At 66.3% G+C, this 57,671-nt stretch carries 38 protein-coding genes and 7 pseudogenes; 23 read left to right on the forward strand and 22 right to left on the reverse strand.

Annotation, left to right across the window (positions count from 1 at the left end; all coding sequences use genetic code 11):
* Nucleotides 1-11: 11 nt before the first annotated feature.
* Both M2351_RS21105 and M2351_RS21110 read right to left on the reverse strand, forming a co-directional pair.
* Complete coding sequence (locus tag M2351_RS21105) at nt 12-2,111, reverse strand: sensor histidine kinase (protein WP_264658019.1); 2,100 nt, start codon at nt 2,109-2,111, stop codon at nt 12-14.
* Nucleotides 2,112-2,318: 207 nt separating this feature from the next.
* Nucleotides 2,319-3,122: a DUF6675 family protein gene (locus M2351_RS21110; protein ID WP_264658020.1), complete on the reverse strand. Its 804-nt coding sequence runs from the start codon at nt 3,120-3,122 to the stop codon at nt 2,319-2,321.
* Between the two features lie 368 nt (nt 3,123-3,490).
* Here M2351_RS21110 and M2351_RS21115 point away from each other — a divergent pair, with 368 nt between their 5' ends.
* The 5 genes from M2351_RS21115 (at nt 3,491) to M2351_RS21135 (ending at nt 10,105) form a co-directional block, all read left to right on the forward strand.
* A complete protein-coding gene (locus tag M2351_RS21115; protein ID WP_264658021.1) occupies nt 3,491-6,391 on the forward strand; it encodes a PAS domain S-box protein in 2,901 nt (966 codons plus the stop codon).
* 126 nt (nt 6,392-6,517) lie between these two features.
* Nucleotides 6,518-7,717, forward strand: a complete 1,200-nt coding sequence (locus M2351_RS21120) for an IS256 family transposase (protein ID WP_264654291.1) — start codon at nt 6,518-6,520, stop codon at nt 7,715-7,717.
* Nucleotides 7,718-8,114: 397 nt separating this feature from the next.
* The gene (locus tag M2351_RS21125) at nt 8,115-9,083 is read left to right on the forward strand and encodes an IS5 family transposase (protein WP_264658022.1); all 969 of its coding nucleotides are present in this window, start codon (nt 8,115-8,117) and stop codon (nt 9,081-9,083) included.
* Between the two features lie 42 nt (nt 9,084-9,125).
* On the forward strand, nt 9,126-9,305 hold the full coding sequence (locus M2351_RS21130) for a hypothetical protein (protein WP_264658023.1): 180 nt from the start codon (nt 9,126-9,128) through the stop codon (nt 9,303-9,305).
* 245 nt (nt 9,306-9,550) lie between these two features.
* Nucleotides 9,551-10,105, forward strand: coding sequence for a hypothetical protein (locus M2351_RS21135; protein ID WP_264658024.1), 555 nt, complete (start codon nt 9,551-9,553; stop codon nt 10,103-10,105).
* Nucleotides 10,106-10,285: 180 nt separating this feature from the next.
* Here the strand turns inward: M2351_RS21135 and M2351_RS21140 are convergent, their stop codons facing one another.
* Nucleotides 10,286-11,002 carry a transposase gene (locus M2351_RS21140; RefSeq protein WP_264658025.1) on the reverse strand — a complete coding sequence of 239 codons (717 nt, stop codon included), beginning with the start codon at nt 11,000-11,002 and terminating at the stop codon, nt 10,286-10,288.
* A gap of 78 nt (nt 11,003-11,080) precedes the next feature.
* Between M2351_RS21140 and M2351_RS21145 the strand changes: the two are divergent.
* Nucleotides 11,081-11,520 (forward strand): annotated as a pseudogene (locus M2351_RS21145) (IS3 family transposase); the annotation flags it as partial.
* A 400-nt stretch (nt 11,521-11,920) separates the two neighbouring features.
* Here M2351_RS21145 and M2351_RS21150 read toward each other — a convergent pair.
* Nucleotides 11,921-12,949, reverse strand: a complete 1,029-nt coding sequence (locus tag M2351_RS21150) for an IS110 family RNA-guided transposase (protein ID WP_264657760.1) — start codon at nt 12,947-12,949, stop codon at nt 11,921-11,923.
* A 67-nt stretch (nt 12,950-13,016) separates the two neighbouring features.
* Here M2351_RS21150 and M2351_RS21155 point away from each other — a divergent pair.
* A pseudogene (locus tag M2351_RS21155) lies at nt 13,017-14,087 on the forward strand (IS3 family transposase); the annotation flags it as partial.
* Between the two features lie 40 nt (nt 14,088-14,127).
* Here M2351_RS21155 and M2351_RS21160 read toward each other — a convergent pair.
* From M2351_RS21160 to M2351_RS21175, 4 genes and pseudogenes are all read right to left on the reverse strand, one after another.
* Nucleotides 14,128-14,519: pseudogene (locus tag M2351_RS21160) on the reverse strand (transposase); the annotation flags it as partial.
* Nucleotides 14,520-14,533: 14 nt separating this feature from the next.
* Nucleotides 14,534-14,737 (reverse strand): hypothetical protein, encoded by a 204-nt coding sequence (locus tag M2351_RS21165; RefSeq protein WP_264658026.1) that lies wholly within the window; start codon nt 14,735-14,737, stop codon nt 14,534-14,536.
* A 271-nt stretch (nt 14,738-15,008) separates the two neighbouring features.
* Nucleotides 15,009-15,338, reverse strand: a complete 330-nt coding sequence (locus M2351_RS21170; RefSeq protein WP_319801907.1) for a plasmid pRiA4b ORF-3 family protein — start codon at nt 15,336-15,338, stop codon at nt 15,009-15,011.
* Between the two features lie 93 nt (nt 15,339-15,431).
* Nucleotides 15,432-15,725, reverse strand: a complete 294-nt coding sequence (locus M2351_RS21175; protein ID WP_406567420.1) for a transposase — start codon at nt 15,723-15,725, stop codon at nt 15,432-15,434.
* 338 nt (nt 15,726-16,063) lie between these two features.
* Between M2351_RS21175 and M2351_RS21180 the strand changes: the two genes are divergently transcribed.
* From M2351_RS21180 to M2351_RS21205, 6 genes are all read left to right on the forward strand, one after another.
* A complete protein-coding gene (locus M2351_RS21180; protein WP_264658028.1) occupies nt 16,064-17,860 on the forward strand; it encodes a calcium-binding protein in 1,797 nt (598 codons plus the stop codon).
* A 3-nt stretch (nt 17,861-17,863) separates the two neighbouring features.
* On the forward strand, nt 17,864-19,093 hold the full coding sequence (locus M2351_RS21185) for an ATP-grasp domain-containing protein (RefSeq protein WP_264658029.1): 1,230 nt from the start codon (nt 17,864-17,866) through the stop codon (nt 19,091-19,093).
* Nucleotides 19,086-19,799: a class II glutamine amidotransferase gene (locus M2351_RS21190; protein WP_264658030.1), complete on the forward strand. Its 714-nt coding sequence runs from the start codon at nt 19,086-19,088 to the stop codon at nt 19,797-19,799. Before M2351_RS21185 ends, M2351_RS21190 begins: the two co-directional genes overlap by 8 nt.
* A gap of 40 nt (nt 19,800-19,839) precedes the next feature.
* Entirely contained in the window at nt 19,840-20,613 is a 774-nt protein-coding gene (locus M2351_RS21195; RefSeq protein ID WP_264658031.1) for a 2OG-Fe(II)-dependent halogenase WelO5 family protein, read from the forward strand.
* Nucleotides 20,614-20,787: 174 nt separating this feature from the next.
* Nucleotides 20,788-22,032: an ATP-grasp domain-containing protein gene (locus M2351_RS21200; RefSeq protein ID WP_264658032.1), complete on the forward strand. Its 1,245-nt coding sequence runs from the start codon at nt 20,788-20,790 to the stop codon at nt 22,030-22,032.
* Between the two features lie 50 nt (nt 22,033-22,082).
* A complete protein-coding gene (locus M2351_RS21205; protein ID WP_264658033.1) occupies nt 22,083-23,096 on the forward strand; it encodes a DMT family transporter in 1,014 nt (337 codons plus the stop codon).
* A gap of 285 nt (nt 23,097-23,381) precedes the next feature.
* On the opposite strand, the gene M2351_RS21210 is transcribed toward M2351_RS21205, so the two are convergent.
* A complete protein-coding gene (locus tag M2351_RS21210; RefSeq protein WP_264654291.1) occupies nt 23,382-24,581 on the reverse strand; it encodes an IS256 family transposase in 1,200 nt (399 codons plus the stop codon).
* Between the two features lie 133 nt (nt 24,582-24,714).
* Nucleotides 24,715-25,688, reverse strand: a pseudogene (locus M2351_RS21215) (IS5 family transposase).
* 603 nt (nt 25,689-26,291) lie between these two features.
* Here M2351_RS21215 and M2351_RS21220 point away from each other — a divergent pair.
* Complete coding sequence (locus M2351_RS21220) at nt 26,292-26,984, forward strand: trypsin-like serine peptidase (RefSeq protein WP_264658035.1); 693 nt, start codon at nt 26,292-26,294, stop codon at nt 26,982-26,984.
* A 76-nt stretch (nt 26,985-27,060) separates the two neighbouring features.
* Here M2351_RS21220 and M2351_RS21225 read toward each other — a convergent pair whose 3' ends face one another.
* Nucleotides 27,061-31,686 (reverse strand): beta strand repeat-containing protein, encoded by a 4,626-nt coding sequence (locus tag M2351_RS21225; RefSeq protein ID WP_264658036.1) that lies wholly within the window; start codon nt 31,684-31,686, stop codon nt 27,061-27,063.
* 269 nt (nt 31,687-31,955) lie between these two features.
* Complete coding sequence (locus M2351_RS21230) at nt 31,956-32,255, reverse strand: hypothetical protein (RefSeq protein WP_264658037.1); 300 nt, start codon at nt 32,253-32,255, stop codon at nt 31,956-31,958.
* A 392-nt stretch (nt 32,256-32,647) separates the two neighbouring features.
* Between M2351_RS21230 and M2351_RS21235 the strand changes: the two genes are divergently transcribed.
* The 4 genes from M2351_RS21235 (at nt 32,648) to M2351_RS21250 (ending at nt 38,368) form a co-directional block, all read left to right on the forward strand.
* Nucleotides 32,648-34,318: a type I secretion system permease/ATPase gene (locus M2351_RS21235; protein ID WP_264658038.1), complete on the forward strand. Its 1,671-nt coding sequence runs from the start codon at nt 32,648-32,650 to the stop codon at nt 34,316-34,318.
* Nucleotides 34,319-34,362: 44 nt separating this feature from the next.
* Nucleotides 34,363-35,682: an HlyD family type I secretion periplasmic adaptor subunit gene (locus M2351_RS21240; RefSeq protein WP_264658039.1), complete on the forward strand. Its 1,320-nt coding sequence runs from the start codon at nt 34,363-34,365 to the stop codon at nt 35,680-35,682.
* 195 nt (nt 35,683-35,877) lie between these two features.
* On the forward strand, nt 35,878-36,585 hold the full coding sequence (locus M2351_RS21245; protein ID WP_264658040.1) for a Crp/Fnr family transcriptional regulator: 708 nt from the start codon (nt 35,878-35,880) through the stop codon (nt 36,583-36,585).
* The gene (locus M2351_RS21250; RefSeq protein ID WP_264658041.1) at nt 36,566-38,368 is read left to right on the forward strand and encodes a ShlB/FhaC/HecB family hemolysin secretion/activation protein; all 1,803 of its coding nucleotides are present in this window, start codon (nt 36,566-36,568) and stop codon (nt 38,366-38,368) included. Before M2351_RS21245 ends, M2351_RS21250 begins: the two co-directional genes overlap by 20 nt.
* Before the next feature lie 108 nt (nt 38,369-38,476).
* Here M2351_RS21250 and M2351_RS21255 read toward each other — a convergent pair whose 3' ends face one another.
* From M2351_RS21255 to M2351_RS44980, 5 genes and pseudogenes are all read right to left on the reverse strand, one after another.
* On the reverse strand, nt 38,477-39,214 hold the full coding sequence (locus M2351_RS21255) for a DUF928 domain-containing protein (RefSeq protein ID WP_264658042.1): 738 nt from the start codon (nt 39,212-39,214) through the stop codon (nt 38,477-38,479).
* Nucleotides 39,211-41,256: a CHASE2 domain-containing protein gene (locus M2351_RS21260; protein WP_264658043.1), complete on the reverse strand. Its 2,046-nt coding sequence runs from the start codon at nt 41,254-41,256 to the stop codon at nt 39,211-39,213. The genes M2351_RS21255 and M2351_RS21260 overlap by 4 nt, the downstream gene beginning before the upstream one ends.
* Nucleotides 41,253-43,430 (reverse strand): CHAT domain-containing protein, encoded by a 2,178-nt coding sequence (locus M2351_RS21265; RefSeq protein WP_264658044.1) that lies wholly within the window; start codon nt 43,428-43,430, stop codon nt 41,253-41,255. The genes M2351_RS21260 and M2351_RS21265 overlap by 4 nt, the downstream gene beginning before the upstream one ends.
* A 215-nt stretch (nt 43,431-43,645) precedes the next feature.
* A complete protein-coding gene (locus M2351_RS21270; RefSeq protein ID WP_264658045.1) occupies nt 43,646-43,912 on the reverse strand; it encodes a hypothetical protein in 267 nt (88 codons plus the stop codon).
* A gap of 18 nt (nt 43,913-43,930) precedes the next feature.
* A pseudogene (locus tag M2351_RS44980) lies at nt 43,931-44,062 on the reverse strand (hypothetical protein); the annotation flags it as partial.
* Between the two features lie 26 nt (nt 44,063-44,088).
* Between M2351_RS44980 and M2351_RS21280 the strand changes: the two are divergent.
* On the forward strand, nt 44,089-45,117 hold the full coding sequence (locus tag M2351_RS21280) for an IS110 family RNA-guided transposase (protein ID WP_264658046.1): 1,029 nt from the start codon (nt 44,089-44,091) through the stop codon (nt 45,115-45,117).
* Between the two features lie 555 nt (nt 45,118-45,672).
* On the opposite strand, the pseudogene M2351_RS21285 reads toward M2351_RS21280, so the two are convergent.
* Nucleotides 45,673-46,642 (reverse strand): annotated as a pseudogene (locus M2351_RS21285) (IS5 family transposase).
* A gap of 238 nt (nt 46,643-46,880) precedes the next feature.
* Nucleotides 46,881-48,032 (reverse strand): glycosyltransferase family 4 protein, encoded by a 1,152-nt coding sequence (locus M2351_RS21290; RefSeq protein WP_264658047.1) that lies wholly within the window; start codon nt 48,030-48,032, stop codon nt 46,881-46,883.
* Nucleotides 48,033-48,792: 760 nt separating this feature from the next.
* Between M2351_RS21290 and M2351_RS21295 the strand changes: the two genes are divergently transcribed.
* Nucleotides 48,793-49,848, forward strand: a complete 1,056-nt coding sequence (locus tag M2351_RS21295; RefSeq protein ID WP_264658048.1) for a polysaccharide deacetylase family protein — start codon at nt 48,793-48,795, stop codon at nt 49,846-49,848.
* A 483-nt stretch (nt 49,849-50,331) separates the two neighbouring features.
* Here M2351_RS21295 and M2351_RS21305 read toward each other — a convergent pair whose 3' ends face one another.
* A complete protein-coding gene (locus M2351_RS21305; protein ID WP_264654291.1) occupies nt 50,332-51,531 on the reverse strand; it encodes an IS256 family transposase in 1,200 nt (399 codons plus the stop codon).
* Between the two features lie 294 nt (nt 51,532-51,825).
* On the opposite strand from M2351_RS21305, the pseudogene M2351_RS21310 reads away from it, so the two are divergent.
* Nucleotides 51,826-52,302, forward strand: a pseudogene (locus M2351_RS21310) (IS6 family transposase).
* Nucleotides 52,303-52,441: 139 nt separating this feature from the next.
* The gene (locus M2351_RS21315; protein ID WP_264658049.1) at nt 52,442-53,470 is read left to right on the forward strand and encodes an IS110 family RNA-guided transposase; all 1,029 of its coding nucleotides are present in this window, start codon (nt 52,442-52,444) and stop codon (nt 53,468-53,470) included.
* 632 nt (nt 53,471-54,102) lie between these two features.
* On the opposite strand, the gene M2351_RS21320 is transcribed toward M2351_RS21315, so the two are convergent.
* Nucleotides 54,103-54,618, reverse strand: coding sequence for a hypothetical protein (locus M2351_RS21320; RefSeq protein WP_264658050.1), 516 nt, complete (start codon nt 54,616-54,618; stop codon nt 54,103-54,105).
* Nucleotides 54,619-55,104: 486 nt separating this feature from the next.
* A complete protein-coding gene (locus M2351_RS21325; protein WP_264656912.1) occupies nt 55,105-56,049 on the reverse strand; it encodes a transposase in 945 nt (314 codons plus the stop codon).
* A 225-nt stretch (nt 56,050-56,274) separates the two neighbouring features.
* Here M2351_RS21325 and M2351_RS21330 point away from each other — a divergent pair, with 225 nt between their 5' ends.
* On the forward strand, nt 56,275-57,648 hold the full coding sequence (locus M2351_RS21330; RefSeq protein WP_264658051.1) for an ISKra4 family transposase: 1,374 nt from the start codon (nt 56,275-56,277) through the stop codon (nt 57,646-57,648).
* The last annotated feature ends 23 nt before the right edge of the window (nt 57,649-57,671 follow it).

Below are 57,671 nucleotides of genomic sequence, written 5' to 3' on the forward strand. Positions count from 1 at the left end.
CTCAGCCCGCTTTACAACACCGTGTCTGCCGCTGCCTTCCAGGCCGGGCGGCTGTGAGGCTTTACGACTTCCGGATCGAACGCCAGGATCCAGCGCACACCATCCGGCTCGAAGAGAAGCTGGGAGCTGCCGTTGAGTTGGACCCCGATGAGCCGGTCGAGAAGGCGACAGCCAAAGCCTCGGTGCTGGGGCGGCACGACAGCAGGGCCGTCGGACTCCTTCCAACCGAGCTGATAGTCGTGGTCCAGTGCCATGACCCGGATGTCGACCCGGCCCTGTGGTCCGGCAAGGCTTCCATATTTCGCGGCGTTCGCTGCCAACTCGTGGATCACGATCGCCAAGGACAGTGCGGTTTCCGGCCCCACCACGAGATCATCGCCTCGCACATCGAAACGTTCCGGGTCCGACACGCCAAACGGTTTCAACATCCCGCGAATGAGATCGAGCAACCCCACACCGGACCATTGCGTCGCGTTGAGAAGATCATGCGCGCGGGACAGCGCCATGAGGCGGTCTTCAAACGCGCCGAGGTACTGGTTCATATCACTCTGGCCGACCGCTGCCTGACGAGCGAGGGATTGCACGTTCGCCAAATTGTTCCGAACGCGGTGGTTGAGTTCTTTGATCAGCAACCGCAGGCTTTCCATGGAGCGCTTTTGCTCCGACACATCACGGATGATGCGGATTGCGTACTTGGGGTGGCCAGCTGCATCGCGCACCATCGAGCAGGTCACTTCGATCCAGAACTCCTCTCCATTCTTCCGGATGTACCGTTTTTCCAGTCTGTAACTGGCGCGTTCCCCAGCCCAAAGCTGCTGGTACAACTCACGCTGCTGTTCACGGAACGCCGGGTGTGTGAGCCGGTACAGATCGAGCTGGAGCAGTTCATCGACGTTGTAGCCGGTCAGCGCCGCCATGCATGTGTTCACGCGCAGGAAGCGCCCCTGTTGATCCGTTTCGGCAATCCCGACCGGGGCGTGCTCATAGGTCGCTCGCAGGCGCTCCTCACTGTCACGAACACGCGCCAAGGCCTCGTCCCGCTCCCTCTCGCGGGTGGCCAAGAGCGATGCGACGCGGTCGAGTTCGATGATGCCCGAGACGAATTGAGCCGGATGCGGTCCTCGCCGCATCGGCAGTTCTGCGAGCCGATACAGTGGCCGGGTGATGCCGCGGGCGACCCGCGCCGCCAGCAGCAGGCCGACCAGAAGCACCCCCGCCGCCGCCGCGGCGACCAGCCCCGCCAGACTGCGGAACGGCGTTACCACCGTCTCGCGGGGAACCCCTACGACGACGCTCCAACCGGTCAAGGTGGAGCGGACAAAGTTGCCATAAACGGCCCGCCCTTCGAGATCGACCGCCTCATACCACGCCTCCTCGTCCGCTCTCGCCGACGGCTCGGTCATTCTCGGATTTCCGGGCTGGCCGATGAAGCGGGCGGCGTCGCGGGAACGCGCGGCAATGATGCCCTTGCGGTCGCGCACGGCCACCGTCCACTCCGGCGGAAAGTTTTGGCTCCGGATCACCTTCCCAAGCGCCTCGGGCGTGATGCCCATCGCGAGCACATAGGTCAAGCGCCCCACCACGAACACAGGCACCTCGACCGACAGAATCGGACGCTGTTGGACCGCGGCGATGGTCAGGTCAGAGATCTGCGGCCGGCCGGTCGCTACGACGCGGTTCAAGGTTTCCAGGTCGGTCCGCCGTGGCAGAGGCTCTCCAAAGGCGAGGTTGGTGGTGACGAGCTGCTGGCCGGTGGTGTCGAGCAGCACGATACCGACCCCGCGCTTTTTCACCGCTTCCATGATCTGCGCATGGAACGAGCGCAGGTCGCCCTGCTGCAACGCCGGCGAGGTCGCCAGCACCTCCAAGGAGACCTCGGTTTCGGAAATGTACCGATCCACCGCCTGCGACAGAGCGTCGACGCGTTCACGCACTTGGTCCTGGAGGATTCGGCTTTGGGCTTGCACAAACTGATAGCTCAGCACCCCCGCAAACGCTGCCAGCGGCAGCGCACAGGCCAGCACCAACAGCATGAGCCGCGTGCGCAGAGAGGTACCGGCCGTGACCTTACCAGACAACCCGAAGCCCTCGGTGGTTTCGACTCTCAACATACAGCAACCGCGCTTACTGGAGCCACCACGTCAGCCATGGGACAAATACAACCTGTAGTTCGAGTGCTTCAAGTTACTCCGCTCCCAAAGCGAGCGTTGCACGACAGCAACATTACTCAGCGGCCGCGGGCTTCAATCAACGACTTTGCGGCTAGTTCTTTCGGCTAAAGTTGCCGGGCCAAGCGTCTGCGTTTGGAAAGCTTCTGTTCAACGCGCTACGGGTGGGTCGCGGTCGGTCGGCACACCAGCCAGGAATCGATAGAAGGCGACGGCGCGATTCACATAGAATCGTTCATGCCCGCCAGCGAGGCGGCTTGCCCCAGCGCCGGCGCGGAGCAAGCCGTAATAGGCCCACGTGTCCGATGATCGACGTTCCAGGGAATGGAAGGATTGGAGATCGCCCGGCCCGAACAGGGTGATCACGAACAAGTCGATCGGGCTGACATTCTCGACGGTGAACCGGACCGCATTGGGCCCGGCCTCCAGCACACGGATGCGGAAGGTCACGGGGCCGGAGGAGCGGCTGTCCGTCTGAACAAAGAACAGGTCGCGGCCCGCGCTGATGTCGGCTGGCGTGAAGTCCCGTCGCGGGGCTCCCCCCGGCCCGCTCAGGGCGGTGGCCGAGGTCACCAGCGGCTGCCAGGCTTCGTCGCTGACGGACCAGTACCGCACGCCGGTCAACGTGGAGATCGCTCCGACACGCGCAATCAGCCCGTCCGGTCTGCCTCCCAGCCCCGGGACCGCGGTGCGGAAGGTCGCGGCAACGGTGACAAGCACTCGGTCGCGGTCAGCGCTCCCTCCCGTGCATGGTGGCGGCTCCCAGTTCCTTTGCGGTGCATTCTCACTCCAGACGCGCACCGATGGCGGCTGGCCGGGTGGCGCATAGGCTGGCACGGGCACCTCCTCGCAGGGAAGGACGGGCACGGTTTGCGCCTGAGCGGAAGGGAAAAGTGGCATGACCATGAGCATGAGGGGAAAAACAGCCATCAATGCTCGCCGCACATCGCGCATCGGAAGGCCTCGCCGGAGCTTATGGTGACACGCTGAAAGCGAAAATCGGCAATACAACGCGTGGCCAGCTCCGTTGGGCACATGGACCGTCATGGCTACCGCGGTGGCCGGTCAGATTGATCAGATGACTGGGTGGTCGTCCCCGTCCGCCGGACGATCCCAGCCGACCAGCGGGGTCCCGCGGCGAAACCCACCCGGGGGCCGGACCGCGGCGGTTGCGCCAAGCTCTGCACGGAGGGGCCCACCACTCCGTCGGTCGTGGTCGCTTCCCAACCCTGAGGCGGACGCGACCGTGACGAGATGTGCACCATTCGGTTGTTTGCACAGTGCCAAAACAATCGGCCCGCCGCCATCCATCCTGGGTGCCCATGAGCCTTCTTCACCGCCTGACGCTTTTGGTGCTGCTGGTTTTGCTGCCCACCGTGGGCATCGAGGTGTGGAACCAGGTCGAACTGCGCCACGCGCGGGAAGCCGACGTCCATCAGCAGGCCGCCCGCACGCTGGCGCTGGTCGAAGCCGAGCACGTCCGGCTCGTTGAAGGCATCCGCCAGATCATGCTGACGCTGAGGCAAACCCGGCCGGTGCGCGACCACGACTTTTCCACCTGTCAGAGCCTGCTGGACCGGCTGCGGTCCGATTACCCGGAGTATCTCGACGTCTACGTCATAGACCAGGCCGGGGTCGTCCGCTGCGCCACCGACACGCGCAGCCTCGGTATCTCCGGAGCCGATCGGCCTCACGTGCGGCGTGCCCTGGAGACACAAGACTTCGTCGTCGGCGAGTACGTGGTTCGGCGCTCGGATCAGAAGCCGGTCCTGCCCTTCGCGCTGCCCTACCACGGCGCCGACGACCGCCCCGCCGGAGTGTTGGTCGGCGCGCTCGACATCCGCTGGCTTGAGCAATACCTCGCCCACGCGCCTCTGCCGCCGAACACGTCCGTCACCATGATCGACCGGAGCGGCATCGTCGTAGCGCGTGCCCCGGAGCGTCCAGGCGTTGTCGGTCACGGGGCCCCGGAATCGTATCGGCCGCTTCTTGAGGCGCATGAGCCCGGCACGGCGGACATGCTCGGTCTCGACGGGGTGCCGCGCATCATGGCGTACTCGCCCTTCACGACCGGGCAGAAGGGGCTGCTGATCACCGTCGGGATCGACCGGGCGGTGGCGTTTCAGGGCATCGACGATGCCATGGTGCGCTCGCTGGCGCTCGCCGCGGTCGTGCTGGCGCTGAGCTTGCTGGCGGCCTGGTGGGGCGGTCGGCATTACCTGCACCGGCCGATCGCCGCGTTGATGGACGTGACGCGCCGGTGGCGGAACGGCGACCAAGGAGCCCGAGCGGGCCTGCGTGGCCGCTCGGAGATTGCAGGCCTTGGGCAAGCCTTCGACGCCATGGCCGATGATGTCGAGCGCCACGCCCGCGAGCGTGAGCACGCGCTGGCGGAGACCCGCCAGGCCGAGGCACGGCTGCGCGCCATCGTCGACACCGCGGTCGACGCGATGGTGGTCATCGACGAAGCGGGGATCATCCAGTCGTTCAACCCCGCGGCCCAGCACATCTTCGGCTATGCCCCCGAGGACGCCGTTGGGAACAACATGAAGATGCTGATGCCGGAGCCCGACCGCACCCGGCACGACGGCTACATCGGCAACTACCAACGCACCGGCGAGCGCAAGATCATCGGCATCGGCCGCCAGGTGGTGGGACGCCGCAAGGATGGCTCGACGTTCCCTCTCGAACTGGCCATCGCCGAGTGGCGCGTGGATGGGCAACGCTTCTTCACCGGCATCATGCGCGACGTCACCGAACGCCACGAGGCCGAACACCGCCTCCAACGCAGCAACACGCTGCTGGAGACGATCATCGAGGGCATTCCGGATCCCGTCTTCGTCAAGGACCGCGAGGGACGCTTTCTGGTCGTCAACGAGGGCACCTGCCGCCTGTTCGACAACGACCGGAGCCAACTTCTCGGCGCGCGCGACCGCGACTTCTCCCCGCTCGACGTCGCCGCGCGCATCGAGGCCATGGACCAGCACACCATGCAGACCGGCGAGGTCACGGTGCTCGAGGAGGAGGTCTTCGACTTGAAGCGCCAGGAACGGCGCTTCTACCTGAGCACCAAGGCGCCGCTGTGCGATGCCGCCGGGACCGTCATTGGTCTGGTCGGCATCGGCCGCGACATCACCGAGCGCAAGTTCGCGGAGGACGACCTGCGGGCGGCGAAGTCCGAGGCCGAACGGGCCAACGTGGCCAAATCCAAGTTCCTTGCCGCCGCCAGCCACGACCTGCGCCAGCCGGTGCAGTCGCTGGTGTTGTTCCTCGGTGTCTTGAAAGAGCGTTTGGCCGGAACGCCGTCGGCGGACATGCTCGTCGCCATGGAGCAGGCGCTGGACGGGCTGCGCATGTTGCTGAACGGGCTGCTCGACGTCTCGCGGCTCGACGCCGGGCTTGTCGTTGCCAATCCTCTGGCGATGCCGGTCAGCCCGCTCCTCTCCCGCCTGGCGGCGGAGTACGAGCCGCGGGCGAACGGCAAGGGGCTGAGCTTCCGCATCGTGGACAGCGACGCCGTGGTGCACAGCGACCCGATCCTGCTGGAGCGCATGCTGCGGAATCTGGTGGAGAACGCCGTGCGCTACACGGAGCGTGGCGGTGTGCTGGTGGGAGCGCGGCGCCGCGGTGACCGGCTGCGCATCGAGGTGGTCGACACCGGCATCGGCATCGCCCCGGAGCGACAGGACGAGGTCTTCGAGGAATTCTTCCAGGTCGGGAACCCGGAGCGCGACCGCGGCAAAGGGCTGGGGCTGGGGTTGGCGGTGGTGCGGCGCCTGGCCCGCCTGCTTGGGCATGACATCAAGGTGCACTCGATTCTCCGGAGCGGCTCGACCTTCACCATCGAGGTCCCGGTGGCCAGCCCGACGCCGCTCGCCGTCGCGACGGAGCCGTCCGCTTCCGCCGCCGCTGGCGGCTTGGTGCTGGTGGTGGATGACGAGGAACTCGTCCGCTTTGGGCTCCAGGCCATGGTTGAGGGCTGGGGCTACCGAGTGCTGGCTGCGGGCTCTCTGGCGGAGGCGCTTCAGGTCCTGGGCGGCGGGGAGCCGCCGGACGTCCTTCTGGCGGATTACCGGCTGCGCGCCGCAGAGACCGGACTCGACGTCATCCGGGCGGTGCATGGGCATCTGGGCGCCCGCATCCCGGCCGCCATCGTCACCGGCGACACCGCTCCCGAGCGCCTCGCCGAGATCGCGTCCCACCGCGTGGTGTCTGAGGCGTGAGGCTGGCCCGCCGGAGCGCTCCCCCATAGCTGGCGCAGGCGGGCCGGCCGTTCGGGAGCGGCGGTCACCGTGTTCTTCGGCTAAGTTGAGGTTGCTTAACGACCATCAACCAAGACGGAGACCACGATGACCGAGGACAGGATCGCTCTTCAGGAGCTGATTGGGAAGAGCGCCGATGCCGACTTTCTGCGCGAGATGGTCGGCTTCGCCGCCCAGCGCCTGATGGAGCTGGAGGTGGAGAGCCTGTGCGGCGCCGGGTATGGCGAACGCAGCGAGGACCGCCAGACCAAGCGCAACGGCTACCGGGAGCGGACCTGGGAGACGCGCGCCGGGGCCATCGACCTGCGCATCCCCAAGCTGCGGCGCGGCTCCTACTTCCCGGCCTTCCTGGAGCCGCGCCGCACCGCGGAGAAGGCGCTAATCGCGGTGATTCAGGAGGCCTACGTGCAGGGCATCTCGACGCGCAACGTCGATGATCTGGTCAAGGCGATGGGCATGACCGGCATCTCCAAGAGCCAGGTCAGCCGCCTGTGCCAGGACATCGACGAGCGCGTGCAGGCGTTCCTGAACCGGCCGCTGGAAGGCGACTGGCCCTTTGTGTGGCTGGATGCGACCTACGTGAAAGTGCGCCAGGACGGCCGCATCGTCTCGCTCGCCGCCATACTGGCCATCGGCGTCAACAGCGATGGCCGGCGCGAGGTGCTGGGGCTCGGCCTCGGGCTGTCGGAAGCCGAGACCTTCTGGACCGATTTCCTGCGCACCCTCACCCGCCGGGGCCTACGCGGCGTAAAGCTGGTGATCGCCGATGCGCATCTCGGGCTGAAGGCCGCCGCTTCCAAGGTGCTGGGCGCCACACTTCAACGCTGTCGTGTTCATTGCATGAGGAATCTCCTCGCCTGCGTCGGCAAGGCGCACCAGACGATGGTCGCGGCCACCATTCGCACCGCCTTTGCCCAGGAGACCGCTGAGGCGGCGCATGAGCAGTGGCGCCGGGTGGCCGACAGCCTGCGGCCGCGCTTTTCCAAGCTGGCGGCGCTGATGGACGAGGCGGAGTTCGACGTGCTGGCCTACATGAAGTACCCCAAGGACCTGCGCACCAAATTGCACAGCACGAATCCTCTGGAGCGGCTGAATGGCGAGATCAAGCGGCGCACCAACGTCGTCGGCATCTTCCCTGGCGAAGGGGCGGTTGTGCGCCTCGTCGGCGCCTTGCTGCTGGAGCAGCATGATGAATGGGCGGTGGCCCGGCGCTACATGACCATGGAAAGCCTGGCCGAGCTGTGCCACCCTCACACCCCTGATCCGCTGTCCATCGCAGCGGAGTAGACCGGCGGCCTCAACCCGCCGAAGAGCACAGAGGCCCCCTCAGACACCACGCCTCGGGGCACGATCCTCGCCGAGGCGCAGGCCGGTGGGTACCGCCTGCTGCACAAGCCCGTCGCCGCCGGGGAGCTTCGGCAGGCCGTAGCTGATTTGATGGCGCAGGCCCACAGCCGCTTCGCGGCGGTGGCCGGAGGAAACCCGCGCGCGCTGCACCCCGCGCCCCCATCAAACCAGGCCGACTGAAGGCGGCGTTTCGGCGGCGCCATTTGGCCGCGAGGGCGCTCACGTCCTGGTTCCGGACCACCGACGGCGGGAAGCGCTCTCGGGCCTTGGCCGGGCTGTTGCACGGATGGGGCTGATGCCGTAGGCCATGGCTCCGCCTCCGTTCAGGTTCCTGGCCGTGCCCTACAAAGCGAACGCTGCCCGCCGTCACCACATCACACGACCGAAGCGGCGCGTGACCAATTGGGCCGCTTATGATGCGGCCTTGCGTCAGCGCGGCAGCCTCACCGTCTGGGTGAGCGACGAGGCGGTCGCGCGGTGGAAGGCGGTGCCCCGTACCACACCGGGTGGTCAGCCCCACGACTCGGACTTGGCGATCACGACGGCCTTGATGCTGAGGGCGGTGTTCCGTCTGGCGCTGCGCCAGACCGAGGGGCTGATCGGTTCCGTCTTGCACCTGCTCGGGCTTGATCTGCCGGTGCCGGATCACTCCACCATCGCGCGCCGCGCCCGGACGGTGACGCTGCCCTCAGCACCGCGCTCGAGCGGCGCGCCCATCCACCTGCTGGTGGACAGCACCGGGCTGAAGCTGTGTGGGCCGGGCGAATGGCTGATCGAGAAGCATGGCACCAAGAAGCGGCGCTCCTGGCACGCCTTGCACATCGGCATGGACGCGGGCAGCGGCCGGATTGTCGCCGCCACGCTGACCGGGCGCGGCGTCGATGACGCCTCCCAGGTCGGCCCCTTGCTCGATCAGATCGCCGGACCGGTGGCCTCGCTGACCGGGGACGGCGCGTATGACCGGAGCGGCGTCTACGCGTCCGTGCACGAGCGCCATCCCGAGGTCGCGGTGGTGGCGCCACCGCGCAGCGATGCCGTGCTCAGCGACACCGCCGCGACCGTGCCCACCCAGCGTGACCGCCACATCCAGATGATCGCGCAGCAGGGCCGAATGGCGTGGCAGCGGGCCAGCGGCTACAACAAGCGGGCGGGCGTGGAAAGCCAAATGGCGCGCTGGAAGGGTCTCCTCGGCGAGGCGCTGCCCTTCCACTGTGACGCGGCGCAGGCCACCGAGGTCGCCATCGGCGTCGCGGTCCTCAACCGCATGATCGACCTTGGACGCCCGAACTCTGCCCGCGTCGCCTGATTACCAACGGGGCTGGGGCAATCTCTTGCTCAGTTCACCTCGATGCAACACGCCGACGCGCGGGCCAAAGCGGAGGCGGCGATCGCGCGCTACAAACAGGTCATTGGCGACCGCCTGCGCACCCACAGCGACGACGGGCGGCGTACCGAGCTCATGATTGCTGCCAACCTGCTCAACCGAATGTTCGGTTTGGCACGCTCGAGCTATGTCCGCGCTTCGTGAAAAGACGGGGGACATGGGCTCGGTCCGTCTCTGCTCGCCTTGATGCACCACGGTGCCGGATTGGGAAACAAAACTTCACGTAACTCGCGCCGTAGGTGAGGGGCATAACTGCAGAGGGTCCCCGTTCGCTTACGCTTAGAATTCGAGGTGCGGAAGCCCGTACTCAGAACGCGGATAACTTGAGGAGATACCCGATGCATGAAGCATTTGCGCCCAGTGGGCTCGTCTTGCCGGAGCAACCGGCCATGACCTCGCTCGGCTTCCAGATCTACCAAGCGAACGTAGAGCAATGGACCCAGCTTACGAACCCCGGCCCCCTGTCGTTCAGCGGCACGGCCGGCAACGATGCCATCCTGGGCTCCACCTCGTGGGACTGGCTCTCCGGCGAAGCTGGCAGTGACTATCTCGGCGGCGGGCTCGGGGGGGACATCCTCTACTCGTCCTTCTGGAGTGCGGACACGCCGGGCAGCTTCAACGTGCTTGAGGGCGGCGCCGACAACGACGCCGAGTACGGCGATAGGGGCATGGATCTCTTTGTCTTCGGCACCGCAAGCGGGCAGGACGTCATTCACTATTTCGATCCCACTCAGGACTACATCGTGATCGAAGCGGGTGCAAACGGCAGCAACCTCAACTCGGCTGCCGACCTTGCGGGCTGCATCTCCGACAGGCCCGAGGGCACCTTCATCGATTTCGGAGCCGGAAACAGTATCACGCTCGTAGATACTCCCTCGTCCGCCTTGCTCGATGCGAACTTCCTGTTCGTCGAGGTGACGGCGACCGGGCCCGCCTTTGTCTGAGCGCAACCCTGGCCAGCTGCGCCGCGCTGGAGCTTGTCGAATGGGATCCGGAAATTCCCGCGGTGGGAATCGGGAACCGTCACCTCGTTGAGGCTGGCGGCCCGGAAGTCTCGCGCGAAGCCGCCCGGCTTGGGAGGAGAGGCGTCGATCATCGCGGGGCGGTTGGAACTTCGCCAAGCGTCATGTCGGCTCCGCCTCTCGCACCAGCCCTTGTTCTTTGGCGCGGTCCAGCAGGTTCTTCACCGACGACCGGCTCCAGTGCAGACCACCGCGTGGCGTTGCTCTGGTGCACGGAGGCAGGAGGACGAAGTACTGCTCTGTTTGCTTGATCGTCAGGCGGCGCGGACGGATTCCGCGCCGTCCGAGGTCGAGCATGCGGTTAAGGACGTGGACGGCAATCTCGGTTTCGACCCGCTGTGCCGGTCGGGAATGGGCCTGCAAGGTGTCGCCGATGATCCGCCTGTAGCGACTGATCGCCCCTTCGACCCCGGCATTGGAGTTGTAGCCCGAGCATTTTTGCCAGCTCATGCGCCCCTGCTTGGCGATGGCCTGGAGATGCCGGTCCCGCTGGGTCGGAGCGGTGTCAGCCGACGGGCTGGAGACCGCCGTGGAGCGTGGCGGCACGACAACCGCAGCCTCCGGGGAGTGTTCGGCCACACCATCGTAAACTCGATCTTGGTTGTAGGTGCCGTCGGCGATGATGACGGCGAGCGGACCGTCGATCTGGTCGAGCAGGCGGCCGAGTTCAGCAGCATCGTTGACTTCCTTGCTGGTCAGGGTCGAGGCGACGATCGTGCCGGTGGCGGCATCGACACCCGGGTGCAACTTCTTCCAGGCCCGGCGGCGCTGAGTGCCATGCTTCTCGACCAGCCATTCACCCGGCCCGCTGAGCTTCACGCCGGTCCCTCTGTGCCAATAACCGTGAGACATCGGCTCCCCTGAAGTTTAAGCTCGAGGGCGTAGGAAATTCATTGCGTGACCATGCCCAACAAGACGCCCCTGCCAGCCACCGTATCGGACGGTCTTCTTGACGCCGGTGAGAAGCCGCGGGTTGTTGCCGCGCCTGCGGCAGTCCCCCAGAGATGTCGGCGCGTCCGAAGCGTCGAACCTTCACGGCGGCGGAGAAGCTGAGGATCCTCGCCGAGACGGATCGGGCGGCGGACACCGGCGGGATCGCCGCCATTCTGCGGCGGCAAGGCCTGTACTCGTCGGCCCTGACCGACTGGCGCCGACAGCGCGATGCCGGCGCCTTCGAGGCGCTGAAGCCGCTCAAGCGCGGGCCGACAGCGCCCCCCGCCACCCCGCTGGAGGCGGAGTTGGCCAAAGCTCGTCAGGACATCGCCCGGCTCCAGCGCCGCCTGGAACGGGCCGAGGCGGTCATCGAGCTTCAAAAACGTATGGCCCGCCCCGTCGGCAAGCGGTTTCTGATCCAGCGCTGAAAGTCTGCCCCAACGTATCCGGCCTCGGAGCACAGCTCCCGGCCCAGATGGAGATCCGCGCGGTCCGGTCCTCATAAAAGTCACGGCATCGACGCGCCGCATTTTGAACCAGGTTTCCGGGCCGCCGTTCGACTGTTCAGGCCATCTCGCTCAACCACCCGCAGACATCACCGTCCGGGACGATCGGCCCCGGACAATTCTATCCCTTCCGCCTGACCCCATCCGGCATCCGATGGTGGAACAGGGCGCCTGGAGGTCGTCCCTGGTCAAGCCCGCAGCCGCCGTAGGCGGTGGCCCGCTAGGGCCAGGCTTGAGGAGGGGCGGCCGAAGGCGGATCATCGCTTGCGGATGCCCGGTGGGCTGAAGGCGGCTCGGTTCATGCGTGTGCATGGTGCGCCTCATAGGTCGTCTGGCGCACCAGCACCGCCCAGGCGATCCGGGCCAGCTTGTTGGCGAGCGCCACGACCACCGTGTTGACGTGGGCGCGGGCGGACAGGGCGCGCAGCCAGGCACCAAGCGGTGTCGCCTTGCGACTGAGCGCCGGCAAGGCGGCCCGGGCGCCGTGGATCAGCAGGGTTCTGAGGTACACGTTGCCTCGCTTGCTGATGCCCAGCAGCTTCGCCTTGCCTCCGGTTGTCCTCTGCCGGGGCACCAAGCCAAGCCACGCGGCGAAGTCGCGGCCGCGGGCGAAGGCGCTCGCGTCGCCCACTGCCGCCGCCAGCGCCGTGGCGTTCAGCACGCCGATGCCGGGAATGGTGGCCAGGCGGCGCGCGCTGTCATCGCTGCGGGCGCGTTCCGCGAACTCGTCATCGAGCGCAGCGATGCGCTGGTCGAGATCCTGCCATTCGGTTTGCATATCCACCAGCAACTGACGGATTCGGGGGCTGAGATCAGCCGTCTCAGTTCCGGTTAACAGCTCGGCCAGAGCTTGTTCGAACTGTCGCCGTCCCTGTGGGAACACGAGGCCGCGTTCAAGCAGCACCGCACGCAGCTGGTTGATCAGCGCCGTTCGCTCCCCCACGAGCCGCGAGCGGACCCGATGCAGGATTTGCGCGTCGAGCTGCGCTTCGGTTTTCAGAGGAACGAAGCGCATGGTCGGCCGCGTCGCCGCCTCGGCGATCGCTTCGGCGTCGCGGTCGTCGTTCTTCTGCGCTTTGACGTAGGGGCGCACGTACTCCGGCGACATCAGCCGCACGGTGTGGCCCTGCGCGGCGATCTCGCGTCCAACGTGGTGGGCGCCGCAGCAGGCCTCCATGGCGACGACGCAGGTCGGCAGCCCAGCGGTGAACCCGATCACGTTCGTCCGCGCCATCCGGCGACGCAGGACGACGCGCCCCGCCGCGTCCAGTCCGACCACACTGCACGTCCGCTTGCCAAGGTCGATCCCCAGTACGGCAATCTGCATGTCGCCCTCCTTTCTCAGCTCAGTCCGCCGCTTTTAACGGCGGAGCGTGAGGGGCGGGCCATTCCATAAAATTCTCGGACCTTCTGGGGATTGCCCTGCCTCCCGCCGACAGCGACGAGACGCCGCGATGAGCGCGATCGCCACCTTGGCCCCCGGCCGTGGCCTTGTGAGCGCGGCCTGCGCCGCCGTGGGTGTCGCACGCGCCAGCGTCCATCGACACCGGGTTCGGCTGGCTGGCCGGGAACCGGCGCCTCGCCCCCGGCCACGACCACCGCGGGCGCTCGCGACCCAGGAGCGCCAGACGGTGCTCGCCCTTCTGCGCGCGCCGCGCTTCATCGATCTCGCCCCGGCGGAAGTCTACGCCACCCTGCTCGACGAAGGCGTTTATCATTGCTCCATCCGCACCATGTACCGCCTGCTGGCCGAGCATGACGCGGTCCGGGAGCGCCGCGACCAGTTCCGCCATCCGGCCTATCGAAAGCCCGAGTTGCTGGCCAAGGCCCCCAACGAGGTCTGGTCCTGGGACATCACAAAGCTGATGGGGCCGATGAAGTGGTCCTATTACTATCTCTACGTGATCCTCGACATCTTCAGCCGCCGTGTGGTCGGCTGGTGCGTCGCCGATGCCGAGAGCGCCGCCCTGTTCAAGGCGCTGTTCGAGGAGACGCTGGCCAAGAACGCCGTCCCGCCCGGCCAATTGACCCTGCACGCCGATCGCGGCGGCCCGATGAAGGCCAAGGCCACCGCCCTCCTGCTCGCCGATCTTGGCGTCACCAAATCGCACAGCCGGCCCCATACCTCCAACGACAACCCGTTTTCCGAGGCCCACTTCAAAACCCTGAAATATCAGCCGCAATTCCCCAAGCGCTTCGGTGGAATCGAAGATGCCAGGGCCTTCTGCCGCGACTTCTTCACCTGGTACAACCGGGATCACCATCATGCCGGGATCGGCCTGATGACCCCCGACCAGGTGCATTACGGGCAAACCGACGCCGTCCATGCCGCACGCCAGGAAACCCTCGATCGTGCCTATCACCGCAACCCGGAGCGCTTCGTTTGCAAAGCGCCCGAACCACCTGCCAAGCCCATCGAAGCCTGGATCAATCCGCCGCAAAAGCCGGAGAGTATCCAAGCCTAATCCATAACTCGGGCTGTCTCACAATCGTTGACACGTTCCGGGTACTGTCGACCAGCAGGGGCACCGGTCCGCTTGCCGCCTGAGGCGCCAGCGCCAGCGTCCTGGATCGTCGGCTCAAGGGAGAATGATCCGGCACCGGCAGCTCCAGCCCCATCAGCGCGAGCAAGGAGCCGACCAACCCCTCGGTCTGGCGCAGCGGCTGGTGAAATACTGTCCTCGTGATCAGCGCTGTCTCGCGAGATCCGAGGAGCGCGCCTGGCCGCCCGGCGTGGTCCGCGGCGGCGTCTGCCAAGCTGCGACCGCCTCATCACTGAACCAAATCGTCAACGAGCCCCGCTGGTGCAGGCCAGCCTCGTAGGCCGACCAGTTCGTCACCTTGGAGCGGGTCCTCGCAATCCGGTGGCGGCGGTCGGCATTGTGTTTGTGCGGCATGGTCAGACGGGCGATCAGAAAGGGGCAGGTTTCCTATCGAACCCCGTCCGCAGGGGCAACAACGGTATCCGTGCACCAATGCAGGAACCGGTGATCGCCTTGGCTTCGGCTAACGACAGCCCCAGCGTCTCCGGGGCAAGGTCGCCGCAGTCGAGCCGGGCCACCTCGTGAACCTCCCGCTCCCCATCCGCCGCGATCAACACCACCTGCACCGCCATCCGGATCATCCCGAGCCCCGCTCCGCCGTGAACGCTTGCCGCAGAGCGGCGCGTTGACCGCGGCGCGCGCGAAGGCGCCGGGCAGAAAGGGCCGGCGCGCCTCCAGGTGGGCCACCGCCCGCTCGAAGGCGTGGCGCTCTTCGGGATCGTCGAGGGTGGAGCGGTCCCCGTCCGCCACCCGCCGGAGGACGGCGGCGACGGTGTCCAGGTCCTCGGCCATCGCCCAGCCGGTCGCCGCGCGCCGTTGCTCGGCGAAGTCCCGGGGTCCGCCTCACGCGTCCGGCGGGCTGGTCTCGCGACCGGCCAGGCACACCGGATGAGCCTGCCGGGGCACGGTCGCCAGGATCGTCTCCACGCGGATGTCGATCTGCCAGCCGGCCCGGAAATCGTATTCGTAGAGGTAGCGCTCGGTGGGCCGGAACCGGAAACGCGCCAGCGGCACGGCCTCGGCGTCCTCGCCGAAGTTCAGCCCGCCGATGGCCGGGATGCCATAGCTCCGGCCATGGATGCGGAAGCGGTGCAGGTGTTCATCATTCCAACCCATCAGCACCTGGATGACCCGGTGCAGATCGGCGACCGACAGGCGATCCACCACCCGCACCCGGCGCTACACCGCCGGATGAACATCGCGCAGCTGCACCTTCAAATGCAGTGTCTGAGGCGGAAGCGAGTCGGACATCGCGCCAGCTATACCTCAGCCAAGTCGCGGTTGCCCCGTTTCGTGATGGGCTCCCTCGGTTTGCCGGAAGGCGAAGTGGAACGGCGCCCGCAGCGTCAGCGCCGTCTCGATCGCTGCGGCCGAGTAGCGGGGGTGTCCACCGCGCGTGGCGCGCGGGGCGGCGCGGCAAGCCTGGAGGGCGTCCTCGTTGAACCAGATGGTTAGGCTGCCCCGCTGGCGCAGGCTGGCCTCATAGGCCGCCCAATTCGTCATGCGGTACTTGGCGCGGGGGAGCTGGTGGCGGTGCGCAGCGTGGTGTTTGAACGGCATCGGGCGGTGGTGGCGACAAGCATCAACGGGGACATGGCTTCTACGCCGACCCGCAAGCCGTCGGAAACCCACCATCCGCGCACCACGCTGACAGCACCGACACGGTTGCACCATACACGCTGCCCGCCGGCCGAATGTCCCCGATAGATGGGTAACGGCGCCGGTGCTCCCGCCCGGACGAGTGACGCCCTTCACAAAAAAAGCCGCCAATTCGAATGATTATGGCGATGATGTTTCGCGTTATATGGCTGTAATCACAGACTCCAAGGCCAATAACGCGTGTAATAGTCTCATCTTATGACAACACCGCTGCTGAAATCACAGAGGGGTTCTTGCACATGATCAACGATGCACTTGGTTCTTCGGCTCCGCTTGTCGATCCGTCGCCGGTGACTCCAGCCACCTCGACTGACCCGGTCTCTCCATTCACTTCGGTCAGTCAGGAGCCGGTGGCGACGGACGGTCCGGACACCATCAACGGCACGGCCGGACCGGGCGAGATCGACGCGAAGGGCGGCAACGACTATGTCTCCGGCAGTGCGGGCGGCGACATCATCCACGGGGGTGCCGGTGACGACGTGATCTCCGCCGAGCGGCTCTCTATCGGCGAGAGAACGACCACGAGCCGAACCGGTGGCGACGCGCCGAATGATTGTGAGCACTCGGCGCTTCAGGCCCTACGGAGCTATCTCGGCCCCAAAGACATCGCCGGCGTGGAGGCCTGCCTGAACGCCATCCTCGCCCGGCTTCCATCCCCTGAGAATCTCTCCACGAACACGCTTCTCGTCGCATATGGCGGGGGCAAAGACAGCTCGTACATGTTGGCTTTCGTTCGCCTGGTCCAACTGCTTCTGCTGGAGCAGCGAGGCGACACGTTCAAACTGCGCATCTCGACCAATCGCCATGGCGGAATGCCTTCGGCTGTAATGAACAATATTCACACGGTCTACCTCCGCCTCGGGATCTATGGCGATCAGTATGTCGAACCCCTGCTCGTCGATGGCAATGAGGTTCATCCGTTCCAGGTAAACAGGAAGCTGCCGGCCGCGGTCGTCGAGCGCAACCGTCGTGACATACTTCTCAGCGGGCATCGTACCCAGGCGGACGCCCGCCCCACATTCTGCAATGCCTGCAACCTGAGCATGATGAATTCCTTCGGACTGGCTTCCTGGTACCAGGGCGGAGTGGATCTCATCATCACCGGGGATTCGATTTTCGAGCAGCGTTCGTACGCGCTCTGGGTCAACCGTCTGGCCCAGCGCCTTGGTGTCGATCACACCGGTCCCAAGAGCAAACGCACGCCGGGATTTGCCGGTTTTCTCAAGACCTTGGACGGGATCTCGGAGCACTATTTCTCCGAAATTCATGGCCGAGATTCCCCGCAATTGGCGGATCGCCGGATCTACTTCAACGACAGGGAACGTGGTCCCGAGTTCTTTTCCATTTATCGCTTCACCGGCTACAGCGCCCGCGACCACTGGCCGCTTTTGACCGAGTTCCTGGGATTTCAGTTCGATGAACTGGCATTCAGCTTTTCCGAGTCCGATTGTGCCAACCCCGCGCTGATGGCCCATCTTCGGGGCTTGAAGACTCAGTATCTGTACGCCCGCACCTATGAGGAAGGGGTGCGCGAATACGCTGAATTCGCCCTCGAGCTCATGCAGTCGAAGGACTTCCCGGAGATCCTGATTGACGAGATGAAACGGCGATACGCCTCGCCGCAAGCGATCCAATCGATGCGGCGGAAGATCTCCGAGTTCGCCTATGAATCATTCGGGCTCACCGAGAGCCAGATGATCGCCATGGTGTACTCTCCCTTCGTGTGCGCCGGAAAGAACCTGGAAAGATACATCTTCGAGCAGGCAGTGGTCCTGGTCCCATTCCTTGGCGAAGTCAGAGAGCTTTTGGCCGGGACCGCTCCGACGGCTGACACGACGGATTTGTGGATCGCGGATGTCCTCACCCGAAAAACGGGCTTGAGCCTGAAGGAGATGCGCGACTGCTACCGGTTCGACAGCCGGGATGGCTCTTCGCTGTTCAAGACGATCTTGGAGCGCGATCCCCACAAGAAGCTCGTCCGGACTGTGCAGTCCCCCGGCGGGGCGCCGGTCGCCGAGTGGATCTCGGGGAGATAAGCAATGCGAAGCTATTTCGTGCAAATCGGAGCCACGCGCGACGGCCTGGATCCCTACCTGCGGTCAGCGCGCAACCGCGGCCACACCACCGTACTGATCGAGATTTCGGAATATCTGGAACTCCGGTATGAGCTGAAGCGGGAAAATTTCGACCTCGAACTCGCCGTAGAGGAGCCTTCCGATCCGGCAGCCGTCTTCGGGGTGATCTCCCGGCTGCCCGGAAGAATAGCGGGAGTGGCAGCCGGTTTCGAAAGATATGTCGCTTCGGCGGCGGCTCTTCAGGCCCGGTACAGGCTGGGCCCCCCATTTACTCCTCCCGACAAGGCAGGCCAGAGATGGCTGCTGGAGCGGGCGGCTGTCCCCGTCCATCAGCCGAAGTTCCACTCGGCCGGGGACGGAACTGGGCTCGGCTTCCCGGTCGTGGTCAAACCGAGCAACGGCGGTGGCGGGCTGGGGGTATACTTGGCCAAGACGCCGGAGGCCTACGCGCAGGCCTTGGCGCTGATCCGGGCAGCCCGTAACTATGATGGAGCGGATTTCTCCGATGTGCTCGTCGAAGAATATTTGGAAGGAGACGAGTGTTCAGTTCAGGGGCTGGTCCGGGAAGACGGAAGCGTCAGTATCATTACCGTGTGCCGAAAACTGATCTCGACCGCTGCCGTCGGCGGATCGCCTGATCTTCTTGGATTCCGTGAGACCGCACACATCACCGCTCCGGAACTCGGCGTGCGCCCCGACGTGCGGACGTTCGTCGAGGATTGCGTGAGCGCCGTGGGCTATCCCCTGGGACCCTTCCACATTGATTTCAAGATTGCAGCGCATCGGATCTCGTTCATCGAGATGGGATTTCGCCTCTCAGGAGGAGGCATCGTCGAACTCGTCAGCATGGCTTCGGGGCGTGACTGGGCGGATGAGGCCTTCTGCCTCCTGACGAGACTCCCACAGCTCAAGCCGGAGAACCCAGCTTGTCCCGGCGTGCGGCACATCGGCCAGATCGGCCTAGTGAGCGAGGCGGAACTGGCGCGCGCGCGTCAGCTTCCCAACGATCCTTGGGTGCATATCCAGCAAGTCCCGTCGGCCGACCCGGGCATTCAGTGGTCCGAGCGCCTCAAATCCGACCTCCAGAGACATGCCGGGCTGATCGCAAGAGTGCGTGTTCCCGGCGCCTCGCACGCGGAAGTTCAGGCACGGCTCCTGAGCTGCGCGCGGGAAAGGCTCTCCTCCCATGTGTAGGCTGCTGCTGGCCCAGGGCGATTTCACGGCCTCCGCGGTGTTCCATGCCGCAGCCTTGATGGCCGGTGGAGGGGGTGCGAAGCATGACGGCCCGATTCGGGTCCACCCGGATGGCTGGGGCATGGCGGCGTATGATCGCGGACGCGCAGGCTGGTCCATCCACCGCAGCACGCACCCGATCTTCGACACGGACCTGTCGCGGATGCCGGCGGTCGGGAAACCCGAACTCCTGCTTGTACACAGCCGGCACGCAACCCGACTGGCCACAAAGGGCCTGGAGTTCACCCATCCCGTCGAGGAGGTTCACCAGGATCGGCACTGGCACCTGATGCACAACGGTTACCTGCCCACGACAGCGTTCGCCCTGGGCCGGGATCAATCCCGCTTCGATTCACGCGAGTACCTGGAGCTCCTGCTCCGCTGCACCGAGGGTTCCCGGCTCGATCCTGAAACCGTGCTGGCATCGCTCGGCTCGCTCGAGCCGCCGGGCAGCTCGGCCAATGCGTTCCTGTTCAATGACGAACATCTCTATGTGATCCACTGGAGCTTTCGTTCCCATCGGTATCCGCATTACGTAACGCTCTGGTCAGCCGGGCACAAGGGCGCAAGCTTCATCTCTTCCGAGATCCTGGAGACGCTCGCGCCGCGCGCAAGCTGGAAGCAGCTTGCCCAGAGCCTTCTGATCGAAATTCCCCTGAAAACGTGAGGAAAAATCCATGTTTAGCCCCGCTTGGAGCTGTCTGTCCTTGTCTGCCGAAAACCCGGAAGCAAACCGAAAGGCGCTGCAGGACCTCATCGAGTCCCGGACCGCCATCCTGAAGCTGGAGGGTTTCTTTTCGCCCAATCGGCTCAAGAGCCTTCACGAGCGCATCGGCGCAAAAAAGAGCCTGGCCCAGGTCACCGGCTATGTGAACGGAAGCCTGACGACTTTCGGCCCGTACTTGGCCAAGCATCTCGCCGACCTCTCCCGCTATTTCGAGCAGGCTGGCGAGATTTATCGGATCTTTGGCGAGGATTTCGAGCTGGACCGCGAGGTCCGCTCCAAGATCGGCCACCATTTCGGGCTTGAGAAGATCGAGCCCGCATTCGACATCCAGCACGGTCCCTACGCTCCCTGCACCATCCGGATCCACGGCAACCGGGTCGCCAATCCGCTTCACAACGACAACATCAAGCGGGATGGCGCGAACAGCGGGCTGACCGTGGCCGGCCTGACGCACCAGCTGAGCTGCGTGGTCTGCATCCAGGAATGCACTTCGGGAGGCGAGCTCAAGCACTACCAGAAGCAATGGGAGCCCGCCGACGAGCGCTACAAGATCCCGGCCGGGCTCGGCTACGAACCCCAGGTCGTCGACGGATACCCAAGCATCACCTTCCGCCCTCGCGAGGGTGATGTCTATCTCATCAACCCGATGAATTATCACGAAATCCTGCCGACCTACGGGAAGGATCGGATCACCATGGGATTCTTCTTCGGATTTACCGATCCCGAACTCAGGCAGGCCATTGCCTGGAGTTGACAGGCGAAACGCTCAGTTCCAAGCAAGCCATACGGCCGGCGGATGAACATTTCCAGTGCCCGCCGACCGTCGAACCCGACAGATCAATGCCTTCGGCGGTGATCGAAAGGGTGATACGGACGAAGCCTTCAGGCGCCGTTTGTATCAAGTTCTTCATACTGAAGGAGCCATAGCATGCGTCCACGTTGCGCTATTGTCGATGCCTACTCCGCCGCCCGGTTCTTGCCGCGGGAGTTCCAAGCGCTCGGCTATGACTGCATTCACGTCCAGAGCACTCCTGAAATTTTGCCGGTCTTCCGCACGAGCTTTCAGCCCGACGATTTCATGGCCAATGTGATCCATCGCGGGGACCTTGGCGCCACGATCCGGGAACTTGCCGCCCTCGCGCCGGAACTGGTCATTGCGGGGATCGAATGCGGGGTCGAACTCGCCGATCAGCTCAGCGTGCGGATCGGCAGGGTTACGAATGGTCTCGACCGTTCGGAGGCTCGAAGAAACAAATATCTCATGGCGGAAACACTTCGGGAAAAGGGGATCCGCGCGGTCAAGCAGGCCCGTGTCGGCGACTTGGCCTCGCTCGTCGGCTGGACCGAGGAGCATGGCGACTGGCCAGTCGTGGTGAAGCCGATCAACAGCGCCGGCTCCGACGGGGTATCGATCTGCCATTCCACGGCCGACGTGATACGCGCGTACCACGCCATCGCGGGAATGACCAATATCATGGGAAAACCTAACCATGATGTCCTAGTCCAGGAATTTCTGAAAGGCGACGAATACATCATCAATTCTGTCAGCTGCGCCGGCGAGGTGTACTTCACTGATCTTTGGAAAAGCTGGAAGATTGCGATCGACGGAGGCAGGAAAATGATTTACGACACGGAACAGCTTCTGCCCTTCGACGGTGTCGTACAGGAAAGCCTGCGGGGATACGTCGCCCAAGTCCTGCAGGCGCTCGAGATCTGGCACGGGCCGGCGCATACCGAAGTCATGCTGACCTCGCAAGGGCCGGTGCTGATCGAAGTGGGTGCGCGCGTTTCCGGAGGAATGCATCCCCAGGCGCACCTGCAAGCTGTGGGGCACACGCAGTTCCAGCTCACGGCCCTGGCCTATGCGAACCACGAAGCCTTCTTCAAAAAAGCCCGTGTGCCGTACCAGGTCCGCTGTCCTATTGTCTGCGTCGCCCTGATCTCCAGCCAGGAGGGCGTTGTGGCGGAGATCCCGATTGCCGAGGAACTCAAGAGACTTCCCTCCTACATCGCCGCGCAGTTGCGCGTGAAACCGAATGGCCCCATCCGGAAGACGGGGGATCTCAACTCCTCTCCTGGTGATGTGTTCCTGGGGCATCCGGATCCCGAAATTCTCCGCGCGGACTATTTGCACCTCCGCGAGAGGGAAAAAACCGGGTTTCTGGTTCAATAACTCGCGATATTTTCGGTCAACTTCATCGCCACTCAGTATTGGAAATCATCATGGCTTCAGAAAACGGTATTCCCACGGACGGGACAATGGCACTACCCGGAAAACGCCAACACTCCGGAGGTTTCATAAGAGCATTGCTCACTTCCAGGATCGGCAAGACAAGCAAGTGGGTGGGTCCCACTTTTGTCCTGATCTTCCTCTTGCTCTCCGTTAGCACGGATGTGGGGCTTGGCCATCTACTACAGGACTACGATCCTGTCGCCACGCTGGTGCTCTGCTTCGGCATGGTGATCGGCTTCTTTTTGATGGTGAACTCCACCGGCCTGAAAGCCATTTTCAACAAGGGCAGGCGGGACTGGCAAGACATCCTGCTGCTGAACCTCTCGACGGCCGGAAGCTGGGCCGGGCTTTTTTTCGCGCTCCGGTATTTCGAGCCCGCGATGGCGATCTCCTTCATCCACTTGATCGGCCCGGTGGTGACTCTTGCGCTGGAGCCCTGGTTCGGGAATCACAAAAAGCCGTCCGGGCTGGAACTGGTGTCCGCTTTCGGAATCGTGGCCGGGATGGTTTTCCTTGGAATCATCACATCCCACGGCAAAAGCGGAGTCGGCGCGATCTCGAATGCCGGATTTCTGGTGGGCACACTGATGTCCCTGCTCGCCGGGATCTCGGTCGTCTGCAATACGCTCTTCTCGCGGCGCGTGGCCGGAAAGGGCTGGTCTACCAGCGAAGTCATGACGGTCCGCTTCTATGCGCTCGCGCTTTTCGCTCTCTGCGCCTGTTCGCCGAACGCCATCCAGCCTCTTCTGAACGCGAGCGCGCTATTGCCGATCGCCTTGATCGCATGTCTGGGCATCATTGTGCCCCTTTATACGCTTCAGCTCGGAATTGAGAGAACCGATCCGCTTGTCGTGGCGTTGCTCCTGACGAACTCGCCTTTGGCCACGATCCTTTTGCAGAACGTCGACCAGAGACTTAGCCCGGCGGTCTTCTCGGTTGTCGGAATTGGCGTCTGCGCCTGCTTCTCGACCCTCGGGGTCATTGCCCGGATCGGGAACAAGTAGCTTCGACTTTGGTGCACAATCGTGCAGCCAACCGCAATCTCGACCTTCTGGGCAGACAGGCCGCCGGGAACGGAGGTTGAGACCGATCAGGTGCTTGCAGCGCATCATCGCCCCCTCCCCCAAGGGATCGACGGGACGCTGTTGCATCGAGGCTATGGCGCTTCTGACGGCGTGGCCGGCGCTGTAGATTACGCGATGCGGACGGAGTCCGGGCGAGTTGATCGTGCCCCGAGGCGTGGTGTCTGAGGGGGCCTCTGTGCTCTTCGGCGGGTTGAGGCCGCCGGTCTACTCCGCTGCGATGGACAGCGGATCAGGGGTGTGAGGGTGGCACAGCTCGGCCAGGCTTTCCATGGTCATGTAGCGCCGGGCCACCGCCCATTCATCATGCTGCTCCAGCAGCAAGGCGCCGACGAGGCGCACAACCGCCCCTTCGCCAGGGAAGATGCCGACGACGTTGGTGCGCCGCTTGATCTCGCCATTCAGCCGCTCCAGAGGATTCGTGCTGTGCAATTTGGTGCGCAGGTCCTTGGGGTACTTCATGTAGGCCAGCACGTCGAACTCCGCCTCGTCCATCAGCGCCGCCAGCTTGGAAAAGCGCGGCCGCAGGCTGTCGGCCACCCGGCGCCACTGCTCATGCGCCGCCTCAGCGGTCTCCTGGGCAAAGGCGGTGCGAATGGTGGCCGCGACCATCGTCTGGTGCGCCTTGCCGACGCAGGCGAGGAGATTCCTCATGCAATGAACACGACAGCGTTGAAGTGTGGCGCCCAGCACCTTGGAAGCGGCGGCCTTCAGCCCGAGATGCGCATCGGCGATCACCAGCTTTACGCCGCGTAGGCCCCGGCGGGTGAGGGTGCGCAGGAAATCGGTCCAGAAGGTCTCGGCTTCCGACAGCCCGAGGCCGAGCCCCAGCACCTCGCGCCGGCCATCGCTGTTGACGCCGATGGCCAGTATGGCGGCGAGCGAGACGATGCGGCCGTCCTGGCGCACTTTCACGTAGGTCGCATCCAGCCACACAAAGGGCCAGTCGCCTTCCAGCGGCCGGTTCAGGAACGCCTGCACGCGCTCGTCGATGTCCTGGCACAGGCGGCTGACCTGGCTCTTGGAGATGCCGGTCATGCCCATCGCCTTGACCAGATCATCGACGTTGCGCGTCGAGATGCCCTGCACGTAGGCCTCCTGAATCACCGCGATTAGCGCCTTCTCCGCGGTGCGGCGCGGCTCCAGGAAGGCCGGGAAGTAGGAGCCGCGCCGCAGCTTGGGGATGCGCAGGTCGATGGCCCCGGCGCGCGTCTCCCAGGTCCGCTCCCGGTAGCCGTTGCGCTTGGTCTGGCGGTCCTCGCTGCGTTCGCCATACCCGGCGCCGCACAGGCTCTCCACCTCCAGCTCCATCAGGCGCTGGGCGGCGAAGCCGACCATCTCGCGCAGAAAGTCGGCATCGGCGCTCTTCCCAATCAGCTCCTGAAGAGCGATCCTGTCCTCGGTCATCGTGGTCTCCGTCTTGGTTGATGGTCGTTAAGCAACCTCAACTTAGCCGAAGAACACGGTGACCGCCGCTCCCGAACGGCCGGCCCGCCTGCGCCAGCTATGGGGGAGCGCTCCGGCGGGCCAGCCTCACGCCTCAGACACCACGCGGTGGGACGCGATCTCCGAGTTCGAGCATGCGGTTTAGGACCAGGACGGCGACCCCAATCTCGGTCTGCTGCAGGTCGTCGGTGTGGAAGCGGAGACCATCCGCGATGACGTGTTTGTCGCGGCTGAAGACGACCTCCACGAGCGCGCGTACGGTACGTTGTCGCCGGATGCTGCCTGCCACGCCCTGCGCCCACCCTCGCCGATGGCCAGCAGATGCCGATCGCGCGGCGTCGGTGCGCTCTGCGCCGTGTCGTTCGGCACCGCCGTCGCGCGGGGCGGCCCGACCACGGCGGCCCCGGGCTGCCGTTCGCCCACGGCTGTGTAGACGCCGCTCTGGTCGTCGGCGCCGTCCGCGATGACCGTGTCGAAAGGCTCGGTCATCTGATCGAGCAGCGGGCCGACTTGCGAGGCGTCATCCACGTCATGGTCGGTCAGTGTCGCGGCGACGATGCGCCCGGTGGCGGCGTCCAGGCCGATGAGCAGCTTCCGCCACGCGCGGCGCCGGCGCGTGCCGTGCTTCTCGGCTAACCAATCACCGGGACCGCACAGCTTTACACCGGTACTGTCGACCAACAGACGGACCGGCTCCTTGGCTGTTGCCGGCGGGGTCGGGACGGTGACGGCCTTGGCCCGGCGGCTGAGCGTGGAATGATCCGGCACCGCCAGATCGAGCCCGAGCAACCGGACGAGGGAGGCGACCAGACCCTCCGTTTGCCGCAGGGCCAAGCGGTCCACCGCGCGCAGCAGCAACGCCGTGAGGATCGCCAGGTCGGAGGAGGTCCGTTGCCCGCCCGGCGTGGCTCGCGTTTCGGCGCGCCAGCGCTCCACGGCCTCGTCGCTGAACCAGACGGTCAGACTGCCACGCGCCTGCAGCGCCGCATCATACTCCTTCCAGTTGCGAACCCGATAGCGCTGCTTGGGGATGTGGTGGCGGCGAGCAGCATTGACTTTGAACGGCATTGCTTGGAGAAGAAGGTGGCGAGAGCGGCGGCAACACTCCTACGATGCCGTCCCGCTACCCGCAATCACCGGCTCGCTGCAACAACGTCGCGGCCAACGCCACCTTCGTCTTGAACGCCGCGCTGTGCTTCTGCCGGGTCTGTTTCACGTACTGCTCCTGTACCAAACTACTTATAGGAGCAGGACTCTCGTTTCGTCACCTGTCTCATACGGCCGGCGCATGAATGGTTCATGATCGGCCGACCGTATGACCCTCTCGCACATGGCGTTGCCATGTGCTGCCGGGTTTAAATCGAAGGCGTTTGATGGAAGCCATCAAACGCCTTCGATATCAGATCCGGGGGCCATCTCACACGGCGGTCTTTCTCAGGATTTGTGGTGGGAACCTTGAGCCCCGCGCTCTCCGCGCGGGGCTCTTTTTATTGGCGGGCCGCGAATCTTTCCAAGTAAAGCGCCTCGCCGAATGCGAAATAATCTTTCAATATTAGTCTGATTTTGGTTGAGCGGCCAACAGATTTCGCGCCCGCATTGGGGTGAAATGAACACATCCACGGTTTGCGCCCGGATTTCCTTTCCATCCTACACAAGGCAGGAGCTACCCCGATGTCCCAAGTCGAAGTGTCCGACCAAGCCCAATATCCCTGGCAGAGCATCGTCTTCATCACCTCGACCTATGCCAACGGCGAGGTGCACACCGGGTCCGGCGTGATGGTCGGCCCCAACGACGTCCTGACCGCGTCGCACGTCGTTTATGACTCGACCACGGGCGAGAGCCCCGTCCAGGTCACCGTCACCCCGGCCTTCGACCCGTCCCACTTCGAGGCACCCTTCGGGTCCGTGGACGCAGTCTCCTGGCATTACAACAACGGTTTCGATCCGAACGGCGACGGTCTGATCGTGTCCGGCAATGGCGGCAGCGGGCTGGAGGGGGTCGAACTCGACGCGGCCCTACTCGATCTTGGCGTGCCGCTCGGCAACCAGACGGGGTGGATGGGGATCGATCCCACCTTCGTGTCCGGCGATGTCAACCTGACCGGGTTTCCCGACCTCTATGGCAACACCATGATGAACGACACCGGCTGGGTGCAGGACAACCCGTTCGACGCCTTCATCGACATCAGCGGCATGGAGGTTCACCCCGGCAACTCCGGCGGGCCGCTCTGGTACGAGCAGAACGGCGTCGGCTACGTCGTCGGCCTGGTCTCGACAGGCGTGGCCGCCCATGACGTTGCGGCGAGCTATGGCTCCTTGCTCGCGTGGATGGACGGGAACGATCACCTGATCTCGGCGGTCTGAGCCATCCGGGCTCCGCCCGGTGTCGCCGTCGTAGGAGCGGCACCGGGCGGGGCAGGAGGCGCGGTTTCATTTCGGGTCACCCGCAACCGGACGTTCCGGCCACGTGGAAGCGCAGCGGCAGCTCCGACGTCGAGCCCGTCGCCCGGTGCGGGACGCCCAGTTCACCGTTGCGGAAACCACCATAGGGAGAGGGCAGGGGGCCAGCGGGGTCGAGCGGCAATCCGCCCCCGTTGCCGACAATCAGGCTGCTGCTCGCGCGTCCGCCACGGCCGGCGCAGCTGTCGCGCAGGAGGTCCCGGGTGTTCAGGAAACTTTCGGGCAGTTTGACCAGGCTGCTGGCGATGGTGTTGTCGGGAGCCGGCGTGGAGATTGTGCCGGACACACTTTCGGCCGAGGACGCCTCGATCAGAGTGTCGGGGGTGGTCAGCAGCTGGTCGGCCCGAACGGTGATGTTGCCGCCACTGCCCTTTTGCGCGTTCGCCTGGATGCGGCTGTTCTGCAGCACCGCGAAAGGCGGGTCGATGACGATGTTGCCGCCACTGCCCGTTCCGCCGGCCACCGAGGTGGTGACTGCGCTGTTGCGCATATCGAGGAGCCGGCCCACTCCGATGGCAATGTCCCCGCCATTTGACGTCATCGTCTGTGTCTGGATAGCGGCCTGATCAAGGGACAGCGTGTCGGTAACCGTAAGCGTGATCGGGCCCCCAAGCCCCGAGCCGGCACTTTCCGCGCTGATCAAGCCGTCACGGCGGAGCAGTACGCTCTCAGCATTGATGGAGATGGAACCGCCATCGCCAGTCGAGTCTGGTTGGGCGCTGCTCAACACGCCCGTCAAGGTTTGCGCACCGTCACGGTCGATTTGCAATTCGCCGGCTCGCACAGTCACGGCCCCGGCATTTCCCTGCTCGAACGTCAGGCTGCGAATCTGGCCGCCATGGGTGAGTGCGAGCGGACCATCGGCCGTGACATCGACGGTCCCGCCATTACCGTTAGAGCCAGCTTCGGCGCTGCTTCCAATGCCGGTGAAGCGTGGAGGGCCGTCCACGCCGTCGATCAACAAAGAGCCCGCATGCACGCTCACGGCGCCGGCATTCCCGTGGGCAAACGTGTTGCTGCTGATCTCGCCGGCGTCGACCAGCGCCAACGTTCCCGCGGTGGCAACGGTCACCGTTCCAGCGTTGCCGCGCGACCCCGTGTTGGCGTTGCTCGCTATGCCCGTGAGGGCTGGTGCGTTGGCGCCATCGATCAGCAGCGACCCGGCCTGCACGACGACATTGCCGGCATTCCCCTTGGCATAGGTGTCGCTGTTGACGACGCCACCCCGGCTGATGGCGAGGGGGCCGGCGGTGGTCACCCGGACCGTGCCGGCGTTGCCTTCGGACGTCCGGTTGGCGCTGCTCGTGATGCCGGTGAAGTCCTCACCGCCGTTGCCGGTGATGGACAAAGAGCCGGCCTGCACCGTCACCCCGCCGGCATCTCCCTTGGCGAAGGTATCGCTCGTGATAATGCCGCCGGGAGTGATGGTCAGGGCGCCCGGCGTGGCGACCCGGACCGTGCCGGCGTGGCCGCCGGAAAACCTCTCAGCGGTGCTGCCGATGCCGCTGCGCGTGCCGTTGCCTTCGAACCCGGCGATCGACAGGCTGCCGGCCCAAACGGTGACGTCGCCGGCGTTGCCTTGAGCGTAGGTGCTGCTGCTGATTTCACCGTCGTGGCTGATCGTCAAGGGGCCGGCCACGAGAAGGTCGACCGTACCGGCGTTGCCTCCAGAAAGGAGGTTGGCGTCGCTGCCGATTCCGGTGAAGCTCTCGCCGTCGTTGCCGGCGATGGACAGAGCGCCGGCGCGCACCGTCACCCCGCCGGCGTTGCCCTTGGCGTAGGTGTCGTTGCTGATGATACCGCCTTGGCTGATGGCGAGGGGGCCGGCTGTGGTGACCTGGACCGTCCCGGCGTGACCCTCGGACCTCCGATAGGCGTTGCTCGCGATCCCGGTCAAGCTGTCGCCGTTGTTGCCGGTGATGGACAGGGAGCCGGCCTCCACCGCCACCGCGCCAGCATCCCCTTTGGCGAAGGTGCTGCTGCTGATAACGCCACCTTGGCTAATGGCGACGTCACCGACAGTCGTAACGGCGACCGTTCCGGCGTTGCCCTCGGAGAACTCGTTGGCACGACTCGTGATGCCAGTGAAATCCTCGCCGTTGTTGCCGGTGATGGACAAAGAGCCGGCCTGCACCATCACCCCGCCGGCATCTCCCTTGGCGAAGGTATCGCTCGTGATAATGCCGCCGGGAGTGATGGTCAGGGCGCCCGGCGTGGCGACCCGGACCGTGCCGGCGTGGCCGCCGGAAAACCTCTCAGCGGTGCTGCCGATGCCGCTGCGCGTGCCGTTGCCTTCGAACCCGGCGATCGACAGGCTGCCGGCCCAAACGGTGACGTCGCCGGCGTTGCCTTGAGCGTAGGTGCTGCTGCTGATTTCGCCGTCGTGGCTGATCGACAACGGACCGGCCACAACAATGCCAACCCTACCAGCATTGCCCTCCGACCTCGGATTGGCGTCACTTCCAATGCCTGTGAAGCTCTCACCATCATTGCCGGTGATGGACAGAGAGCCCGCTTGAACCGTCACTCCGATCGCGTTGCCTTTGGCATAAGTGTCGCTGCTGATAACGCCTCCCTGGCTGATGGTGAGGTTCCCGATCGTGGTGACCTGGACCGCGCCGGCATTGCCTTCGGAGGTCCGGTTGGCATCGCTTGAGATGCCGGTGAAGTCCGCGCCGTTGTTGCCGGTGATGGACAGGGAGCCGGCCTCCACCGTCACCGCGCCGGCGTCCCCTTTGGCGAAGGTGTCGCTCGTGATGACGCCACCGGGATTGATGGTCAAGGCGCCGGGCGTGGTGACCCGGACCGTCCCCGCACGGCCGCCGGAGTGCTCCTCCGCGGTGCTGCCGATGCCGGTGCGCGTGTCGCTGCCCTCGCCCTCGGTGACCAACAGACTGCCGGCCCGCACGGTGACATCGCCGGCATTCCCGACGCTGAAGGTGTTGCTGGCGATCTCACCGCTGTGGCTGATCACGAGCTCGCCGGTCGTCGAAACGCGGACGGTGCCGGCGTTGCCCGAGCCGTGGGTGTTTGCCTGGATGCCGACGAAGACGCTGGTGAATCCGTCGAAGGCGCCGTTCACGCCCGTGATCGACAGGCGGTCGGCGTTGACGGCGACGCTGCCGGCGTGGGCGCTGCCGAGCGTGTCGCTGCCGATCTCGGCGTAAGGGCCGGACAACGCTATGCTGCGGGCGCCGACCGTGACCGGGCCGCCGGTCCCGGTTGCGGTTTCGGCGGCTTGGCTCACGATGCCGGTGAACACGTCGCCGGCGGCCCCCACGATGCCGATGCTGCCGGCCGTGACCGTGACGGCGCCGGCGTTGCCGGAGCCCTCAATCCGGGTCCCGATCTGCGCGGTGCCGCTCAACTCCATCGCACCAGTGGCCGCCACGGTGACCGATCCGGTGTTGCCGCTCGCCATCGGCAAGCCTTCGCTCACGATCCGGGAACGCGCGCCGCGCGCCACCTCGCCCGCCATGACGACGCTGCCGGACGAAACGGCGATGTCCGCGGCGTTCCCCGCGCCGGTCGTGCGACTGACAATGGCGCCGCCGTTGCCGATGCTCAGCCGGTCGGCCGACACCGCGATCGGAGCGGCCGGCCCGGTGGCGCCCTCTTGCGCGACGCTTTCGATGACCGTCGAGAAGGTCGCGCCGATCCCCTCGATGGACAGGTTCCCGGTCGTGATCGCGATCCCGCCGGAGCCGCCTTGCGCGCGCGCCGCGCTGGTGACGCGGGCGCCATCGCGCACGGACAGGCTCCCCGCGCGCAGCCGGATCGGCGCGCCCGTGCCGGAACCTGTCGCTTCGCTCCGCAGCGTGCTGTCGGCGATCGTCAGCGAGCGGCCTTCAAGGTCCATGCCGCCCGTCGCGTCGCGGCCACCGGTGTTGTTGGTAGTGACAGTGGAGTTCTCGACGACCAGCGTGCCGCCGCGGATGCGGACGCTGCCCCCACCGACGCCGCTGGTGTCGAGGCGGGCGCGGTCGTGCAGCCGCACCGCTCCTTGCTTCGCCGCCTCCGTGGCTCCGTCCGCGAGGCGCACTCGCCCGGCGCCGGTCACCGAACTCACCGTCACCGTTCCGCCCGGGGCCTCGATGCGGCCCGCGGTCCCACCGCGCACCTCCACGTCGCCACCGATCAGCGACAGCAGGTGGCCCGGCTTCACGGACAGCCGGCTTTGGTCCACCCGCAGCGCGCCCGCAGGCCGGTCGAGGAAGCCGAAGGCCTCCGGCGGCGCGGTGGTGAAGGTGCTGCCGCTCCGGTCCAGGGCGGAGAAGCGCGCCCCGTCGGCGAAGCGCACCTCGTGCGCCGTGCCGACGTGCAGGCTCGCCGGCACGTCCACGACGGCGCTGGGGCCAAAGGTCACGCCGGCCGGGTTGATGAGGTAAACGTCCGCTTGCCCCACGGTGGAGCGCAGCGTGCCGTCGATGGTCGAGGCACTGCCGCCGGTGACGCGCCCGACCACGTTGCGGACGCTGTCCGGCCCGGTGAAGGTCACCGTCTGGCCGCGGTTGACGTTGAAGGTCTCGAAGCTGTGAAACAGGTTGCCGCCGGCCTGGGTGCCGAGCCCGGCGCCGACCTCAATCCGACCGCCCGACAGGTTCACCCGCGGCCCCGTCGTTCCGTCGGTGGCGATCTGCGCCAGGGCCGCCGTCTGCGGCAGCAGGGCGACCAAGGAGGTAAGCAGGAGCGTCCGCGGCATGCCAAGGCCCTCCGCGCTTTGAAGGGTGGTCAGCATAATCCCGGACCCGAGCCGTCGACACGGCGCAGAGGCGGGTGGCCCCAGCCCTTTGCGGCTGCGGAAAAGAAGAGGCCCCACGCGGAGCGCGCGAGGCCCGAGTTTCCCACCATGAAACCTGAAAGAAACCGCAGCAATCAGCCCAGAAAGGCATTCACCGCGGTGGTGTAGAAGGATGCCTCATCGCTGTCGGGGGCGGTGACGACGGCGTCGGCCGGCAGTTCGGCCAGCGCCACGCCCTGCAGCAGCACCGCGTTGACGCCGCCGAAGTCCACCACCGTGCCGTCGGCGTTCTGGCTGAGCACCGGCTCGCCGGTGCCGTTCATATCGGCCGACACAATGATGGTGTCCTCACCCGGCGTGGCGTCGGTGAAGGTGTCCACGCCGCGGCTTGGCTCGAACACGAACCAGTCCGCACCGGCCCCGCCGGCCAGCACATCATCTCCGCTGTCGCCGAACCGGCGGTTCCACGTGCGCCAAGTTTCTTGAACGTGTCGTCAACAGATGTTCCTTGAAGAACATCGGCGCCTTCGGTCGCGCTCGGAACAACAATCATCGTAATCTTCTTTGCGTAGATTGGGAATTGCCCGATGAGCTGCATTAGAACGCACCGGACGCCCCGCATCTGTTCAGTCGTTCACCGGGCGCCACGGAAATTTGTTATTTTCTTTCTTTCATGTTTCGGCGGCTTTTTTGGCGCCTCTTTGCAGGAATTGCGCAGAACCGCCCGGCCCGGTGGGGAACTTCACTTCGGCTCGCGCGGACACGTGGCGGAATGGCGGCGTGCCATGGAGATGGCCCAACGCTCAATTCAAGGAGATCCGCCGTCATGTCGCCCCTCGCCCCCGCCCGCCGCTGCTTGATCGCCGCCGCGGGGTTCAGCGCCGCCATCAACGCGCTGGCGCTGACCCTGCCACTCTATTCCATGCAGGTCTACGACCGTGTCCTGTCAAGCGGCAGCCTGGAGACCCTGCTCTACCTGACCCTGATCGCGCTGGCCGCTCTGGCCTTCCTGAGCTGGCTTGATGTCTTGCGTGCGCGTTTGCTGTTGCGGGTCGCGACGTGGGTGGAACGCCGCTTCGCGCCGGATTGCGTGCAGCGCGCGCTGTCCATGCCGGGCGGGCGGGCGGGCGCGGACCTCCAGCCGCTGCGTGAGCTGGCGGTGTTGCGGCAGACGATCGGCAGTCCCGTGGTCACCGCCTTGATCGACGTGCCGTGGGTTCCCGTCTATCTCGCCGCGCTTTTCCTGCTGCATCCGCTGCTCGGGCTTGTGGCCGGCGGCGGTGCTGCGGTGCTGTTCGGCATCGCGTTGGCGGGGGAGATGCTGACCCGGCGCGCCGTCACCGCATCGGCGGCGGCGGGTGCCGCCGCCCACGTCTTCGCCGAAGCCGCCGTCCGCGCGCGGGAGGAGGTGGCGTGCATGGGCATGGCGCCCGCCGTTCTGGAACGGTGGGAGGTCGGCAACAACACCGCGCTTGACCATGGGGAGCGGGCCTCCGCCCAGTTCGCCACCGCCTATTCCCTGACCCGCTTGGTCCGCCTCGTGGTGCAGGTCATGATCATGGCAACCGGCACCTATCTGGTGGTGGAGCATTCGGTCAGTGGTGGCGCGCTGTTCGCCAGCTCGACCCTCCTCGGCCGCGCCCTCGCCCCGGTGGAGCAGGTGATCGGCGCATGGCGGACGCTGGTGAGCGCGCGCACGGCTTGGCGGCGGGTTGCGGCCCACCTCGCCCGGCCGACCGCGCCGCGGGCCGTCAGCGGCCTTCCCGCGCCGCAGGGCCATCTGTCGGTGGACGGCGTCGCTGCCAGCCCGGTGCCGGCCGCGGGGGCGCTGCTGAAGAACGTTTCCTTTTCCCTGGAGCCGGGCACCGTGCTGGTGGTGGTCGGCGCGTCCGGGGCGGGCAAGACGACGCTGGCGCGGTCCCTGGTCGGCGCCCTGCCGGTCCAGTCTGGCGCCGTGCGCCTCGACGGCGTGGACGTGGCCAGCTGGGAGCGGAGCGAGGTCGGGCGCCATGTCGGTTATCTGCCGCAGGACAGCCAGCTGATCGAATCCTCCGTTCGCAGCTTTATCGCCCGCCTGGAGGATGCGCCCCTTGCCCGGGTGGTGGAGGCGGCCGGGCTGGCCGGCATCCACGACATGATCCTGCGGCTGCCCCAGGGTTATGAAACGCGGCTCGGCGCCGGCGGCTTCCTGCCGTCCGCTGGGCAACGCCAGCGCCTGGCGCTCGCCCGTGCCGTCTTCGGAGAGCCCCGTTTCATCGTGCTGGACGAGGCCGACGCCCACCTGGACGGTCCAGGAGAAATGGCGCTGCTAAAGGCCATTGCCGCGCTCAAGGCACGCGGCGCCACGGTGGTCGCCACCAGCCACCGGCCGAACCTGCTGCGCGTCGCCGACCGCGTGCTGGTCCTGCGGGACGGCACCGTCGCCCGGTTCGGCCCGCGCGATGAGGTGCTCGCCGCCCTCGGCCAAACCCGTCCGGCCGTCTCGACCGCCGCCTGACTCTTCCTCTCCCCACCCATCCGTTGCCCGAAAGGAGCCTTGCCATGAACAGCCTCGTCACCACCCATCGGTCCGCTCACGCGCCCGAGCCCGGCCGCATCATCCTCGCCGGCGTCCTGTCACTGATGGTCTTCACCGGCGTCGCCGGGGTCTGGTCCACCACCGCTCCGCTCGACAGCGCGGCCGTGGCGCCGGGCAGCGTGGTCGTGGAAAGCCGGCGCAAGACCGTTCAGCATCTGGAGGGCGGCATTGTCCGCGGCATCCTGGTCGCCGAGGGCAGCCGCGTGCAACCGGACGCGCCGCTGGTCGTCCTCGACCAGACCCAGGCGCGCAGTGCGCTGGACACGCTGCGCTCCCAACAGGACGAACTGCTCGCCCGCGAAGCCCGTCTCCTGGCGGAGCGCACCGGCGCCGGCGCCGTGGCATTTCCCCCGGCGCTCACCGACCGCGTCGACGACCCGCGCATCGCCGAGCTGCTCGATGGCCAACGCCGCCTTTTCGCCGCCCGGTGGGAGAGCCTGCGGGGGCAGGTCGACATCCTGAAGCAGCGCACCGCCCAGCTGGACGCGGAGGCCGACGGGCTGCGCGCCCAGGTCGCGAGCACGGAAAGCCAGCTGGCCCTGATCGCCGAGGAGATGCAGGACGCCCGCAGCCTCGTCGCCAAGGGGCTGGAGCGCAAGTCGCGGCTGCTCTCGCTGGAGCGTGAGGCCGCCAATCTCGGCGGCCGGCGTGGCGAATATCTCGCTTCCATCGCCCGGTCGGAACAGCGGCGCGGCGAGACCGCCCTGCAAATCCTCGATCTGGGCAACAAGCGCGTAGAGGAGTTGGCGAAGGAGCTGCGCGAGGTGCAGGGAAAGCTGCGCGAGTTGGACGAGCGGCGGCACGCCGCCGAAGATGTGCTGAACCGGACGGTGGTGCGGGCGCCGGTCGCGGGTACGGTGATGAACCTGCAGGTCCACACGGCCGGTGGTGTCATCGGCGCCGGGAAGCCGATCCTCGACATTGTGCCGGACGAGGACAGCCTGCTGATCGAGGCCAAGCTGCGGGCCACCGACATCGACTCCGTCCACACCGGATTGTCGGCGCGGATCCGGCTCACGGCCTTCAAGCAGCGCACCACCCCGGTCCTGTCGGGCCGCGTGACCTATGTGTCCGGCGACGCCACGACGGATCAGCGCACCGGTGCCACCACCTACAGCGCCCATGTCGTCGTGGATCGCGGCGAACTGGAACGGGCCGGCGGGTTGAGCCTGCAGCCCGGCATGCCGGCGGAGGTCATGATCGTGACCGGCCGGCGCACCGCCGCCGACTATTTCCTGTCTCCGCTGACCGACAGCTTCGCCCGCGCCTTCCGCGAGGAATGATGGCGACCAGCGACCGTAAGACGGCTGGCCCCGCCAGAGGCTCGCCGGTGCGAGACACTTCAAAATTCGAATAACCCGGATGCTCCGTATTCGAATAACCCGGATGCTCCGTTGGCAAGCGGGCGCCCAGGGTAGGTTAATGGGAGGGCCGCAACCGGTGGTTCGGATCTCCCTGGAGCAGAATAGGAGGGATTCGTGCGTCGCTTCGACCCGGTCTACAAACGCCAGCTTCTTTTGCGCCATGACCTGTTCCGCTGCATCAGCGGGAAGGATGTCGACACGATCCTCGCCTTCGCCGGAGAGCGCCGGTACAGGAACGGCCAGACCATCTTCCAGAAGGGTGATCCGGGCAGCGGCATGATGGCGGTGTTGCTCGGTAACGTCCGTATCGGCACGGTGGCCGAAAGCGGCAAGGAGATCGTCTTCAAGGTCGTGGAGACCGGCGAGATCTTCGGCGAAATCGCGCTGCTCGATGGGCACCCGCGCACCGCCGATGCCGTGGCCATCGGGGATTGCGTGCTGCTGGTCATCGAACGGCGCGACTTCGTGCCGTTCCTGGAAAAGAGCCCGCAGGTCGCCATCAAGATGCTGGAGGTCATGTGCGACCGCCTGCGCCAAACCAGCCTGCTGGTGGAGGATCTGGCCTTGCTCGACCTGCCGCAGCGGATGGCCCGCCTGCTGGTGCGCCTCGGCGCCAGCTACGGCCGGCGGACCGGGGGCGGACTGCGGATCGACTTGAAGCTGTCGCAGAAGGATCTCGGCAACCTGATCGCCACCAGCCGGGAAAGCATCAACAAGCAGCTCCGCGTCTGGCAGGACGAGGAATTGATCGCGGTCGAACACGGTTATATCACCCTGCTGCGGCCGGAGCAGATCGCCGACTATGGCCAGCCACCGCGGTGAGCCCGTGCCGGCGGTGCCGCTCACCGTGCCGACCCGCAAAAGCGGGCTCATCGCCGTCACGATCGTCTCCACTTCAGCGCTTCTGATCGCCGCGGCATCGCTGGCCCAGGCTCAGACCGTCCCGCCTCGCGTCGGGCCGTCCCAGATCGTGCCGCCGCTGCCGGAGCGCGGAGAGCGTGAACGCCCCGACCTGCCAGGGTTCCAGCCGGCGGAACCGGACCTGCTGCCGCCGCCCGTCCTGGTCCCGCCCGAACGAGCACCGTTGGCGCAGGGCCCGCGGGTTTTTGTGAAGGGCTACCGTTTCGAGGGCAACACCGCCATTCCCGCCGCCGCGTTGGAGGCGGTCGCCGCCCCCTTCGTCGGGCGCGAGGTTAGCGCCGATGAGTTGCAGGAGCTTCGCTACCGGTTGACGGAGATCTACGTCGATCGGGGCTTCGTCACCTCTGGCGCCGTGCTGCCGGACCAGGACGTCACCGACGGCATCGTCACCTTCCGGATCGTGGAGGGCGCTCTCGCCGGGATTGATGTGACGGGGACCGGCGGACTCGACCCGCGCTACGTCGAACGGCGACTGACGCGCGGCATCGACACGCCTTTGGACGTGAACGCGCTGCGGGAGCGCGTCCTCCTGCTGCTCCAGGACCCGCTGATCGAGCGTCTCAACGCAGAGCTGGAGCCGGGCGAGCGGCTGGGGGAAAGCCGGCTCGGCGTCGCGGTGACGCGGGCACCGCCGTACGCTCTATGGCTCAACCTGGACAACGCGGCCTCCCCGACCACAGGGGAACTGCGCGGCAACGCTTACGGCATCCTCCGCAACCTGACCGGCTGGGGCGACGCGCTGGAGCTGAACCTGGAGCGGACGCAGGGGTCCCACGATTACTGGGCGGCGTTCGAGGCGCCGGTGAGCGCCGCGGGCACGACGCTGCGGGTTCGCGCCGAGGAGTCCCGCGCCCGCATCGTCGAAGCGCCGTTGAGCGAGCTGGACATCCAGAGTCGCGTGCGCACCTACGAGGCCGGGATTTCCCACCCTGTGCTGTTGACCCCGCGGGACCGCGTGGACGTTGGCCTGACCCTGTCGCGGAGTCGCACGGAAACCTTCCTGCTGGGGCGGCCCTTCACCTTTTCCGAAGGCGTGGAGGACGGGCGGGCGATCTTGACGGTGCTGCGCCTATCGCAGAACTGGCTGCGCCGCCGCCCGGAGGAAGTGATCGCGTTGCGCTCCGTCTTCAGCCTCGGCATCAACGCGTTGGGGGCGACGGTCCACAGTGAACCGGGCGTGCCGGATGGGCAATTCCTCGCTTGGCTCGGGCAGTTCCAATGGGCGCGGCGCCTCGACGAGCGGGGCGACCAGATCGTGCTGCGCGCCGACGCGCAACTGGCGAACGACACGCTGCTGCCGGCGGAGCGCATCGCCATCGGCGGCTTCGATACGGTGCGCGGCTACCGCGAAAACACGCTGATCCGCGACCAGGGGCTGATCCTGTCGCTGGAAGGGCGCGTTCCGCTGTTCCAGGCCCCGTTGCCCGTGCTGTCGCGCGACGCCGAGGACGGCCGCGTGTCGCTCGTCCCCTTTGTGGACTACGGCCGCGGCTGGAACCACGGTGAACCGACTCCGGCCCCGCGCGCCATCGCCAGCGTCGGGCTGGGCCTGCGCTGGGACGTGTCCGCCGACATCAGTCTGCAGTTCACCTACGCCCACCCCTTACGCGACGTACCGGATGTGAACGGCGGCTCCCTTCAGGACCACGGCATCCACTTCCGCATCACCGGGCGGGTGTTTTAGACACCGTGCGGTTGGCCGTTGCGCGGAAGCGGCTCTTAGGACAATTCACCTAAGCAATTATGGTTGAGCGTCCGTGAAACACCGCGATAATTCATGTTTTATGGTGTTTCATCCGCCCTTGCCGCCCTGCCGGTCGAAGGCAGCCGGCTCGCGCAGGCCCACTTGGTCGAGCAAGGTGGCGCGCATGGTCCGCAGTCCGGAGTCGCCGGGCTGGCGCGCGATGGCGCGGGACAGCACGGCGAGCGCGTCGTACCAGTAGCCCTGCGCGGCCAGCTGGTTTGCCGCCGTGGCCGGGGGGGCGCGGTCCGGAACCTTGCCCGGTCCCGGCTGGTACAGGATCAGGCCCGAGGCCAGGACGTCGCCGGAGCGCTGCGCCGGATCGACCTGCAAGGCCACCGACCAGCGGTAGAGCCGCCCCGGCTCCAGCTTCACCTTGTGCTGGGCAAGGTCGACCGCGTTGATGCCCGGAGGGGGGGCGCGCAAGGTCAGGTCCAGCAGCGGCGGGCGGCCCAGCATGTCCGCCGTGTCGACGACGATCTGGACCGGCCCCTTCGCGGGCGCGCCCAGGTACCACAGCAGGGTCGGCTGCGGCGAGGCAGTCAGGCCCGGGTGGTCGGGGGCCAGCACCTCCAGGCTCGGCATCCCGGTGCCGGGGCCCCGCGTGCTGCCGCCGATCCGACCAGCCGGCGCGCCGCGCGACGGAGGGACATAAACGATCCCGGTACTGGGGACCGCGGCCTCCTGCGTGCCGCCGCGTTGCGGCGTCGTTTGGGCCGAGCCCGGCGGGCCGGTGAAGAGCATGGCGGTTGCGGCGAGCGTCGCCGCCAAGGTCGGGTAACGCGTCATCCCGTGGCTCCCTTCTCGCGCGGGCCGGCGATGGGGCCGGCCTTGTCGGATGTTGGCTTGTCGGATGTTAAGGGGGAGGAACCCGCCGGCGCTGTGATCCGCTCCACGCCGCCCGTCTCCTGGCCGCCCAGCCCTATGTCTTCCGCCATGGAACCGCTGGGCACGGCTTCGCCGAGGATGACGTGGACGCCAACCTTGCGGTCCTTGCCTTTCAGCGGGACCTCGCCGACCGCCGCCCCACGGAAGGCGCCGCGCAGCCGTTCCCAGGTCGGATCGCCGACCAGGATCCGGCACGGCCGGCCGGGCACGTCCGTCCCCACCGTCTTGGCAAGGGCTTCCAGGCGGGCCGCCGTGTTCACGGCGTCTCCGGTCAGGGAATATTCCATGTGGCCGGGCGCGCCGATGCTGCCGGCCACCATGGGGCCGGTGTAGAGGCCGACCCGGATGCCGGCGGGCGGCAGGCCCTGCTTGGCCCAACCCGCGTTCAGGCGGGCGAGCACGTCGGCCATGGCGAGCGCCGCGCACACGGCGTTGGCCGCGTCGCGGTCGATCTCCTCCTCTGTCTCGCGCGGCACCGGAACGCCGAAGACGGACAGAATCGCGTCGCCGACAAAGCGCAGGGGAAGGCCGCCGTGGTCCTGGATGACCGGCACCATGGCGCCCATGTAGTCATGCAGCCAAGCGTCCAGTTCCTCCGGCTCCATCTTCTCGGAAATGGGGGTGAAGTTGGCGACGTCGGAGAAGAGAACGGTGGCCGTCAGCCGCTGCGGCCGGGGGCGCCCGCCGTCCATGAACAGGTGGCGCCGCTCCCACAGCTCCTGCGCGACCGGCCCCGGCACGTGACTGGCGAACAGCCGCATCAGCGCCTCCCGGTCGGCCCGTTCCTGCCGGGACAGGAAGGCGGTGACGAGGCCGAGCGCCAAGGCCCAGGACGCCAACGGTGCTGCCAACGGCATCCACAGGGCGTGCGTCAGGGCCGCGAACCACAACCCGGACAGGGCAGCTGTCCCACCCACCAGAAGCAGCGCGAAGGCCGCCGGTCCATGCATCGCCAGCGCCAAAAGGGAGGCCGCCAGCCCGACGACGACCGTCACGGCCACCTCGGCGCCGTCCGGCAGGACCAGCATCGGCCTCGCTTCGCCCAGCGCCATGCGCAGAAGCTGGCTCGTGGCCTGCGCGTGCACCACCGCCCCGAAGGCGAAACCGGCGTCCACCGGCGTTCGGAAGTAGTCCTTCACGCTGTCGGCGGTGACCGCGACGAACACAAGCCGGCCGGCCAGCGCCTCGGCCGGAATGCGGCCGTCCAACGCGTCCCGCACCGAAAAATCCCGGATCGGACCGGGCCCCAGCGCATAGTCCAGCAGGAATTGGTATCCGCGGGCGTCTACGCCGCCGTAGCCGCCGTCCGTTTCCTCCAACGGGCGGAGGGTGACGGCGCCCAGACGTAGGTGTGCGGGGTCCGCCGGGTCGGGCCGGGGGACAATTCCCTGCTGCCTGAGCAGGCGCAGCGCCATGACCAAGGACAGCGCGGTGGCGTGCTGCCCGGAGCCGTCGTCGACGAACAGCAGACTGCGGCGGACGACTCCGTCGGGGTCCACGAGGATGTCGGAAAAGCCGATCCGGTCCGGCGTCGCCAGCGCCGACGGGGCGGGTATGGCGCCGCCGGCTTCGGACGGCTGGCGGTTGACCCAGACGATGTCCGGGTTCGCCCGCAGCGCTTGCTCCAACTCTCCTTTTCCATCACCGATGGGCCAGTTGCGGTAGATGTCCACGCCGATGGCCGCCGGCTTCGCCGCGGACAAGGCGTTCAGCAGGTTGGCGAGCTGCGCGTCGGACAGCGGCCAGCCCAACGCAGCGAGATCGGCCTCCCGGGCGCCGACCAGCACGATGCGCTCGTCCGCTCCCGGCCGGGCGCGCGACCTCAGGCCGGTGTCGTAGGCCAGCAGGTCGAGTGGCTGGAGCCAGCCCATGAGGTGCAGCAGGACTACCGCCAGGACTGCGGCCTGCCCGATCAGCAGGGACGGGACGATGCGATCCCTCATAGCCAGTTCCCGATCAGCAGAAAGGCGGCCCAGTAGCCCGGGTGTTGATAGCGCAGGTCCTTCAGCATGGCGAGTTGGGCCTGGCGCAGCGCCTCGGCTTTGCCCGGCCCTCCCGCGGCGAGCCGGCGATAGAAGTCGGCGATCAATTGGGAGGATGCTTGGTCGTTGATGAACCACAGCGACGCGAGTGCGCTGCGTGCCCCCGCCTTGATCGCCACTCCGGCAAGCCCCAGCGCCGCACGGTCGTCGCCGGCCGCGGTCTGACAGGCGCTGAGGGTCAGCAGCTCGACCGGCTCCTCCCGGTACTGGCTCAGCTTTACGAAGCTCTCCAACTGGTCCATGCTGAGCCGCCCGTCGTAGGCTAGGATGTAGCTGTCGCGCGCCTCCGGTTCAAACTTGCCATGCGAGGCGATGTGGACGATGGAGTAGGGCGCAGCGTTGAGTTCCCGGCCGACCCGATCGATCACGAAAGAGCGGTTTTCGAGGACCGTTCCTCCCAGCGTGCCGTGTATGGTGGCGATCTCGGACTCCACGAAGGGCAGTGGCGGGAACCCCTGCACGCTTTCCGTCAAGCCGGCCAGCAGAAGTTCGGCTTGTTGAACGGTCAGCGGTTTCGGCTCCATGAGGCTGAGGCCAGGGGTCACCGCCAGCGCGTAGCGCTCCACGAGGAAGCCGTTCCCGTCGTGGACAGCCGCGAGAGGAACACTGCGCAAGGGACCATCCGGAACAAGGACCAGCGTGTTCACCCCGCGCCTGTCCAGGAGCGGCGCGAGCGGCCGAACCAGCCAATCGTACAAGGTCCGGGCGTCGCTCATGAAAAGGGAGCTGGTCCGCTGCTCCAACCGCCGGCGGAAGTTGGTCGCCACCGCGCCGATTTCGGCGGCGCCGACGGGGACGGTGGCTTGGTGAAGCCCGTCCGGGAGGCTGAGCAGCAGTTCCAACCGGTCGGGAAGCAGGATGGGGTAGAGAACGGCGGTGCCGGGGGCCAGAGGGTCAATGGCCCTGACCTTGGCCTTCTGTGCCGCAACGCAGTCATCCTGAAAATAATCCTCCAGTTCCGCCGCCTTCAGCTGTTCCAGGGCGTCGCGGGCGGCGACGAGGTGTTTTTGCGCCTGGGGCGTGCCCCGCAGGACGGACGCCTGCCGAAGCCGAAGGTCGGCGAATTCCAGGTAAACCGGCCCGATGGCCTCGCGGAACAGGGACCCATAGCCGCCGTAGGCGCGCAGCAGGTCGGAGCGAATGCGGCGAATGGCGGCGATCGCGGCATCGTAGGACGCCAGGGCCTCGCCAGTGCGGCCCTGGCTCCGGTGGAGCCGGCCCGCTTGCCAATGCCAGCGGAAGAGCAGGTCCGCGGCCATGATTTCCTGGGCCAGGAAGACCGCCTCGCGCGTCAGGGTGAGCGCATCGTCCGGGCGCCCTAAGCGTTCGTACAGCGTCCCCAGATAGCCGCGCGCGGCCGACAGCGAGCGCCGGTCTCCGGCTGTTCGCGCCAAAGTGGCGGCTTTTTCAAGGGAGTCGCGGCAACGGCGGACCAAGTCGCCGCGGTTCTGCCGCGCCGCGGCCTGCACGTCCATCAGGGCGACGCCGTGGGCGACGAGCAAAAACGCCTTCCGATCGTCATCGGGGATCGCCATGAGGTCGGCCTCCGCCTCCCTGAGCAAGGTTTCCGCCTCCGCCGGTGCGTTCGTGGCGGCAAGCCGGCGGGCGGCGTTGATGCTGGCCGTCGCGGCAAGGGCCGGATCGCCCGCACGCCGCGCCAGCGTGGCGCTCTGCCGCAAGGCATCCGCGGCATCCGGCATGTCGCGCAGCCGGCCCAGCGTGTTGAGCGCCGCGGCCTGGGTGCGCTCCTGACCCGGCTTTGCCCGGGCGATGAGTTCGTCGAGCGTGCGGGCCCATTGCGCCCGGGCCTGGCTGTCCAAGGTGCCCGCGGTGGCGACGTCCGCCACGGCAGCGTCGATGGCCGCGAGGAGGGAAGCGTCGCCCGCCTGTTCCGCCAGACGCCGCGCCTCGGACAACTCAGTCAGGGACTGCTTGATCTTGCCGGCGGCCCGGTGCGCCTCGGCCCGTCGCGCAAGCGCGTCGGCCGCTGCCGCCATGTCCTCGGCATGGGGCGTCTCTGTTGTCAGCGGAAAAAGGACCGCCAGCGCGCATCCCAGCAGAGAGGCCCGGTTCATGGGCATCCCTCCCCAATATCCGATCGGCGGGCCGGGGGCCGCCTGAAACCCAGTGTACGCTTCCACGACGCGGTCTCGACACCGCGCAGAGGCGGGTGGAATTCAGCCTTTTGGTCAATGCCCGACCCCAGGCCTGGGGATGGGCAAGAAAGAGGCCCCGCGCGGAGCGCGGCGCCCAGGGTTCCCACCACGAAACCTGAGAGAGACCGCCGTGATCAGCCCAAAAGGGCATTCACCGCGGTGGTGTCGAAGGATGCCCCATCGCTGTAGGGAGCGGTGACGACGGCGTCGGCCGGCAGTTCGGCCAGCGCCACGCCCTGCGGCAGCACCGCGTTGCCGCCGCCGAAGTCCACCACCGTGCCATCGGCGTTCTGGCTGAGCGCCGGCGCACCGGCGCCGTTCATATCGGCCGACACAATGATGGTGTCCTCACCCGGCGTGGCGTCGGTGAAGGTGTCCACGCCGCGGCTTGGCGCGAACATGCACCCATCCGCGCCGGCCCCGCCGGTCAGCGTGTCGTTGCCGACGCCGCCCCATAGATCGTCAAACCCCGCCCCGCTGACCAGCGTATCGTGACTTTGATGAGATGGACGTCCCCCGTTTTCGGCACGGCAGTGCCAGATAACGGACAGGTTCCTCTCATGACGGGAGTTGTGCCATGACTGCGGCGTTTATCGGTCTCGATCTGGCGAAGTCGGTGTTCCAGGTCCACGGCGTCGACGTCCACGGCAAGGTGGTGACGACCAAGCGGCTGCGCCGGGATGCGATGCTGGTGTTCTTCGCCACCCTGACGCCGTGCGTGGTCGGGATGGAGGCTTGTGCCGGGTCGCATTTTTGGGCGCGCGAGATCGCCCGGTTCGGCCACGCGGTGCGCCTGATGGCGCCCCAGTACGTCCGGCCCTACGTGAAGCGCCACAAGACCGATCGGGCCGACGCGGAGGCGATCTGCGAGGCCGTGCAGCGGCCGAGCATGCGCTTCGTGCCGGTCAAGACCGAGCAGCAGCAGGGCACCCTGGTGGTCCACCGGGTGCGCGAGGTGCTGGGCGCCCAGAAGACGCAGGTGATCAACGCGTTGCGTGGGCACTTGGCCGAGTTCGGCATTGTCGCGCCGCAGGGGGCCGGCAAGGTTGCCGAATTGACCGCCGTGCTGGCCGACCCGGAGGACACGCGGATTCCCGCCCTGGCCCGGGAGGTCCTTCAAGGCTTGGTCGACCACCTGCGCGACACGGAACGGCGGGTCGGCGAATTGGACGCTCGGCTGGCCGAGCAGGCCAAGGAGGATGAGGTGTGCCGGCGGCTGATGACGGTCCCGGGCATCGGGCCGGTCACCGCGACGGCGCTGGCCGCAACGATCGGCGACGCGACCGTCTTCGCATCGGGCCGCCACTTGGCGGCGTGGCTCGGCCTGGTGCCGCGCCAGCACGCGAGCGGCGGCAAGGAGCGCCTGGGCGGAATCTCGAAGGCGGGCGACGGCTACCTGCGCCGGATGCTGGTGAATGGCGCCCGGACGGTGATGCGCTGGCAGGGCAAGACCGCGCCCTGGCTGGCCGGGCTGCTGAGCCGCCGCCCCTTCAACGTCGCGGTGGTAGCTCTGGCCAACAAGCTGGCCCGCACCGCCTGGGCCGTGATGACCCGTGGCGAGGACTACCGGCGGCCCGGCACGGCGGCCGAACCGGCTGCGGCGTGAGACGGCCATGGGCGCGACGGCTTCCCCCCGTGATCCCGACCGGCGGCAGGGTAGCACCGTGCTCGCTCGGGCAAGGCCATGCCGCCTTCGGCGGTGGCCCTGGCGGGCCAGCCTTGCCCTGCGTTGTGCGCGGTGCTTTGGGCAAGGGCAGGTCGGGACGAAGAGGTGGTCCCGGCAGTCGAACAAAGAGGTTGGACGATGAAACGACAATGATCAGGGCCGCGCTGGTCACCGGATCGGCGACCTGAGCGCAGGACGACAAGCTCTCCTTCGGTTGCGAGGGCGATGGACGATGTGATGGCACAACCGGTCGGACCGGGATCGGCCAAGCCCGTCTGCAACAACGAGCCGACGAGCTCGCGACGTTGATTGGGCGTCGATCCGCGGATCTCATCAAGGCCAGCAGCTCACGGGCTGCAACCGTAGGCCGGATCGATGGCAGCAACCGACTTCTCAAGCCGCCATGTCGAAAAACGCTCTTGCAGGGCGGGGGGCGTCCATAGATGTTGCAGCGAGGTGACTTCGGTCGCAGGAAGCTCTTTCCCGGCCTTCTGATTACGCGACGCGGACGGAGTCCGGGCGTCCGAGGTCGAGCATGCGGTTCAGCATCCGGATCGCGATAGCGATCTCGGCTTTTCGCCGTTCCTCGGTACGGAACCGCAAGCCGTCGCCGAGGACGCGTTTCCAGCGGCGGAAGACCGCCTCGACCGGTGCGCGGACGTTGTTCCGGCAGGCCTTCTGCCACGCCATGCGTCCGTGCTCGGCGATGGACCGCAGGTGCCGATCGCGCTGCGTTGGGTTGGTCGCGGCGGTCGCGCTGGGCACCGCGGTGGAGCGAGGCGGCACGACCACGGCGGCGTCCGGCGTGTGCGCGGCCACGGCTTCGGTCACGCCGGTCTGCCCATATGCGCCATCGGCGACGAACGCGGCGAGGGGCTTCTCAATCTGGTCGAGCAGCGGGCCGACCTGCGAACCGTCATCGACATCGTGATCGGTCAGGCTCGCCGCCACAATCCGCCCGGTGACCGCATCCACGCCGACATGCAGCTTCTTCCAAGCGCGGCGGCGCTGGGTTCCGTGCTTTTCGCCCAGCCACTCGCCCGGCCCGCACAGCTTCACGCCGGTGCTGTCGACCAACAGCTCCACGGCTCCGGCCGAGGAGACCGGCACGACCGGCAAGCGCACGATCTTGGCGCGCCGGCTTGAGGGTCGAATGATCCGGAATGGCCAGCTCTACACCGAGCAGCCGGACGATGGAGCCGACCAGCCCTTCGGTCTGGCGCAGCGGCAGCCGGAAGACAGCCCGCAAGGCCAGGGCCGCCGTGATCGCCAGGTCCGAGTAGGTTCGTTGACCGCCCGGCGTGGTCCGCGTCTCCGCCCGCCAGCGCGCGACGGCCTCCGGCGTGAACCAGACCGTCAGGCTGCCGCGCGCCCGAAGCCCCGCGTCGTACTCCGCCCAGTTGCGAACCCGATGCCGCTGCTTCGGGATGTGATGGCGACGCGACGCGTTGGCTTTGAACGGCATGGGGCGGAACAGCGCGCGGAAGGAGGGGGAATGTCCCTTCCTACGCCCTCATCCCCAGTTCGGCAACGGGCAGCCTCGATGCAACAAGATCGCCGTGCGCCGTTCGATCCGAACGCTCGGTGGTCGCGGTCGAAGAGCAGTGCGGGCAGCGCATACGGCACCTCCTGAAGGGAGGTGTTCCTCTACGGCAGCGCCGGCGCGAGGATCAAGCTGGCGCAAAACCTGCCGCAACCTCTCACTATACCCCCGTCAAGCACGAAACTCCGGATAGTCCCGCTAGTATTCTCGGCATTTGCGCCAGCCCTGGCACAGAACGATACACATTCTGTATCACCGCTTCCCATGTGAGACCTTGCGCGTACCTGTGGGCGCCAGCCCCCAGTTCTTCTCGCAGGCCATCATTTTCAAGCGCGCTGAGCGCCTGCCCCAAGCGGGATACCACGATATCGCGACCCGCTCCCTTGGTCGAAACGACAATCCCCGACGTGGCGTTCACCAGATTGCCTGGTCCCCCAAGGTCCACGCACACAACGGGAAGCCCATTGCCCATGGCCTCCAGGACGACGTTGCCGCTCGAGTCATGCAGACTTGGGAACAGGAGGAGGTCGTGCCGGCGATAGAGCCTGAAGAGGGCCGGTTGGGGCAGATGATCAATCCATGTGATGCGTCGCTCGATGCCCAGCGACCGCGATAATCCTACAAGCCGGCTTTTGTCGCGGCCTCGCCCGACAATGGTCAATTCAACGTTGGCATTCCGCAGCAGCGCGTTGTGAACGGCGCGGATCGCAAAATCGGCTCCCTTGAAATGAAGAAGGCGCCCCACGAACAATGCCTTCAACGGGGCTTGCGGGTGTTTTGAGCGCGCGACACCGTTTATTGGGGCGATCGCTTCACGCTCCAGCCCGATTTCCCATCCGATCTTCACCTTGTGCCGGTACTTGGAAGGAACGAGGCGCGCCGAATCTTCCGTTTTCGCATAGATTACCGACGCCATCCTGAACGTGTGGCGCATGAGGGGAGCATGGCGGATGGCGAAGTTTTGAAGATCGCGTGCAACATCCCACGCCCAACCCCGTAAGGAATAGTCGGTTCGGAGCCGGTAGGGCGCGCGCTCCCCCCCACCGATCGGCCCCAGCAGGAAGGGTATCCCGAGCTTCCCCATGAAACTCGGCTGTCGAACGCTGCCATAGGTGATGTGGTGAACGACGTCGAAGCACTCGACCGCGTGCAGAGTCCTGGCCCGCTTGTACGCCAGCCATTGCCAGGCCGGGCCGGCCAGCAGGAATTCCGCCAAGGGACTGCCGAACTTATACTTACCTGACGCCGCCGTGAGAAAAGGAGCATCCAGGTAGTGGAACTGCAAATTTGCGACGGAGCCGAGGGTGGCCATATAGTGCTCGATGGCCCGTCTCCCCCGCGGGTGGGTGAGCACATGCACGTCATGGCCAAGGGCGGCGAGACCGGTGGCCCAGTGCCACCCCACGCCGTCTTCCGAACCTCGGTGTGGCTCACACGCAAAAGCCGATAATAGAATTTTCATCCCCCCTCCGAACCATTCAAAGCCTTCTAAACCGCCCCTATTAAACGACAGAACACGCGAGACTAGCGCTTCGCTAATTCGCAGTATTCCTTATGCACATCTCCGACGGCCAGAGTAATTTCAGATTTTATTTGCCGCTTTTGCACCAATGCATTCGGAACGATGCCGAAGCGCGAGGCGTTCTGCAAATGAAAAAAAGGGGGAACCAATGGTTGAGAGAACCACCAGGAGAGCCGCGCTTCCGCATTGGTGGTATTTGAGCGATGGTCTTGCCGTTGGCGTGACTAATTAGAATTGACGTCTTCCACACCGATAATGAGCAAAGGACGGAACGTGGCGCACAGCAGTGCCTTCCCGTTGTTAGCGTACCTTTCTAAAGGGTAAGGCGACCAGCGAAGCGCAGCAGGACGTCGCGCCGTCTCCGGCGCGATAGGTTACAACCGCACTTGCCCCAACTGGCGCAAAATGCATCATTCTTATTCGAGGAGATCACTCTACCCATATGCCATCCGTTCCGTTTCTTGAGGTTTGCGTATTGTTTCGGCAATCATGAACCAGCGCGTCCTTTCGCCATGTCGGTGTCCCACCGCCGCGCCACTGCAATGGGGCAATGATGACGGATTGGAAAACATACGCTTACAAAGCACTGCTGTATGGCTTGCATTCAACGCGCATCTACAAGGCCGCGAAACGGGCCTACGCGGGAATGGGAGGGATCCTCACCTTCCATCGGGTGGTCGAGCCCAGAGGAGCGTTTTCCCCGAACGCCGCTCTTGAGGTCACTCCGGCCTTCTACGACACGATCATCGCACATTTGAAAGCTGGTGGCTGGAGGATCGTGACGATGACCGATCTGTGCCACTGTCTGCGCCGTGGATCGCCCACCGATCATCTGGTGGCGCTGTCGTTCGATGATGGCTACCGTGACAACTTCGAAAACGCCTTTGCCATTTGCAAACGGCACGACGTCCCCATGACCATCAACGTGACCACCGGCTTCATCAACGGAACCAGTTTTCCATGGTGGTATGCGGTTGAGGAGCTGTTACGGCATCGGGACAAGGTGATCTTCAACCGGTCCGGCAACATGGTCACGCTTCCTGCCAAAACGCTGCCACAAAAGATGGCCGCATACCGGCTGTTATCCGCTGCTTTCAGCCACGCACTCCCCCGCGACATTGCTCAGTTGCTGGACAGTCTGGAAGTGCTGAACAGCGTCGACCTGCGATCTTACTGCCGCAACCTGCTGATGAACTGGGATATGGTCAAAACGCTGGCGGACAGTGGTCGGGTGGAGATCGGCGCCCATACCGTCACCCATCCGGCTCTCCGATTGTTGGAAGCGAACCATGCCGAAGCCGAGTTGGGCGCCAGCCGGGATGCCCTGGCGGCGATACTAGGCCGCCCGATCGAGCATGTCGCGTTCCCGTATGGAAGTCGGCAGGCGGTGGGGCGCCGTGAACTCGAGTTGGCCGCCAAACTCGGTTTCACCTCGGCCGTTACCACGCGCCATGGCACGCTGCAGCCCGAACACCGCAGCCATCTGGCCGCACTGCCGCGCCTGACCGTGAATGGTCGTTACCAGTCGCTCAAGACCATCGACGTGTTCCTCAGCGGCACGTCGACCGCACTCGCCAACCGCTTCAATCGCGTGGTGAGCCAGTGATAGGGCCGGCGTGTGGCCTCAATGCCGTTCCGACGAGACGGCTCGCGGCCTGTGGAGAGGAAAGTTCATTCACGGGTGGAGGACGCGCAACGGTTGATCCGCCCCGGGTTGCCCGGAGGTCCAGATTCTTGAGAGTTCAGACCGGTGATTACCGACCCTCCGGGCCTGAAACGGTCGATAGACTGGAACGCGTCGTCGGCTTTGAGGTCGGCCGCCAACTTGGTGCGTGCGCCCCCGGTTGAGGATTTGATCCGGACGTCCGGAGGGTGTTGTCAGGTTGGCGTGGGCGGGTCCCCCATGGCAGGCTGGTGGGCATGAACACGATGCCCAACCCGTACCGCGGTTTCCGTTTTCCGGCTGAAATCATCAGTGAGGCCGTGTGGCTGTACCACTGCTTCAGCTTAAGTTTGCGTCGAGGATCGTGCCCCGAGGCGTGGTGTCTGAGGGGGCCTCTGTGCTCTTCGGCGGGTTGAGGCCGCCGGTCTACTCCGCTGCGATGGACAGCGGATCAGGGGTGTGAGGGTGGCACAGCTCGGCCAGGCTTTCCATGGTCATGTAGCGCCGGGCCACCGCCCATTCATCATGCTGCTCCAGCAGCAAGGCGCCGACGAGGCGCACAACCGCCCCTTCGCCAGGGAAGATGCCGACGACGTTGGTGCGCCGCTTGATCTCGCCATTCAGCCGCTCCAGAGGATTCGTGCTGTGCAATTTGGTGCGCAGGTCCTTGGGGTACTTCATGTAGGCCAGCACGTCGAACTCCGCCTCGTCCATCAGCGCCGCCAGCTTGGAAAAGCGCGGCCGCAGGCTGTCGGCCACCCGGCGCCACTGCTCATGCGCCGCCTCAGCGGTCTCCTGGGCAAAGGCGGTGCGAATGGTGGCCGCGACCATCGTCTGGTGCGCCTTGCCGACGCAGGCGAGGAGATTCCTCATGCAATGAACACGACAGCGTTGAAGTGTGGCGCCCAGCACCTTGGAAGCGGCGGCCTTCAGCCCGAGATGCGCATCGGCGATCACCAGCTTTACGCCGCGTAGGCCCCGGCGGGTGAGGGTGCGCAGGAAATCGGTCCAGAAGGTCTCGGCTTCCGACAGCCCGAGGCCGAGCCCCAGCACCTCGCGCCGGCCATCGCTGTTGACGCCGATGGCCAGTATGGCGGCGAGCGAGACGATGCGGCCGTCCTGGCGCACTTTCACGTAGGTCGCATCCAGCCACACAAAGGGCCAGTCGCCTTCCAGCGGCCGGTTCAGGAACGCCTGCACGCGCTCGTCGATGTCCTGGCACAGGCGGCTGACCTGGCTCTTGGAGATGCCGGTCATGCCCATCGCCTTGACCAGATCATCGACGTTGCGCGTCGAGATGCCCTGCACGTAGGCCTCCTGAATCACCGCGATTAGCGCCTTCTCCGCGGTGCGGCGCGGCTCCAGGAAGGCCGGGAAGTAGGAGCCGCGCCGCAGCTTGGGGATGCGCAGGTCGATGGCCCCGGCGCGCGTCTCCCAGGTCCGCTCCCGGTAGCCGTTGCGCTTGGTCTGGCGGTCCTCGCTGCGTTCGCCATACCCGGCGCCGCACAGGCTCTCCACCTCCAGCTCCATCAGGCGCTGGGCGGCGAAGCCGACCATCTCGCGCAGAAAGTCGGCATCGGCGCTCTTCCCAATCAGCTCCTGAAGAGCGATCCTGTCCTCGGTCATCGTGGTCTCCGTCTTGGTTGATGGTCGTTAAGCAACCTCAACTTAGCCGAAGAACACGGTGACCGCCGCTCCCGAACGGCCGGCCCGCCTGCGCCAGCTATGGGGGAGCGCTCCGGCGGGCCAGCCTCACGCCTCAGACACCACGCGGTGGGACGCGATCAGGTCGAGTTGATCTTGGCCGCGCGCGGCATCGAAGTCAGCTACGAAACCATCCGGGAATGGGCGCTGCGCTTCGGTCGCGCCTTCGCCAACACGCTCAAGCGTCGCCGGCCCAAGCCGGGCGACAAATGGTTCTTGGATGAGGTGTTCGTCCGCATCCGCGGCAAGCAACATTATCTCTGGCGCGCCATCGACCAGAACGGCATGGTGCTCGACATTCTGGTCCAGAGTCGGCGCAACAAGACCGCGGCCAAGCGTTTCTTTCGCAAGTTGCTGAAGGGCTTGTGCTAAGCCCCGCGCGTCATCGTCACCGATAAGCTCAAATCTTATGCGGCGGCGAAGACGGAACTGAAGCTCGGTGGCGAACATCGACAGAGCCGTTACCTGAACAAGGTCTGTGAAGTCTCGCACCAGCCGACCCGACGACGCGAGCGGCATATGAAAAGGTTCAAATCCGCCCGGCACGCCCAACAATTTTTATCCAGCCATAGTTCCATCCACAACCACTTCCAGCTACGTCGCCACCTTCTTTCCGCTCCCGAGTACCGCGCCACCCGCGCTCGCGCCTTCACCACTTGGCGCGAGGCGACCGGCCTTGCCCAGACCGCCTGATCCAGTGAACACTGGGGTTATTCAAACCCTCCGCGCATCAACTGACCGCGAAGTTGATGGTGTGGACGACCGCTGCTCCCGGCATCGAGGTGCCATAGATTGGTGGTTGCTGAACTCCACCTATGAGAGGGCCGTCCACATGAGCATTGTCACCGTCGGTCTTGATCTTGCCAAGCACGTCTTCCAGGTTCATGGCGTTGATGAAGCCGGAAAGGTGGTCGTGCGCCGGCAGCTTCGCCGGGAGCAGGTGGAGGCGTTCTTTCGTGGCTTGACGCCTTGCCTGGTCGGTATGGAGGCGTGCGCGACGGCTCATCACTGGGCGCGTCTCATCCGGGCTCTCGGCCATGAGGTCCGGCTGATCCCGCCGACCCGGGTCAAGGCCTACGTCCAGCGCGGCAAGAAGAACGACGCCGCCGATGCCGCGGCCATTGCCGAGGCGGTGACGCGGCCGCACATGGCCTTCGTTCCGATCAAGAGCGAGGACCAGCAAGGCGTTCTGGTGCTTCATCGCTCCCGTGACCTGCTGGTGCGGCAGCGCACCATGCTGCTCAATGCCCTGCGCGCCCATCTGGCGGAATTCGGCATCGTGGGGGCGCAAGGCCCTCGTAAGCTGGCCGAGTTGATCGATCGGCTGAACGATCTGACGCTCCCCGAGCTGGTTCGCTTGGCGCTGGTGGAATTGGCCGAACAGATCGCGAGCTGCCGTGCGCGGATTGCGGCCCTGGAGAAGGCCATCCTGGCGTGGCATCGCACCACCGAGGCCAGTCGCAATCTGGCCACCATTCCCGGCATCGGGCCGATCACCGCCTCAGTGCTCGCCGCCACCGTCAGCGATCCGAGCGCGTTCAAGAACGGCCGCCAGCTGGCCGCGTGGCTGGGGCTGGTGCCGCGGCAGAATTCCAGCGGCGGCAAGGATCGGCTCGGCGGCATCACCAAGGCCGGCGACCGCTCGCTCCGCCGTCTTCTGGTCATGGGCGCCACCACGGTGATCCGCTATGCCCGCCGCAAAGCGCCCGGCGAGGGCGAGTGGCTGAAGGGCCTGCTGGCCCGCAAACCGGCCCGGCTGGTCAGCATCGCGCTGGCCAACAAGATGGCCCGCGTCGCTTGGGCGGTGCTCAGCCGCGGCGACGTCTACCGCAAGACTGTCCCGGTTCCGGCGGTTCCCTGAGCGGTGAGCGCCAGGAGCATCCGGAGCGGATTGTCCGCCCGTCCGCGGAACCTTCTCAAGCCTGGGCCTGCGGGCCACCGCCTGCGGCGGCGCTGGGCTTGACAAGGCCCCGCCGCCGAGCGGTCTGTTCCACCATCGGATGCAAGCCACCGTGTCGCTGGACCGTCCGGTTTGGTAACGCTGAAGAACAGGACCATGCTGTGTGAGGGTGCCGAGAGAGGTGATGGCGAAACGGTTCGAGCCGGGGATCGGGAAGACCCACGTACTGTCATGCGCCTCGAGCGCGGCACGTTGATCGGGACCCAATCCCGCGGAGTTCATCATGGCCCGCGGTCATCAGCACCGCATTCTTCGAGGCCGGACACAGGACCGCACCCGACCTTTTCGCCAAGCCAGATCTCTTTTCCCTTGCGCCGCAGCGGTCGTCCACACAAGACAGTGCCGCGGGCGCGGTGCAACACCAAGGCAAAAATGCCCCCACCCGTTTCCAGGTGGGGGCGGAAGCCGGCAGGCTTTGTTCTCCCGCCGATGGGAAGTCCAGACGCCGGGCGAAGGAGGGCGCCGGTCAGGTTGTAGATCACGAAGGCAGTGGACCGGCGGACTTTACTCGGCCGCCGGTTGGCGTCCGGACGTTAAGTGAGCGAGCCTCCGCCGGTCGGGTCGAAGATGGCGAAGTCCGTGGGATCGAGCTGGGCCATGTGAACGCCGTCCAGCAGAATAGCGTTGCCGCCGCTGAGGTCCACGAGGGCGCCATACTGCGTGTCGGAGATCACGAGTTGTTCGACCGACTGCAGCCCGGACCCATTCACATTGCCTGCGATGGCGATCAGGTCGCCGGAGTCGGATGGATCGAAGCCGTACACGATGTCGAGCCCGTTGCCGCCGCCGAAGAGGAGCAGGTCGTGGTTCGGGCCGCAGTACAGATCGGTGTCCCCGGGCAGATCGACCACAGCATCGACGCCCGGCGTCTGAGTGGCCACCGGCGTGACCTCTGGAATGCTGGGCTGCGACGGCCCCGGATCACTGGGCACGGCATCCAGTCCCGGCGGCTCGGTGGCCGCTGGCGGCATCACTGAGGCGTCATGATGAGAAAGATCCGAAGAATTGACGTGGACATCGGAAGGCGCGTTCACGTTAAAAGCGTTCATTGTACTCTCCGTTACAGGGGTTGATCGGGCGGCCGCCTTGACCGCCTGAACCCAAACATGCCTTTTCTTTGCCGTTCCCTCAGTGGCCAATCCCATAACTCAATCCGAACGCCAGCAAGATTATTGCTTTTTCCGTCACCCTTGACGCCGTCTCCAGACTTGCGACCCGCGATCCACTCCCCTGACATTTCCATGGCATCCCAATCGCAGGATTTCCACGCGCGCCAGCGTGGTGCAGGGATACGGGAATGGCGGCGGCTTGCGGATCGGCGTAGAAGCCGCGTCCCGTTCATGTCCATGAGACCGTCGCAAACCTGGGGGGAGCAACCGTGTTTTCTGGGAGGTGGTGAGTGAACCGGGGGTGCTCCCTGTCAAGGCTCGCGCTGGCGCGCGCCCGCCCTGCGGGCGGCTGCGGCCTTGACCGGTCCGCGCCCCCGGTTCGCTGGGCTGGGCATGTGGTCGGCGGCGAGCGCCGACCGTCGGCCTCTAGGCGGTCTGCTCGTGCCAAGTTTGGTGGTGGGCGAGCATGGCGTTGAGGCGGACGAGCAGTTTGCGCATGCAGGCGACCAACGCCACCTTGGGCTTCTTGCCGCAGGCGATCAGTCGAGCATAGAACCGCGCCAGGACGCCGCGGCCACGGACGGCGCTGGTCAGCGTCGCCATATACAGCGCCCGGCGCACATCGGTGCGCCCGCCGGCGATGTGGCGCTCGCCATGGTGCTCGCCGCTGTCGGCGGCATAGGGCGCCACCCCCACCAGCGCGGCGATTTTGGCGCCGCTCAGTGCCCCCAATTCGGGCAGCCGAACCGCCAGGGTCGTCGCCGTCACCGGCCCAATGCCCGGGGCGCTCTGAAGCGCGGCGACGCGCTCTCCGAGCGCCCTGTCGGCCGCCACCCGCCGGGCGATGAGCGCTTCCACGGCGGCCACCGCCTGGTCCAACGCCGCGAGCGCGCCGCCGACGGTGGCCTCGGCCTCCCTCGGCAGGCCGACCGCCGCTTTGCGCAGATCGGCACTCTGATCGACCAACCGCCGGCGCAGACGCAGCAAGCCGGCCAACGCCTCCCGTCCGTGGTCGGGCGCCGCGGGCGGGCCGTCGATCAGGGTGGCGGTGAACTCGGCGATCAGCGGAGCATCGATGGCGTCCGACTTGGCACGCCGGCCCTTGGCCTTGGCAAAGTGGCGCACGCGGGCCGCATCGAGGACGTGAACGGCCAAGCCGGCCGCGCCCAGGTCGTCGCGGACCGGGGGCTCGTAGCCGCCGCTGGCCTCGACCCCGACGCGGGCGAGACCGCGCTCGCGGATCCAGGACGCCAGCGCGCTCCGCCCCTCCGAGGTGTTGGCGACGCGCAGGCGGGCCGGGCCGGGGAACAGGGCGGCATCGAGCCAATCCCGGCCACAATCGAGGCCGACAGACGGGATCAGGTGTGTCATCCTTGCGCTCCTTCCTTGTGCTGCGGGGTCACGCCCCAAGCAACCGTTCGGTCTCCAAGGAAGGTTGACCGCCCCAAGCTCCCCCACGGCTTTGAAGACGGGTTGGTAACGGGGTCGGTCAACCCGGCTGGCGCGCGGCCGCGCGCCAGCCGGGTTTCACTCTAATGCTGTTCCAACATACAAGGTTGGTACGGCGGGTCCGGTTGGCAGCGGACCGGGGGCGCGATGAAGTGGCGGGTCATGATGGAGGTGACGGGCGAGGACGGCGCAGTGACGCAGCACGTGATCTCCGAGGGTGAGCGCACCGGGGCCGGTCAGGCGGCGACGCTCGGGTTGAGCTTGGCCGAGAGCAAGGCGACCCTGACCGGCCTGCAGCGCGTTCTGGTCGCGGCCCAAGCCGACGCGCACTGTCGCCGCCGTCGCCGGTGCAGCCACTGTGGGACATCGCGCCCGCTCAAAGACCACCGCTCTCGTCGGCTGGTGTCACTGTTCGGCACGGTGGCGGTGCGTGCGCCCCGCTTCGGCCCCTGCCGCTGCGGTGTGGCCAGCCGACGCAGCCTGACCCCGGTCGCCGAGATCATGCCGGACCGCTGCACCCCGGAGTACGAACGCGTCCTGGCCGGGATGGGCAGCGCGCTGCCGTACCGGCGGGCGCGGGCGTTGTTGGCCGACCTGCTGCCGGTGGACACCGCTCCGGAGGTGGAAACGATCCGCCGGCGCACGCTCCAGGTCGGCGCCCGGCTTGAGCGGGCAGCGCTTGTTCCGCCGGACCAGACTTCGCCGGCATCAGCGAAGGCGATCACGCTGGCCATCGACGGGGGCCACGTGCGGTCGGTGCGGACCTGCCAGATGCGCTCGTTCGCGGTGATGATCGCGCGGGCGAGCAACGATCAGAGCCAGGAGGTCGTCTTCAGCAGCATGCCGGCTGAGGCCGACCGGCAGGTACGGCAGCTCCAGCACGTCCTGCGCGGACTGGGGGCGACAGCGAGCACGCCGGTCACCATCCTCAGCGACGGCGCGGGAGGTCCGCGGTCCTTGGGTGCAGCGGCCAGTATCGGTCCGATCCACAACGTATTGGACTGGTTCCATCTGTCGATACGGATCCAGCACGTAGCGCAAGCGGTCCAGGGCTGGACCGCCGCGGTGCCGGCCGCCGCGGAACGGACCGGGCCGCTGGCCGACGCCGTGTCCCGCATCCGCTGGCGGCTCTGGCACAGCCAGAGCGAGCGGGCGCTGGCCCTTATTGGTGACACCCTGGCAAGCCTTGACGCCGCCTTGGAAGCCGCCGATGACCGGCAGGCCCGGAAGGTGGCGACGCTGCTGCGCGCGCTGGAGACCTATGTCGCCGGACAAGCCGAGCTGATCATCGACTACGCCGCCGCCCGGCGCCGGGGCGAGCCCATCTCCACGGCGACGACCGAGAGCACGGTCCAGCGCCTGCTGCACCGGCGCATGGGCGCCAACCAGCAGATGCGCTGGTCCCCGCGGGGCGCCCATCAGATGCTGAAGGTGCGCACCGCGATGATGAACAGCACACTCGCCTCCGACCACACCGCCGCCGAACCCTATGCCCGCCGACCCTTCCACCGCGCGGCGTGAAGCCCCCCAGGTTTGCGACGGTC

It is taken from the genome of Azospirillum canadense, from assembly GCF_025961225.1.
In the GTDB taxonomy this organism is placed as follows: domain Bacteria; phylum Pseudomonadota; class Alphaproteobacteria; order Azospirillales; family Azospirillaceae; genus Azospirillum; species Azospirillum canadense.

Bases quoted from the DNA above. Each gene is read 5' to 3' on its own strand.
- M2351_RS21105 (WP_264658019.1), bottom strand. From the start codon at position 2,111: ATGTTGAGAGTCGAAACCACCGAGGGCTTCGGGTTGTCTGGTAAGGTC.
- M2351_RS21250 (WP_264658041.1), top strand. From the start codon at position 36,566: ATGGCCAGCCACCGCGGTGAGCCCGTGCCGGCGGTGCCGCTCACCGTG.
- M2351_RS21110 (WP_264658020.1), bottom strand. From the start codon at position 3,122: ATGCGCGATGTGCGGCGAGCATTGATGGCTGTTTTTCCCCTCATGCTC.
- M2351_RS21295 (WP_264658048.1), top strand. From the start codon at position 48,793: ATGATGACGGATTGGAAAACATACGCTTACAAAGCACTGCTGTATGGC.
- M2351_RS21115 (WP_264658021.1), top strand. From the start codon at position 3,491: ATGAGCCTTCTTCACCGCCTGACGCTTTTGGTGCTGCTGGTTTTGCTG.
- M2351_RS21260 (WP_264658043.1), bottom strand. From the start codon at position 41,256: ATGAGGGATCGCATCGTCCCGTCCCTGCTGATCGGGCAGGCCGCAGTC.
- M2351_RS21240 (WP_264658039.1), top strand. From the start codon at position 34,363: ATGAACAGCCTCGTCACCACCCATCGGTCCGCTCACGCGCCCGAGCCC.
- M2351_RS21190 (WP_264658030.1), top strand. From the start codon at position 19,086: ATGTGTAGGCTGCTGCTGGCCCAGGGCGATTTCACGGCCTCCGCGGTG.
- M2351_RS21325 (WP_264656912.1), bottom strand. From the start codon at position 56,049: ATGACACACCTGATCCCGTCTGTCGGCCTCGATTGTGGCCGGGATTGG.
- M2351_RS21180 (WP_264658028.1), top strand. From the start codon at position 16,064: ATGATCAACGATGCACTTGGTTCTTCGGCTCCGCTTGTCGATCCGTCG.
- M2351_RS21130 (WP_264658023.1), top strand. From the start codon at position 9,126: ATGCAACACGCCGACGCGCGGGCCAAAGCGGAGGCGGCGATCGCGCGC.
- M2351_RS21270 (WP_264658045.1), bottom strand. From the start codon at position 43,912: ATGTTCGCGCCAAGCCGCGGCGTGGACACCTTCACCGACGCCACGCCG.
- M2351_RS21200 (WP_264658032.1), top strand. From the start codon at position 20,788: ATGCGTCCACGTTGCGCTATTGTCGATGCCTACTCCGCCGCCCGGTTC.
- M2351_RS21150 (WP_264657760.1), bottom strand. From the start codon at position 12,949: ATGCAGATTGCCGTACTGGGGATCGACCTTGGCAAGCGGACGTGCAGT.
- M2351_RS21330 (WP_264658051.1), top strand. From the start codon at position 56,275: ATGAAGTGGCGGGTCATGATGGAGGTGACGGGCGAGGACGGCGCAGTG.
- M2351_RS21320 (WP_264658050.1), bottom strand. From the start codon at position 54,618: ATGAACGCTTTTAACGTGAACGCGCCTTCCGATGTCCACGTCAATTCT.
- M2351_RS21315 (WP_264658049.1), top strand. From the start codon at position 52,442: ATGAGCATTGTCACCGTCGGTCTTGATCTTGCCAAGCACGTCTTCCAG.
- M2351_RS21255 (WP_264658042.1), bottom strand. From the start codon at position 39,214: ATGACGCGTTACCCGACCTTGGCGGCGACGCTCGCCGCAACCGCCATG.
- M2351_RS21220 (WP_264658035.1), top strand. From the start codon at position 26,292: ATGTCCCAAGTCGAAGTGTCCGACCAAGCCCAATATCCCTGGCAGAGC.
- M2351_RS21185 (WP_264658029.1), top strand. From the start codon at position 17,864: ATGCGAAGCTATTTCGTGCAAATCGGAGCCACGCGCGACGGCCTGGAT.
- M2351_RS21120 (WP_264654291.1), top strand. From the start codon at position 6,518: ATGACCGAGGACAGGATCGCTCTTCAGGAGCTGATTGGGAAGAGCGCC.
- M2351_RS21135 (WP_264658024.1), top strand. From the start codon at position 9,551: ATGACCTCGCTCGGCTTCCAGATCTACCAAGCGAACGTAGAGCAATGG.
- M2351_RS21280 (WP_264658046.1), top strand. From the start codon at position 44,089: ATGACTGCGGCGTTTATCGGTCTCGATCTGGCGAAGTCGGTGTTCCAG.
- M2351_RS21205 (WP_264658033.1), top strand. From the start codon at position 22,083: ATGGCTTCAGAAAACGGTATTCCCACGGACGGGACAATGGCACTACCC.
- M2351_RS21165 (WP_264658026.1), bottom strand. From the start codon at position 14,737: ATGGCGGTGCAGGTGGTGTTGATCGCGGCGGATGGGGAGCGGGAGGTT.
- M2351_RS21305 (WP_264654291.1), bottom strand. From the start codon at position 51,531: ATGACCGAGGACAGGATCGCTCTTCAGGAGCTGATTGGGAAGAGCGCC.
- M2351_RS21175 (WP_406567420.1), bottom strand. From the start codon at position 15,725: ATGCCGTTCAAACACCACGCTGCGCACCGCCACCAGCTCCCCCGCGCC.
- M2351_RS21235 (WP_264658038.1), top strand. From the start codon at position 32,648: ATGTCGCCCCTCGCCCCCGCCCGCCGCTGCTTGATCGCCGCCGCGGGG.
- M2351_RS21290 (WP_264658047.1), bottom strand. From the start codon at position 48,032: ATGGCCACCCTCGGCTCCGTCGCAAATTTGCAGTTCCACTACCTGGAT.
- M2351_RS21210 (WP_264654291.1), bottom strand. From the start codon at position 24,581: ATGACCGAGGACAGGATCGCTCTTCAGGAGCTGATTGGGAAGAGCGCC.
- M2351_RS21265 (WP_264658044.1), bottom strand. From the start codon at position 43,430: ATGAACCGGGCCTCTCTGCTGGGATGCGCGCTGGCGGTCCTTTTTCCG.